Here is a 56,687-nt window from a genome sequence, read left to right on the forward strand (position 1 = left end):
TCGAGTTGTGGTCGGCGAAACCAGGGATTGGCCGCATCAAGTCGACGTTCGGCTCCGGGCGACGGTGCGCCTACGCCACTTTCGGATCACGGACTCATAACATCTGTCCCAATGGCTACTTGCACCTCATTAGCAACACGAGTCACAGGCGTCGTCTCGATTTTGGCGGTGGTGGCCGCGTCGGCGACGCTATCGGCGTGCACCCCACGCCCCGACGGGCCGGGGCCGGCCGCGGAGAAGTTCTTCGCCGACCTCACCAAGGGCGACACGTCCGCCGCCGCGCAGCTCTCCGACCGGCCCGCCGATGCTCAGGCCGCCCTCAACGAAGCGTGGGCCGGGCTGCAGGCCACCCACCTCGACGCCCAGATCCTCGGCTCGCGCTACACCGAGGACACCGGCAGCATCAACTACCGCTTCACCTGGCAGCTGCCCAAGAAGCGGACCTGGACCTACGACGGCGTACTGCAGATGATCCGCGACGAGGGCACCTGGCGGGTGCGCTGGACCCCTGCCGGTCTACACCCCAAACTTGGTGAACACCAGCACTTTTCGTTGCGCGCCGACCCGCCGCGGCGCGCCTCGGTCAACGAGGTCGGTGGCACGGACGTGCTGGCCCCTGCCAACCTCTACCGCTATCAGCTCGACGCCGCCAAGGCCGGCAGTGAGCTGATGACCACCTCGCGGGTCGTCGCCGACCAGCTGCGCCAGTTCGACAACACCCTGGATCCGCAGCGGCTGGCCGAGCAGGCCAGCTCCTCGAGCAAGCCGCTGGACCTGGTCACGCTGCGACCGGCCGATCACGACAAGGTCGGCCAGGCGCTGGACGCCCTGCCCGGCGTCGTCGTCACCCCGCAGGCCGACCTGCTGCCCACCGACGACCGCTTCGCGCCCGCCGTCATCGGCGAGGTCAAGAAGGCGGTGCTCGATGAGCTCGACGGCCAGGCCGGCTGGCGGGTGGTCAGCGTCAACCAGAACGGCGCCGACATCGACGTGCTGCAGGAAGTGCAGCCCACGCCCGCGCCGTCGATCTCGATCACGCTGGACCGCTCGGTGCAGAACGCCGCCCAGCACGCCGTCGACACCCAGGGCCGCAAGGCCATGCTGGTCGTCATCAAGCCGTCAACCGGCGAGATCCTTGCCGTGGCGCAGAACGCGGCCGCCGATGTCGACGGGCCGGCGGCCACCACGGGCCTCTATCCGCCAGGGTCGACGTTCAAGATCATCACCGCCGGGGCGGCCATCGACCGCGACATGGCCACCCCCAACACGCTGCTGGGTTGCCCCGGTGAGATCGACATCGGCCACCGAACGATCCCGAACTACAACAAGTTCGACCTCGGCACGGTCCCGATGTCCAAGGCGTTCGCGAACTCGTGCAACACCACCTTCGCCGAGCTGGCCAGCCGGATGCCACCGACCGCGCTGACGGTGGCGGCCTCGCAGTACGGCATCGGCCCGGACTACACGATCGACGGGCTGACCACGGTGACCGGCACAGTGCCGCCGACGGTGAACTTGGCCGAGCGCACTGAGGACGGCTTCGGGCAGGGCAAGGTTCTGGTCACCCCGTTCGGGATGGCGCTGGCCGCCGCGACGGTCGCCGCCGGCAAGACCCCGAACCCACACCTGATCGTGGGCAGCCAGACCGCCGAGAGCGGTGATCATCCGGCGATCACGCCGGCCATGCTCGACGGCTTGCGGCCGATGATGCGCATGGTGGTCACCAACGGCACCGCCAAGGACATCAACGACTCCGGAGATGTGCGCGGTAAGACCGGTGAGGCCGAGTTCTCCGGCGGCTCGCACGCCTGGTTCGCCGGCTATCGGGGTGACCTGGCGTTCGCGGCGCTGATCGTGGGCGGCGGCAGTTCGGAGTACGCGGTCCGGATGGTCAAGATGATGTTCAGCGAGCTACCCAACGACTATCTGGCCTGATGACGCGCCAAGGGCTCGTTCGTCACCGGGCGCGACCAGAAGTGGGCTACGGTCAGGGTGCGGAGACATCCGGGTAGCACATGGTCGGGGGCCATTCGTGAATGCTGCCGGATGTCCAGGAAGGCGCCCATAGCGATGCCCAAGCAGCTCAAACCACACTTCGAAAACGTCCAGGCGCACTATGACCTGTCCGACGACTTCTTCCGCCTGTTTCTCGATCCGACGCAGACCTACAGCTGCGCCTATTTCGAGCACGAGGGTATGACGCTGGAAGAGGCGCAGATCGCCAAGATCGACCTGGCGTTGGGCAAGCTGGGCCTGCAGCCGGGCATGACGTTGCTCGATGTCGGCTGCGGCTGGGGCTCGATCTTGAATCGAGCGCTGGAAAAGTACGACGTCAACGTGATCGGGCTGACGCTCAGCGAGAACCAGAAGGCCCACGTCGAGCAGTTGTTCGCCGCGTCGGACAGCCCACGGTCCAAGCGTGTGGAGCTGCGCGGCTGGGAGCAGTTCGACGAGCCGGTCGACCGGATCGTGTCCATCGGTGCCTTCGAGCACTTCGGCTTCGACCGCTACGACGATTTCTTCACGTTCGCCTATGAGGCGATGCCCGCCGACGGCGTCATGCTGCTGCACACCATCCTCGGTCTGCATCCCGACGAGGTGCGCGAAAAAGCCATACCGCTGAGCATGGAGATGGCCCGGTTCTGCCTATTCATGGTCCGCGAGATCTTCCCCGGCGGCCGGCTCCCGTCGGTGCGGATGCTCGAGGCGCATGCCGTCAAGCCCGGTTTCACCGTGACCCGCTTCCAGTCACTGCAATCCCATTACCCCACGACGCTCGACTACTGGTCGGCCGCGCTGGAAGCCCACAAGGACGAAGCCATCGCCATCCAGTCCCAGGAGGTCTACGACCGCTACATGAAGTACCTGCTCGGCTGTCCGCCCTTGTTCCGTAGCGGCCTGATCGACGTGGGTCAGTTCACGTTGGAGAAGTAGCGCCGTTCGCGTATTCCTGCCCGCGCCGCCTATCCGGCCTTAGCGAACGCGCCACCACCCCGGCTGAACGCATACCGGGGGCAACTTTTGGGTTAAATCCTCGGTGACCACATATCTGTCGAATTCGACAGCGCGGATGATGGTGAATAGCCGAAGGCCGATGTCGTCTCAGGAAGCGGTACGCCGAACGCGAGAGACGGTTGGGGGCGCGGCACGTGACAATAGATTGGACCCGGCGACGCTGGATGCGATTCAGGCGGCGACTCAAATATGAGGCCCGCTATGGCGACGGACTACACCCCATCGCCCGGTATGTTCTCGTCGCCCTGATCATCGCGGCCACAGTGGCATTGGTCATCTACGCGATGTCAGTGCGGTGACTGAAGGCGTGGGCGGAGCGAGAGCGGCGTCAGGCCCAATCATCAAGTAGCACAAGCACTCCCGCGCGTGTGCTTAGATGATGCGTGACCAACCGGATCCAGAGTTTGCTTGGCGTCACCTACCCCGTCGTCCAGGCGCCGATGACCTACATCGCGAGGGCGACGCTGGCCGCCGCGGTGTCCGAGGCCGGTGGCCTCGGCGTCATCGAAACCCTCACCCCCGAGGGTCGTGCCGACCTGTTTGCGGTGCGCGACCTCACCGACCGGCCGGTGGGCGCCAACCTGATGATCCAGGGGTGGAAGCGCGACCCGTCGATCGTCGACGTGCTGGTCGAAGCAAACGTGCGGCACGTGTTCACTTCCGCGGGCGACCCCGGTCTGTTCACCGCGCGGCTGCACGACGCGGGCATGACGGTGGTGCATGTCGTGGGGTCGCTGAACGGTGCCCGTAAAGCGGTCGACGCCGGCGTCGATGCCCTGGTGGTGGAGGGTGTCGAAGGTGGCGGCTTCAAATCGGCGCTCGGGGCGTCCACGATGGTGCTGCTTCCGCTGATCGCCGACGAGGTCGACCTTCCCCTCATCGCCGCCGGTGGTATCTGCGACGCCCGGTCGGCGGCCGCGGCGGTGGTGTTGGGCGCCGAGGGCGTGCAGATGGGCACCCGGATGCTGGCCAGCCGAGAGGCGGCCGTGCACGCCAACTTCAAGGACGCCATCGTGGCCGCCGACGACGCCGGGACGATCCTGCTGAACCTGCCGGGCAATCCCACGATGCGGGTGTTGCACGTCGGCCTGGCGCGGCGGGTGGCGACCGAGGGTGCCGAGGCTCCGTTGATCAGTGGGGTCACGCAGCTCTACTTCGAGGGCGACATGGAGGCGAGCGTGGCCAATACGGGTCAGGTCTCCTCGCGCATCGTCGAGGTATTGCCGGTCGCCGACGTCGTCCGCAGCACGTGGGTCGATGCGCAGTCCGCGCTGACCGCCGCCGCGGCTCGGCTCTGAGTCAGCCGGCGACGACCTCGGCGCCCTGAACCTTCACCGCTACCGGTTTCAGCGGCGTCACCGCGGGCCCGCGTAGCACCGCGCCGTCGAGACCGAATTGGCTGCCGTGGCACGGGCAGTCGAGCATGCCGTCGGTCACCGAAGGCAGCTTGCAGCCGGCGTGGGTGCAGCGGGCGACGAACCCTTCGAACACCCCGGCCGTGGGTTGGGTGATCACGGTGTCGCCGACGACCTTGCCTGAACCCACCGGGATGTCGGCGGTGGCCGCCAGCACCTGACCCGGCGCCGTCGTCGTCGGCGACGCGGTGAGCTCGCCGGTGTTGGTGTTGCAGGCGGCAATCGGCGCGACAGCGGCCCCGATCAGAACGGTTCGGCGCGGCAGGGCGAACATCGGCCCAGGCTAGCCGAGGGACGCCGACGTGGTCGTTTGGCCAGGGCGAACAGGTACCGTGGAATGGCTATGACCGGAATCGACCACACGCCCGCGTTGCGGGTATCCGATGCTGACCGCAACGGAACACTGCGGCGGCTGCACAACGCCGTCGCGCTGGGGTTGATCGATATCGGCGAATTCGAGGACCGCTCGGCGCAGGTGTCGGCGGCCCGGATGCACGCCGACCTCGAAGTCTTGGTGGATGACCTGCCCGGACCGGGTGCCATCGTGACCTCCGCGGCCGATCGGGTCGAACTGCGCGGCTGGATGGGTTCGCTCAAACGGCACGGGGAGTGGACCGTGCCGACCCGGCTGGCGCTGGTGCGCCGGATGGGCTCGGTCGTCCTCGACCTCACCAACGCCCGCTTCGCCGGACCGGTCGTCGTCATCGAACTCGACATGGTCCGCGGCTCGGTGGACCTGCGGCTACCCGCGGGGGCGAGCGCCTCGATCGACGATGTCACCGTCTACGCCGGCAGCGCCCGCGACCGCCGCAAGGACGCGCCGGCCGAGGGCACCCCGCACGTCGTACTCACCGGACGGGTGGTCATGGGTTCGGTCAGCGTCCGCGGCCCCAAGCGTCCGCTGCTGCGTCGCCATTAAGCTGGCGGGATGCCCGTACGCACTGCACTCCGTCCCGGAGTGGTCTCACCGACCCTGCCGGTCCCCAAGGCGATCGAGCGTCCCGAATACGTCGGCAAGTCGACGGTCAAGGAGGGCACCGAGCCGTGGGTCCAGACGCCCGAGGTCATCGAGAACATGCGCATCGCCGGACGCATCGCGGCCGGCGCGCTGGCCGAGGCCGGTAAAGCGGTCGCGCCGGGGGTGACCACCGACGAGCTCGACCGGATCGCCCACGACTACATGGTCGATCACGGCGCGTACCCGTCGACGCTGTACTACAAGGGCTTTCCGAAGTCATGCTGCACATCGCTCAACGAGATCATTTGCCACGGCATCCCGGACTCGACCGTGGTGCAGGACGGCGACATCGTCAACATCGACGTGACCGCCTTCATCCATGGCGTGCACGGCGACACCAATGCCACGTTCCTGGCCGGTGATGTCACCGACGAGCACCGGCTGCTGGTGGAGCGCACGCACGAGGCGACGATGCGGGCCATCAAGGCCGTCAAGCCCGGCCGGGCCCTGTCGGTGGTCGGGCGGGTCATCGAGGCGTACGCAAACCGGTTCGGCTACAACGTGGTTCGCGACTTCACCGGGCACGGTATCGGCACGACGTTTCACAATGGCCTTGTGGTGTTGCACTACGACCAGCCCGACGTGGAGACCGTGCTGGAGCCGGGAATGACGTTCACCATCGAGCCGATGATCAACCTGGGCGCGCTGGATTACGAGATCTGGGACGACGGCTGGACGGTGGCCACCAGGGACCGCAAGTGGACCGCGCAGTTCGAGCACACCTTGGTCGTCACCGAGGACGGCGCGGACGTCCTGACCCTGGCCCCGTAAGAACATGAGTGGCGGCGCGCTGCTGATCGCCGGCACCACCTCGGACGCCGGCAAGTCGATGGTCGTCGCCGGGCTGTGCCGGTTGTTGGCGCGCAAGGGAATTCGCGTCGCGCCGTTCAAGGCGCAGAACATGAGCAACAACTCGGTGGTCACCGTCGACGGCGGCGAGATCGGCCGGGCCCAGGGCATGCAGGCACGCGCGGCGGGCCTGGAACCCAGCACCCGGTTCAACCCCATCCTGCTCAAGCCCGGCAGTGACCGCACCTCGCAGCTGGTGGTCAAGGGCCACCCGGTCGGCACCGTCGGCGCGGCCGACTACATCGAACACCGCGACCGGCTGGCTGGGGTCGTCGCCGACGAATTAGCCTCGCTGCGAGCCGAATTCGACATCGTGGTGTGCGAGGGCGCCGGGTCGCCCGCCGAGATCAACCTGCGCGCAACCGATCTGGCCAACATGGGCCTGGCGCGCGCGGCTGACCTGCCTGTGGTGATCGTCGGCGATATCGACCGCGGCGGCCTGCTGGCTCACCTGTTCGGCACTGTCGCGGTGCTGTCGCCGGAAGACCAGGCCCTGATCGCCGGGTTCATCGTGAACAAGTTCCGGGGCGATCCCGCGCTGCTCGCGCCCGGTCTCGACCAGCTGGCCGAGCTCACCGGCCGGCCCACCTACGGGATCGTCCCGTACAGCGACGAGCTGTGGCTGGACGCCGAGGATTCGGTGTCGGTGGTGGCCGGCCATGTGGTCGGAGTGCCGGCGCCACCGCGCGGTGAGCATTGGCTGCGGGTCGCGGCGATCCGGCTGCCCCGGATCTCCAACTCCACCGACATCGAGGCGCTGGCCTGTGAACCCGGGGTCCTGGTCCGCTGGGCGGCCGAACCCGCCGAGGTGGCCGATGCCGACGTCGTCGTGATCCCTGGCAGTAAGGCCACCGTCGCCGACCTGGACTGGCTGCGGCAGCGCGGCCTGGCCGACGCGATCGTCGCCCACGCCCGCGCCGGGCGTCCCGTGCTCGGCATCTGCGGCGGCTTCCAGATGCTGTGCCGGCGCATCGGCGACACCGTCGAGACCGGCGCGGGCGACGTCGACGGGCTGGGACTCTTCGACGCCGACATCGACTTCGCCCCCGACAAGGTGTTGCGGCGCTGGCCGAGTCCGTTGAGCGGCTACGAAATCCACCACGGTCGGGTGACGCGGTGCGCCGAGAACGACTGGTTCGAGGCCGACGGCACCGTGCAGGGCTACGTTCGGGGCGCGGTTTTCGGCACTCATTGGCACGGGCTGCTGGACAACGACGAATTCCGTCGCGACTGGCTCACCACCGCGGCCGTGGCCGCGGGCCGCCACGGATTCCGGGTCGCCGACGATGTCAGCGTGCCCGCCCGCCGCGACGCTCAACTCGATGTCATGGCCGATCTGCTGGTCGCGCACCTCGACATCGACGCGCTGTTGTCTCTGCTGGACTCACGCGCGCCAACGCGCCCCACGGTGAGCACGCGACTAAATCGGTAGCCTGAGACTTATGTCGGGACGGACGGTGCTGGTCATCGCGGCGAGTGCGGCCGCGGTGTTGCTGGTTGCCGGCTGTGGGTCGACGGTCACCGGCGCTGCGACGTGGCCGGGCGCCATCCTGGAGAAGGCCACGCTGGGTCCGGCGGACTTCCCGCCGGGCGTGCAGTACGACCGCATCGTCGAGCAGCCCGGTCAGCCCGACAACAGCGGCAGCCCGCCGTCGATGCTGTCTCGTCCCGAGGGCTGCGCCAACGCCATGACCAACGTCATCGCCGCATCGGCCGAGCGCGGGCCGGGCAGCGCTGCGAAATACGCAGCGACCTACAACGGCGCCCGCATCGTGATGACCGTGCTGTCGTCGCCGCTGGACCTTCCGAAGCTGGAGGCGGCGGCCGGACGGTGTGCGAAATTCGAAGCGTATTTCGACCCGCGGAGCAAGGGCATCCCCATCACCACCACTGAGATACCACCTTTGGGGGACGAGGTACTGGCGTACCAGCAAACAATGCAGCTGATGGGTTCGCCCAGTAGTGTTTACATGGCATTCCAAAATGTAGGCAGATACGGAATGTTCGGAATCGCCTTTCCCACGCCCGATCCCAGCGTCGATGCCAAAGCGACACTGCCGCAGACGTTCCTGGACGTCTTTGCCAAGCAGGCCGCCAAGATGCGTCACGCCATCTGAGTAGGAGTTGAGAGACCCTGCGAAAACCGTCCGCCAAAAGCCACTTTCACAGTAACGTGGCGAAATGCTGTCGACCATGGTGACTGTCGACGGGTTCCCCGTGCCAGTCAGTGTGACCGGTCCAGAGAAGGGCCCGTTCGTCGTCGTGCTGGGTGCGGCCCAGCATGCACCTGCCGCCTACGACGGGGTCTGTCAGCGCTTGCACACGGCGTCTGTCCGCACTGTCGTCATCGGAGCAGACCCCCGGCTACATCCCAAAGCGGTGGTGGGCATCCTCGACGCGCTCGACGTCCGCTGGGGCATCTTGGTCGGTGACCGCGCGGGTGCCGAGCTCGCGTGGGAGTTGGCTGCCACCAGGCTGGATCGGTTCACCGGTCTGGTCGTGGTCGACCGCGGCCACCCGCGCGTGCCCGATCAGAACGGTGTGGTCCGCGACGAGGAGTGTCCGCCGGTGGAGATCAACACCACCGCGTTGGTCAGTACACCGGCCGCCCGAGCTCTCGCCCGAGCCAGCCAGCGCTACGTGTACAGCGATTTCCGCCTGGTGGAATTCACCGGCCGTCGCAATGCCGCGGAATCCACCGCGCAACTGGCCGCCGAGATCGTGCTGCGCACCAGCACCTGGTGAACTCAGTGCGGCGCGTCGGCCGCTTCCTGGGGAGTCCACGCCTGCGGTAGACCCGGCTGCCCGGGAAACAGGAAGTCGACGAAAGCCTGTGCGGTCGGCTGCGGCTCGTGATTGGCCAGCCCGGGGCGCTCGTTGGCTTCAATGAACACGTACTCGTCGTGGGTCACGTCGGGCACCAGCAGATCGATGCCGGTGACCGGAATGCCGATGGCGGCGGCGGCCTCCACACCGACCCGGCACAGCTCGGGATGCACCGTGGCCGTGACGTCGTGGATGGTGCCGCCCTGATGCAGGTTGGCCGTCCGGCGCACCCGCAGCCGCTCACCTTCGCCCAGCACATCGTCGAAGGAAAAGCCGGCCTCGGCCACCGTCGCCTCGGTGACATCGTCGACGGGAATGTGCGACTCGCCGCCGGTGGCGGCGGCGCGGCGGCGGCTCTGCGTTGCGATCAGCTCGAGGATGGTGTGCTTGCCGGTGCCCACGACCTCGGCGGGCTTGCGCAATGCGGCCGCCACCACCTTGCCGTCGATCACCACCAGGCGAAGATCGTCGCCCGGTGCGCGCTGTTCGATGAGCACCTCGGGATGTTGCTCGCGGGCCCGGGCCAGCGCGGCATCGAGTGCCTCGGGTCCGTCCACTCCGACGGTGATGCCCTTGCCCTGCTCGCCGCGGGTCGGTTTGACCACGACGTCGCCGACCTCGGCCAGGAACGCGTGGTCGTCGGCGTCGAAGGTGGCCAGCCTGCCGCGGGGGACCACGATGCCGGCCTCAGAGACGATGCGGCGGGTGAGCCGCTTGTCGTCGCAGCGGCTCATCGCCACCGCAGAGGTGTATTCGCTCAACGACTCCCGCGTCACCACGCTGCGCCCGCCGTGTGACAGCCGCATCTCGCCGGTCTCGGCGTCGAGCACCTCGACCCGGATACCGCGACGCATGGCCTCGTCGGCGATGATGCGCGCGTACGGGTTGAGGTCGTCGACCGTTTCCGACGGCGGGGTGAATAACGGCTCGTTGATCGCGTTCTTGCGCTTGACCGCTAACACGGGGACGCGCTCGAAGCCGAGCTTTTCGTACAGTGCGATCGCGGCCTCGTTGGCGTAGCCCACCGACAGGTCCAAGTAGGCGCGCCCCCGGCTGCGGAAGGTCTCGGCCAGCGTGCGGGTCAGCGCGGCGCCGATGCCGGGCAGGCTGCCCGTCGGGTCGACGGCCAGCGTCCACAGGCTCGAGCCGTCCTCGGGGTCGTTGAACAGCCGTTTGTGGTCCACACCGGTGACGGTGCCGACCACCGAACCGTCATCGTCGCGAACGGCAATCAGATACTCGACCGCGTCGCAGTGGTGGTGGTTGTGCCAGATCACGTCGGTCGGGGCGGCCACCATGCCGCAGCGCAGGTACACCCGGTTCATCTCGTCGGCGTCGGCTTTGTCGCGCAACGGCCGCACCGTGAACCCGACCGGTTGGGGATCCTCTGCGTCGTCGGGGTGCAGCCGCCAGCGGTAGGTGTGGCTGGGGTCGATGAACAGCTCGGCCGGTGACTTGGCCACCAGGACATGCGATTCACGGGCGTAGATGCAGATGTCGCGGCGACCCTGCGCTTCCTGCTGCAGGACGGCGGCCAGTTTGTCGGGGTCTTCGAAGGTCTGCCCGAAAATCAGCCGGCCCCAACCCAATTCGAGCACCACATCGTCGGTCATCTCTTCGACGAGGTGCTGGGGCGATGCGCCGTGGAGGCCCATCGTGATGGCTTCGGTGGCGCCGCCGATGCGCGATCCGCCTTCGGCTTCTCGCTGGGCAGTCACGCTGCAGGCCCGGTGATTCCGTGCTGCTGCAGCCACAGCTCGAGAAGTCCGATCTGCCACAGCTCATTACCGCGCAGCGGGGTCAGCCGCCCGTTGGGATCGGCCAGCAAGCGCTCGACGGCATCGGGCCGGAACAGGCCGCGCTCCTTGGCCTGCGGTGCATACAGCGCATCGCGAACCATCTCCAGGTACGGGCCTTCCAGGTGAGTGAGCGCCGGCACCGGGAAATACCCCTTCGGCCGGTCGATGACCTCGGCCGGGATCACTTGCCGCGCAGCCTCTTTGAGGACTCCCTTGCCGCCGTGTGCGATCTTGAGTTCCGGCGGGCAGGTCGCCGCCAGTTCGACGAGTTCGTGGTCGAGGAACGGGACCCGGCCTTCCAGGCCCCACGCCATCGTCATGTTGTCGACGCGTTTGACCGGATCGTCGACCAGCATCACCGTGGTGTCCAGTCGCAGCGCACGGTCCACACCGGTCTGTGCGCCGGGCCGGGCGAAATGGTCGGCGACGAACGCCAGGCTGGGATCTTCGCCGCTGACGCGGTCGGGGGACAGGAGGTCGGCGACGCCATCGTGGTCACGGTCGAAGAACGCGCCCCGGTAGCGGGCAACCGAACCGGGCACGCTGGCCGCGTCCGGTTCACCCATCGGGGGATACCAGTGGTAGCCGGCGAACACCTCGTCGGCGCCCTGGCCGGATTGAACGACCTTGACGTGCTTGGCGACTTCCTGGCTGAGCAGGTAGAAGGCCACGCAGTCGTGGGAGACCATCGGCTCGCTCATCGCGCCGATCGCACCTTCGAGAGCGGGCAGCATGCGGGCGGTGTCGATGCGGATCTGGTGGTGATCGGTGGCGAACCGCTTGGCCACGATGTCGGAGTAGACGAACTCGTCGCCCTTGACGCCGCCGACGGATTCGAAACCGATGGAGAACGTCGAGAGCCCGGTCTGGCCGGCCTCCGCGAGCAGACCAACGATCAGGCTGGAATCCACCCCGCCCGAGAGCAGGCAGCCGACGGGCACGTCGGCGACCAGGCGGCGCCTGACGGCCGTGCGCAGGGCATCGAGCACCGCGTCTTCCCAGTCGCGAGCGCTCCACCCGGAGTGCTCGTCGCGGCGGCTGAAATCGGGCTCCCAGTAGGTGATTTCGCGGCGGGTACCGTCGGGTTCGATCGCCAGCAGGGTGCCGGGGGAGAGCTTGCGCACACCGCACAGGATCGTGTGGGGGGCGGGCACCACCGAGTGGAAGCTGAGGTAGTGGTGCAGTGCGATCGGGTCGATGCGGGTGTCGACGCCGCCACCGGCCAGCAGCGCGGGCAACGACGATGCGAACCGGACGCGGTGCGAATCTTGCGTGATATAAAGCGGTTTGATGCCAAGACGGTCGCGGCCGAGCAGCACCCGGCCGCTCTCGCGCTCGGCGATGGCGAAGGCGAACATCCCGTGCAACCGGTCGACGAACCGGTCGCCCCAGTGGTGGTAGGCCTTCAGCAGCACCTCGGTGTCGCTGTGCGAGAAGAATCGGTAGCCGTGGCCGGCGAGCTCGTCGCGCAGGGCCTCGTAGTTGTAGATGCAGCCGTTCCAGCAGATCGTCAACCCGAGGTCGGAGTCCACCATCGGCTGCGCACCCGCCTCGGACAGGTCGATGATCTTCAGCCGGCGATGGCCTAGCGCCACCCGCCCCTGTGACCACACGCCGGCCCCGTCGGGCCCGCGGGGGGCCATCGTGTCGGCCATGGCGGCCACCGCGGCCACATCGGGGGCCTGATCGTCGAGACGGACTTCGCCCGCCGCTCCACACATCGTCCCGACCTATCCCGTCTGCTCGCTGACTTGGCTCCTCTATTTACCCGCGAGCAGCGAGTCCTAACCGGGGCGAGACACCGCTCACACAAACCGCGCCCCTCGGCCATGGGCACGAGGGGCGCGGGGCCCGCCTCACGGCAGGCCTGGGGTGGCGGTCTTGAGTCAGTGACTCAGGAAACGCCCTCCAGCTCTTCGCCAGTCGTGTCGACCTGCTTGATCGGGCCGGTGAACCAGTTCTTCACCGATACGTGCCAGTAGATGAAGAGCAGGATCAGCACGCCGCCAACAAGCAGCGGGGTGTAGTTGACGTACTTCCACTCGAAGCTGTCGTCCCACGGTGTGCCGCTGATCGACGTCGGGAACATCGCGATGATCGAGGTGACGATGATCTCGATCAGGGCGACCGGCGCCATCCACTTGTGGTGACCGCGCAGGTTCCACTTGCCAAGGGGGAACGAGTCGCCCGCCTTCCAGCGGTAGTAGATCGGCACCGCGAAGCACAGGTAGAGACCGACGACGCCGATCGAGACGACAGCGAAGAACGCGATCGGCACCGGGGCGCCGTTGATGTCGACCTGGACCAGCGCGGGCAGCGTGATGAGCGCCGCGATCGTCGCGGTGACCATGACCGCGTTGGCCGGCACCCTCTTGGCGCTGAGCTTCGCCCACAGCTGATGCCCGGGTACCGCCCGGTCACGGCTGAACGCGAACAGCATGCGCGACGCGCTGGTCTGACAGGCGGTGGTGCAGAACAACTGCCCGGCCGTCGAGATCAGCAGCACGATCGCGACCCATTTGGAGTCCATGGCCTGGGTGAAGATCGTGGCGACCGCGCCACCGCCCTTCGTCACGCCGTCGACGTCCTGCACGGCGAACAGGAAGGTCAGCAGCAGGATCCAGCCGCCGATCGCCGAGTAGAAGATCGATCGCCAGATGCCCTTGGCGGCGCCGTCGGCCGCGCTCTTGGTCTCTTCGGAAAGGTGGGCCGAGGCGTCGTAGCCGGTGATCGTGTACTGGGTCAGGATCGCTGACATCGGCAGCACGAACAGCAAGAAGGTGAACCCTGACGTGGACCCGCCGAAGAATCCGGTGTTGTTGACCGTCGTGGCGAACACCGTGGAGAAGCTGGCGTGCTGTTCGGGGATCGCCCACAGGATGACGATGACGGCGGCGGCACCGATGACGTGCCACCAGACCGAGATGTTGTTGATGACGGCCAGCAGGTGGCTGGAGAAGATGTTGATGGTCGCGACGACCACCAGGATGACCAGGAACAGGATGAACGTCCGGGTCAGGCTGTAGCCGGCCAGCCAGCTCTCACTGAACGTGCCCAGGGTCAGATCCAGGAACGTCGCGCTGCCGTAGGCCACCGACGCCAGGATCGCGATCAGGCCGATCAGGTTCAGCCAGCCGGTGTAGTAACCGGCCTTCGGGCCACCGAGTTTGGCTGCCCACCAATAGATTCCGCCCGATGTCGGGAACGCCGACACCAGCTCGGACATGCAGAGCCCGATGATCAGGATGAAGACCGAGATCAGCGGCCAGCCCCAGGCGATGGCCGCCGGGCCGCCGTTGTTCCAGCCCAGGCCGAACGAGGTGAAGCAGCCGGCCAGGATCGAGATGATCGAGAACGAGATGGCGAAGTTGCTGAACCCGGACCAGGACCGATGCAGCTCCTGGGTATAGCCGAGGCTGGCGAGATGCTTTTCGTCGTCGTCGAGAAGTTCGTGACCCTCTGGCACGGCGTTCCTCCTGGTCCGTTCTGGGCGCCGATGGCGGAGAGGCGTCGACCGGCGCTCTCTGATTAGGGACAATAGGCCGCTATTGGTCTGGTGTCCTACCTTTGGAGTGACATCTATGTAAATCTGGTGGATGACGTCGCCGCTACGGCCTCGTCCAATGGTTGACTTTCCGTCGAATCATCTCGAACCGGCGCTATCGAGAGGGGCACCCGTGACGCCTGATGGTGTGGGCCGCCGCCGGCCTGGTCTATTGGCGCAGGCCGAGCTGGAGAGCATGGTGGCCGCGGGTGAGATCGACACCGTGATCGTGGCCTTCACCGACATGCAGGGCCGGTTGACCGGCAAGCGGATCTCGGCCGAGCTGTTCGTCGACGATGTCGCCGCCCACGGCGCCGAGTGCTGCAACTACCTGCTCGCGGTAGACGTCGACAACAACACCGTCGACGGCTACGCGATCTCGAGCTGGGAAACCGGCTACGGCGACATGGTGATGACCCCGGACTTCAGCACACTGCGGCGCATTCCGTGGCTGCCGGCCACCGCGCTGGTGATGGCCGACCTTTCCTGGACCGATGGCAGGCCGGTAAGCCAGGCGCCGCGCAGCATTCTGCGCAAGCAGCTCGACCGGCTCGCCGAGCGCGATATGACTGCCGTCGCCGCGACCGAACTCGAGTTCATTGCGTTCGACACGCCCTACCGTGACGCGTGGAAGTCCGGCTACCGCAACCTGACTCCAGCCACCGACTACAACATCGACTACGCGATGCTGGCCTCGACTCGGATGGAGCCGCTGTTGCGCGACATCCGCCTCGGGATGGCCGGTGCAGGCATGTACTGCGAGGGCGTCAAAGGCGAATGCAACCTGGGCCAGCAGGAGATCGGGTTCCGGTACGCCGAGGCGCTGGTCACCTGCGACAACCACACCATCTACAAAAACGGTGCCAAGGAGATTGCCGACAAGCACGGTAAGAGCCTGACGTTCATGGCGAAATTCGATGAGCGCGAAGGGAACAGCTGCCACATCCACATCTCCTTCCGCTCGACGGAGGGTTCGGCCGTATTTGCTGATGACTCCGACGAATTTGGGATGTCGGCGATGTTCCGCAGCTTCATCGCCGGTCAGATCGCGACGCTGCGCGAGTTGACGCTGTTCTATGCGCCGAACATCAACTCCTACAAGCGGTTTGTCGAGGGCAGCTTCGCTCCGACCGCGATCGCGTGGGGCATGGACAACCGCACCTGCGCGTTGCGGGTGGTCGGACACGGGTCTGGGATGCGGATGGAGTGTCGTGCACCCGGCGGTGACGTCAACCAGTACCTGGCAGTGGCCGCGCTGATCGCCGGTGGTCTCTACGGCATCGACAACGGGTTGGAGCTGCCGGACGCCGTCGTGGGCAATGCCTACACCAGTGACGCCGAGCGGCTGCCGACCACACTGGCCGAGGCCGCCGCGTTGTTCGAGGGCTCGACGGTGGCACGCGAGGCGTTCGGCGACGAGGTCGTCGAGCACTACCTCAACAACGCCCGGGTCGAGCTGGCCGCCTTCAATTCGACGGTCACCGACTGGGAGAGGGTGCGCGGTTTTGAGCGGCTCTAGATCTAGACCAGTCGTCGGGCTGACCACCTACCTGCAGCAGGCCAAATCGGGTATCTGGGACAAAAACGCAGCGTTCCTGCCGGGTATCTACCTCGAAGGCGTAGGGCTGGCCGGTGGGATTGCCACGCTGCTGCCTCCGCAGCCGGTGGACGCCGATATCGCAAACCAGATCCTCGACGGGATCGACGGCCTGATCGTCACCGGTGGCAGGGACGTCGACCCGGCCGCCTACCGTCACGACCCGCACCCCACCACCGACGAGCCGGATCGCGGCCGCGATGCCTGGGAGTTCGCCCTGGTGTCCGCCGCGCTGCGCCGCCATCTGCCGGTGCTCGGTATCTGCCGTGGCGCGCAGGTGCTCAATGTCGCGCTGGGCGGCACTCTGCACCAGCACCTGCCCGACGTCGTGGGGCACACCCGTCATCAGCAGGGCAACGCGGTGTTCAGCACGTCCTCGATTCGTACGGTGGCCGGTAGCAGGCTGGCGGGATTGGTGGGGGAGACCACGAATGCCCAGTGCTACCACCACCAGGCGATCGATCGCCTCGGTGACGGTTTGATGATCAGCGCATTGGACGACGATGGTGTGATCGAGGGTGTCGAAATACCCGGCGACGACTTCGTTCTGGCGGTGCAGTGGCATCCCGAGGAGACATTGGACGACCTTCGGTTGTTCGCCGGCCTGGTCGAGGCGGCGCGTGTCTACACGACAGAGAGGGCACGAGCTTGAGTACGACGGAACTGGTCAACCCGGCCACCGAACAGGCGTTGCGAACGGTCGAACTGACCGATACCGCCGGCGTCGACGACGCCGTCGCGCGTGCCAAGGTGGCCCAAAAGGCTTGGGCTGCGGCGGCTCCCGCCGAGCGTGCGGCGATGTTGCGGGCATTCGCTGCCGAGGTTGACGCCCACGTCGGGGAGTTGGCCGCACTCGAGGTCGCCAACTCCGGGCATCCGATCGGCGCCGCCGAGTGGGAAGCCGGCCACGTGCGCGACGTGCTGCAGTTCTACTCGGCGACCCCGGAACGGTTGTCGGGCAAGCAGATTCCGGTGGCCGGCGGATTGGACGTCACGTTCAACGAGCCGATGGGCGTGATCGGGGTGATCACACCGTGGAACTTCCCGATGCCGATCGCGGTGTGGGGCTTCGCTCCCGCGCTGGCCGCGGGCAACGCGGTGCTGCTCAAACCGGCCGAATGGACCCCGCTGACCTCCATTCGGCTCGGCGAGCTCGCACTGGAGGCCGGCCTGCCCGAGGGGCTGTTCCAGGTGCTGCCCGGCCGGGGTTCGGTGGTCGGCGAGCGCTTCGTCAGCCACCCCGATGTCCGCAAGATCGTGTTCACCGGCTCGACCGAGGTCGGCACCAAGGTGATGGCCGGGGCCGCCGCCCAAGTGAAGCGAGTGACGCTGGAGCTGGGCGGCAAGAGCGCCAATATCGTCTTCGACGACTGCGACCTCGAGCGGGCGGCCGCCACCGCGCCTTCCGGGGTGTTCGACAACGCGGGGCAGGACTGCTGCGCGCGTAGCCGGATCCTGGTGCAGCGCAGCGTGTTCGACAAGTTCATGGAGCTGCTCGAGCCGGCGGTCAAGGGCCTCGTCGTCGGTGACCCCGCCGCTCGCGAGACCGAGATGGGTCCGCTGGTGTCCCGCAAGCATTTCGACTCGGTGGCCGCCTACGTACCTGATGACGCACCCGTCGCCTTTCGCGGTTCGGCGCCCAGCGGGCCCGGATTCTGGTTCCCGCCCACGGTGCTCACCCCGCAGCGCACCGACCGGACCGTCACCGAGGAGATCTTCGGCCCGGTCGTCACGGTGCTGCCCTTCGAAGACGAGGCGGATGCCATCGCGCTGGCCAACGACACGGAATACGGTCTGTCCGGGTCGATCTGGACCGACAACCTATCGCGGGCGGTACGGGTGTCGCGTGCGGTCGAGGCTGGCAACCTGAGCGTGAACTCGCATTCGTCGGTGCGGTACAACACCCCGTTCGGCGGATTCAAGCAATCCGGGCTGGGTCGCGAGCTCGGACCCGACGCCCCGTTGGCCTTCACCGAGACCAAGAACGTCTTTTTCGCAGTAGAGGAGAGCTAGATGGATCTGTCCCAGCGACTCAAGGACAAAGTTGCCGTCGTCACCGGCGGGGCGAGCGGTATCGGACTGGCGGCGGCCAAGCGGATGCGGGCCGAAGGGGCGATCGTCGTCATCGGGGACGTCGACCCGAGCACCGGCAAGTCCGTCGCCAATGACCTGAACGTTCAGTTCGTCCAGGTGGACGTCTCGGATCAGGTCGCGGTGGATAACTTGTTCGACACCGCTTTTGAAACCCACGGCGGGGTCGACATCGCGTTCAACAACGCGGGTATCAGCCCGCCCGATGATGACCTCATCGAGAACACCGGAATCGACGCCTGGGACCGGGTGCAGGACGTCAACCTCAAGTCGGTCTTCTTCTGCTGCAAGGCCGCGCTGCGGCACATGGTGCCCGCGCAAAAAGGCTCGATCATCAACACCGCCTCGTTCGTCGCGGTGATGGGGTCGGCGACGAGCCAGATCTCCTACACCGCGTCCAAGGGGGGCGTGCTGGCCATGTCGCGCGAACTCGGAGTTCAGTACGCGCGACAGGGAATTCGGGTCAACGCGCTGTGCCCCGGCCCGGTGAACACCCCGCTGCTGCAGGAGCTGTTCGCCAAGGATCCCGAGCGGGCCGCGCGCCGGCTGGTGCACGTGCCGATGGGGCGGTTCGCCGAACCGGAGGAACTGGCCGCCGCGGTGGCGTTTTTGGCCAGTGACGACTCGTCGTTCATCACCGGGTCGACCTTCCTGGTCGACGGCGGGATCAGCGGCCACTACGTGACACCGCTGTAGAGGTTCTGATGGCAGCCCCTCCGGATCCGCGGCAGGCCTCCGAGGCACTGCTGCATCCGGTGCGCCTCGGCAACGCCTTCGAGGACACCGTTGGCCGGCTGCTTCAGACCATCAAGCTCGGCGTGCTGACACCGGGTGACTCGCTGCCGCCCGAACGCGAACTCGCGGTCCGGCTCGGTGTCAGCCGCGACACCGTGCGGGAGGCGATCAAGTCGCTGGCCGACGCTGGCTACCTGGTCTCGCGGCGCGGCCGCTACGGCGGCACGTTCCTGGCCGAGTCACTGCCCGCGCCGACCGAAGGGGTGGTTCGGTTCAGCCGGGCCGATATCGACGACGCACTGCGGCTGCGGGAGATCCTGGAAGTCGGTGCGGCCCGGCTGGCTGCCACCCGCACGCTGACCGCCGCCGAACGGGAAGGGCTGTGGTCCCGGATGACCGACGTACGGTGCTCGTGCGCCGACGACTATCGGCGGCTGGACTCGCGACTGCACCTGGCGATCGCCGAGGCGGCCGGATCTCCATCGCTGGTGCCATTGGTGGCCGAAAACCGGATGCGGCTGAACGCCCTGCTCGACCAGATTCCGTTGCTGCGCCGCAACATTGCGCACTCCGACGAACAGCACGAGGCGATCATCATCGCCATTCTGGCCGGTGACCCCGACGCGGCGGGCACTGCGATGCAGGCCCACGTTGCCGGTTCCGCCGCCCTGCTGCACGGCTTCTTGGACTGACGAGGAGTAGCACTGGCCATCTTGGGATGCGATCATGCCCGGTGTGGCCACCGAGAAGTTACAGACCATCGCTTACCCCGCAGCAGGCGCCCGTGCGAACCGTCGTGACGCCGAGAGCCTCGAACCCCACGTCATCGTGCTCTTCGGGGCGACCGGCGATCTCGCCAAGCGCAAGCTGCTGCCCGGCATGGCCTATCTGGTGCAGTCGGCGCTCGCTCCCGAGATCCGGGTGGTCGGCACCTCGCTCGAGGAGCTCACCGACGACGAGTTCCGCGCAATCACCCGCAAGGCCGTCGAAGACTTCGGCACCCACAAACTGACCGACGAACAGTGGGCCAACTTCGCCAGCCGAGTCACCTACGTCGCGCAGGGTGCCGGCCCGGCCGCGCTGGCCGCCGCGGTGGCCGACGCCGAAGCCGAACTCGGCCCGGACGTGCACAGGCTGCACTACCTTTCGGTGCCGCCCAAAGCCGCCAAGGCGGTCATCACCATGCTCAAAGAGGCCAACCTCGTCGAGCGGTCACGAGTGGTGATGGAGAAGCCCTTCGGTACCGACCTCGCCAGCGCGATCGAGCTGAACGACTTCGTGCACCAGACATTTCGTGAGCGACAGATCTTCCGGATCGACCACTTCCTCGGCAAGGAGGCCGCCCAGAACATTCTGGCGTTCCGGTTCGCCAACGGGCTCTTCGAGCCGATCTGGAACCGCAACTTCATCGATCACATTCAGATCGACATCCCCGAGACCCTCGGCCTTGACCAGCGCGCGAATTTCTACGAGAGCACCGGCGCGTACAAGGACATGGTCGTCACCCACCTGCTGCAGGTGATGGCCTTCGTGGTGATGGAGCCGCCGACGGCGCTGGAGCCGCGCGCGATCAGCGAGGAGAAGAACAAGGTCTTCCGGTCCATGCTGCCGATCCACTGCGCCGATGTGGTCCGCGGCCAGTACACCGGCTATCGCCAAGAGGCCGGGGTCGCAAAGGATTCCGACACCGAGACGTTCATCGCCCTGAAGGTCGGTATCGACAACTGGCGCTGGGCCGGGGTGCCGATCTACCTGCGGACCGGTAAGAAGATGGCAGAGGGTCAGCGGATCATTTCGATCGCGTTCAAGGAGGCGCCGCGAAGCATGTTCCCCGCCGGCTCCGGGGTCGGCTCGCAGGGACCCGATCACCTCACCTTCGACCTGGCCGACAGTTCCAAGGTGTCGCTCTCGTTCTATGGCAAGCGCCCCGGCCCGGGCATGAAACTCGACAAGCTCTCCATGCAGTTCTCCACCCAGGAGACCGATTCCGAGGGCGACGTGCTGGAGGCTTACGAGCGGCTCATCCTGGACGCGATGCGCGGTGACCACACCCTGTTCACCACAGCCGAAGGCATCGAGTCACTCTGGGACCGCTCGGCGCCACTCCTCGAGGACCCACCGCCGGTCAAGAGCTACCCGGTCGGAACCTGGGGCCCCAACGCGATCCATCAGCTCATCGCCCCGAATGCGTGGCGGCTTCCCTTCGAACGGGCTTGGCGGGAGAAGAAGAAGCCCGAGAGCTGATCAACCCACGTCGTCGTCGCGGCGGGCGGCACTGATCAGGTCCTCGCGGGCTCGTGCCACGCGGGAGCGGATCGTGCCGACCGGGCATCCGCACACCTCGGCGGCCTCGGCGTAGGACAGCCCGAGTACCTGGGTCAGCATCAGCGCGTCACGACGGTCGCTGTCCAGGCCGTCGAGCAGCATCCTGATCTCGACGATGTCTTCGAACCGCGCGGCGCTGGGTCGGGTGTCGAGCAGCTGATCCAGGTCGATCGCGGAGGCGGTGCGCGGCCGGGCCTGATTGCGGCGGATCTGGTCGACCACGACCCGGCGGGCAATTGACATCAGCCAGGTGCGCGCCGACGAACGGCCGGAGAACCGGGGCAGTGCGCCCAGTGCGCGGAGAAAGGTTTCCTGGGTGAGGTCGTCGGCGTGACCGGGATCGCCCAGGAACGCGACCGTGCGCCAGACATCACGCTGAGTGGCTCTGATGAACGCCTCGAGCGCGGCCGAATCGCCCCGCCCGGCGGCCAGGGCGAGCAGGGTCACCTGGTCGTCGTCGCGTTCGCCCACGCTCAGTGAGAGTAGGGGATCACCGATCCGGCACATCCGCAGGCCTCGGCCGAAGCGTATTTTGGGTGGCCGGGAACCCGACGGCCCCGGCGGCCGACTATCTCTCGGGCATCAATCTGGAGGAGGGCGATGACGGCATCTGTCGTGGGCGGTCCAGCCGTCACGCACCGCGTCGAACTCGATGTCGCGGGAATGTCCTGCGCGGCGTGTGCTGCCCGGGTCGAGACCAAACTCAACAAGCTCGACGGCGTCCGTGCCTCGGTCAACTTCGCCACCCGCGTCGCCAGTGTCGACGCCCCCGAAGCCATGCCCGCCGAGGACCTGTGTGCGGTGATCCGCAAGGCCGGCTACGACGCCGCCCCGCGCTCGGCCTCGCCGGCCGAGCAGGTGGATCCTGACGACCGGTTGGCCCGCAGCCTGTTGCTGCGGCTAGCGATCGCCGCGGTGTTGTTCGTGCCGTTGGCCGACCTGTCGGTGATGTTCGCCGTCGTCCCCAGCACCCGGTTCACCGGCTGGGAATGGGTGCTGACCGTGCTGGCCGCACCGATCGTCACCTGGGCGGCATGGCCGTTCCATCGGGTGACCCTGCGCAACGCCCGCCATGGCACCGCCTCGATGGAGACACTGATCTCGGTCGGCGTCACCGCGGCCACCCTGTGGTCGCTGCACACGATCTTCTTCGGACACCACACCCGGACGACGTACGGCATCTGGCAGGCGTTGCTGGGCAGCGACGCGATTTATCTCGAAGTCGCCGCAGGCGTCACGGTGTTCATACTGGCCGGCCGCTATTTCGAGGCCAGGGCGAAGTCGCGCGCGGGCAGTGCGCTCCGGGCGCTGGCGGCGCTGAGCGCCAAGAACGTGTCGGTGCTGCTGCCCGACGGCAGCGAGATGGTGCTGCCGGCCGAGGAACTCGCCGAACAGCAGCGGTTCGTCGTGCGGCCGGGCGAGACCATCGCCGCCGACGGCCTGGTCGTCGAGGGCAGCGCGGCTATCGACGTGAGTGCGATGACCGGCGAAGCCAAGCCGTCGCGCGCCCATCCAGGCGGGCCCGTGATCGGCGGGACGGTGGTACTCGACGGCCGGCTCATCGTCGAGGCCGCCGCGGTCGGTGCCGATACCCAGTTCGCAGGAATGGTGCGCCTGGTCGAAGAGGCGCAAGCACAGAAGGCCGACGCCCAACGGCTGGCCGACCGGATCGCCGGGGTCTTCGTGCCCGCGGTGTTCCTGATCGCGGCGATCACCGCGGCCGGGTGGCTGCTGGCCGGCGCGGATGCCGACCGGGCTTTCTCCGCGGCGCTGGCCGTACTGGTGATCGCCTGCCCCTGTGCACTGGGACTGGCCACCCCGACGGCGATGATGGTGGCCTCCGGGCGCGGGGCGCAGCTCGGTATCTTCCTGAAGGGTTACCGTGCGCTGGAAGCCATCCGGGCGGTGGACACGGTGGTGTTCGACAAGACCGGCACCCTGACGACGGGGCACCTCGCGGTCACCGAGGTGACCGCCGCCGATGGCTGGCAGCCTGCCGAGGTCCTCGCCCTGGCCGCGGCCGTCGAGGTGGCTTCCGAACACGCGGTCGGCGTCGCCATCGCGACCGCGACCGACGAGCGCCGCCCGGTGGCGGACTTCCGCGCTCATGCCGGGCGTGGGGTCACCGGAACGGTGTCCGGGCAGCGGGTGGTCGTCGGGCGCCCGTCGTGGGCGGCCGAGCAGGCCGCGGTGGCCGAGCATCTGCAGTCGGCCCGGCGCACTGGTGAATCCCGCGGTGAGACAGTTGTTTTCGTCGCAGTTGACGGTCAGGTGTGCGGGGTGGTCGCGGTCGCGGATGCGGTCAAAGACTCGGCGGCCGATGCTGTGGCGGCCCTGCACCGCAGGGGTCTGCGGACCGTGTTGCTCACCGGCGACAACGCGGCGGCCGCGGGCGCGGTGGCCGCCCAGGTGGGTATCGACGAGGTGATCGCCGAGGTGCTTCCCGAAGGCAAGGTCGACGTGATCGAGCAGCTGCGCGAGCAGGGCCGGGTGGTTGCCATGGTCGGCGACGGCATCAACGACGGCCCCGCACTGGCGTCGGCGGATCTCGGCCTGGCCATCGGGCGCGGCACCGATGTGGCGATCGGCGCCGCCGACATCATCCTGGTGCGCGACGATCTCGACATCGTGCCGCAGGCACTCGACTTGGCCAAAGCCACGATGCGCACGATCCGGACCAATCTGTTTTGGGCGTTCGGCTACAACGTGGCGGCCATCCCCATTGCGGCGGCCGGACTGCTCAATCCGCTCATCGCCGGTGCGGCGATGGCGTTCTCCTCGTTCTTCGTCGTCTCGAACAGCCTGCGGCTGCGCAACTTTGACGCCCGCTAGTCACCGAAAGGCAGATCACGTGTCACAGCAGACCTTTATGGTCACCGGCCTGCATTGCCAGAGCTGCGTTCGGGTGGTCAGCGGTGCGCTGACGGAGCTGCCCGGGGTCGGCGCGGTCGAGGTCGATCTCGACGCCGACGGCGCGTCGACCGTGCGGGTCGACACCGCCGCCGAACTCAGCGTTGAGCAGGTCCGGGCTGCGCTCGCGGACGAGGGTGATTACGTCGTCGTGAGCTGATTGCCGTTAGCGCGATTATGCCTAGCTGATTCGCGTCAGCTTGAACGGAACCGAGATCACCAAGGGTTTGTTGATACCGCATCCGCCGCCAGGGCCTTGGGTGATGTCGCGGCCCGCGAAGACGTCGGACTGGGTGTCGTCCACCAGCCCGGTGATGCCCGCCACCGGATAGAACCGGTAGAGCTGGTTGCCGGCGACTGTCGTGCCGTCGGGGCAGGTTTCCCAGTCGGCCACGGTGCGTTTGACGTGCCATTCGCCTGCGGCTTGGTTGTTGATCGGCGCGGTCCAGCCTTGGTCGCTGTGGACCTCGCCGCTGCAGAGTCCGTCGGCGCAGGTGGTGGTGATGGTCCAGGTGGCGACAACCGTTGTTTCGTTGCGGTATTGGTCGTTCGTTTGTGCCCAGTCCCCGTTGGATTGGGCCCGGAAGGTGCCGTTGAGTGCCCCGGCGGGGGAGCCGTTTGCGTGCGGGGCGATAGCGCCATAGCCGACGAGGGCAGCGGTGAGGAAGACGGCGCAGGGTAGTGCGCACCGTGGTGACATGCGTTTCTCCCTGTCAGTCGGGAATGAGCGGACCGATCGGTGCCGTGGTGGTGGCGTGGACGAGAAGCCCGGCGAGTGCCGCCGGCTGACTGAGGAAGGGCGAATGCGAGGTGTCGATGGTCAGCTGTTCGACGCCAAGGCGGTGGGCGACCGTATCGGCGAGCCACCTCGGCATGGACTGATCCTGTTCGCACACAATGAAACTGCGTGGCAGGTCCGCCTCCCAGAAGTACGGCACATGCACCGGTGCGATGGTGGTTTCCCCGAACCGTTCGGGCCCCAGCCGCTCGAAAGCCCAGCGGGCTGTCACCTCGTCGCAGTCGTGGTAGAAGTACTTCCAGGCATGCTCGAATTCCGCGAAGGTCATGGCGCCGTCGTCGCCGAAGTGGAGGTAGCTCAACATCTCTCCGACATCACCGTTGAGCTCACCGTCTTCGGCGTTGCCCATGGTCATTGCCTCGGTGTAGCTGCGGCCCTCGCGGGGCAAGGCGGCGGCCAGGTAGACGATGTGGCGGATGTAGTCCGGGTGGGCGTCGGCGCCAAGGGTGGCGTCGAATCCGCCACCGGAGTGTCCGACGAGCACATCGCCGGGCCGCAAAACGCTGGCGACGGCATCCCGCCGGTTGGCCAGCGTCGACTCTTCGTCGAGCCGGCTGCCGTGGCCGGGGAGGTCGATGGCGATAGCGGTGTGGCCGAGCTTCGTTAACTCGGTGATGGTCGGTGAGAAGCACCATGCGGCGTGAAAGCCGCCGTGCACGAATACGAATCGCATTGTTGGACCCTTCCTCGAGGTTTCGCTGTAGAGATGATTGAGGCAATGTTCATTGAACGGGCAGCAGGTCTTTCCAACTGCTGGGTGTAGCACCGGGGTTGGTGAGCCGCTGCCACGTCCCGTCGGGGGTGCGGTAGCTTCCGGTATCGGGGTTGTACGCAGCGATTGCCACCGAAGGTGAATGGTCGGCCGGGTTGTAGGCACTTGGCGCGGCATTCGGTGGTGGCGGTGGTGTGCCTTCGAGCGGCCCGAAGATGTGGTCGTCACTGTTGACTCGATCGTCGGGTGGAACACCTTGAGCGATCAGGTTGGGGTCGATCGGGTTGGGACCCAGGGCATGTTCACGCATGGCCAGCGGAACGTAGGGTTTGTCGCTATCGCAGATCTCGACGGTGGGTGCGCGTTTGCCGGGGTGACCCATGCAGGGATAGTTGCGGGCTCCGCGTACCGACAGCGGTGAGTCCTGCGGCAGTTTGCAGTAGAGGCCGCTGGGGGTGTCGATTGTCGTGGTATCGGCGGGGTTTCGCCACTGGGACGGTGGCAGGAATCCGACGGTGCATGCCGGGGGATCGTTGAGGGTGATGGAAAACTCGCCCGACGGAAGGCCGGTCGGGTTGTTCTTCGCGAGGCCATAGGATTGCTGGGCGGCGCTGTAGGGCGGAAGGAGCACCAGCAGCTGCTCCAGCGACGGGTTGTAGGTCACGCCCACCTGGGCGATGGTGGTCAAGTTGGCCAACAGAATCGGCAACGTGGGTTTGACTTCGCTCAGCAGTCGGGATAATTCGTCGGCGAAGCCGGGCCCCTTCTGCAGGATTGACCGGATCTGCGGGTCGTTGGTCGCGAGTTGCTCGGTGAACCCGGCGAGGCTGCGCGACCAGATACGGATGGCGTCGCCGGTTTGGGCTTGGGTGGCCAGTAGCGGGCCTGCATCGTCGGCCAGTCCGCGGATCTGCCGGCGCGCACCGTTGAGGTCACGGCCCAAGCTTGCCGATGCGTCGATGAGCGAACTCAGGTCGTCACCGGCGCCGTTGAAGGCATTGAACGACTCATCGAGGACGTGGCCCAGTTGGCCCTGGGGAATGCTGTCAACCAGGGAGCCGACCTGGTCGAGCATCGGCCCGACGGCTTGCGGAATCGTGGTGTCCTGCAGGGCAATTATCGACCCGTCGTGTAGATAGGGCGGGGCGTCGGTGCGCGGCTGTAGTTCGACGAACTGTTCACCGACGGCCGACATCGACCGCACCTGGGCTTGCAGGTCGGCGGGCACCCTCGGCGAGTCAGCCAGCGACAGCGTCGCCTGAGCGCGGTGGGGTCCCACGATCGTGACGTCGGTGACCTTGCCGATCTCGGCGCCGCGGTACGTCACGTTGGCGAACCGGTAGAGACCACCGGAGCCGGGCAGTTCCATCGTGACGGTGATACGGCCGATGCCGAGCAGGGTGGGAATCTGCAGGTAGCCGAACAGCATTGCGCTGATGCCGACGATGGTGGCGATGGTGAAGATGATCAGCTGGATGCGGACGAATCGGGTCAGCACTCTAGCCACCGCCCTGCGCAGGTGGCGGCGCCAGCGGTGCGTTCAGGGGATCGTAGGTGTACTGCAATTGCCAGGGATCGCCGGGCGCGGGCACCAGAGTTGCGCCTTCTTGGCCCCACCGGGTACCCAGGAACAATGTGCGTTTCAATCGGGGGATGGTCAGGTCGACGACCGCGAAGACGTTGAAGTAGTCGCCGCGGACGGCGCGGTCGATAATGTTTTGGCCGAATGGGAAGGTCGTGGCGTAGGCCAGTGCGGTGTCGAGTTCGGGCCCGATGTCGGCCAGCGCCTGCAGCGTTGGTTGCAGATGGGTGAGGTTCTCGACGAGATCGTGCTGGGTGTCGTCGACGAGCTGGGTCGCGGTATCACTGAGGACTCGCAACTTGTCGAGTGCGGTGGTGAACCGCGGGCGCTCGCGGATGAGGACGTCGAGCGCTGGTGGGATGGCCTTCAGAGCATGAGTGATCGCATCCCGCTGGCTGGCGAAGGTGTTGGCCAGCCGGTCGAGGGAGCGGATACTGGCGATGAGGGTGTCGCGTTGAGCGTCAAGGGTTCCCACGGCGGTATCCAGACGGGTGATGAGGTCACGCACCTGGTCCTGGCGGCCGGCCAGCGCACCGTTGAAACTGTGGATGATGTCGCCGATCTGGCCAAGCCCACCCCGGGTGACGATTGCCGACAGCGCGGCCAGGGTTTGCTCGGTCGATGGATAGGAGAACGTGTCGGCCAACGCAATCGTGGCGCCCGGCGGGAGTTGGCCGTGAGGTGCCTGCCCGGGCGGCGGGTCGAGAGCGACGTGCATCGAACCGAGCAGACTGGTCTGCCCGACGTTGGCGACCGCGTTGGCGGGCACCACGACGTCGGGCTTGATCGCGATCTCCACGTCGGCGTGCCAATTGGTGAATCGCATCGACCCGACACTGCCGACGACGACATCATCGATCAGCACTGGCGAATTCGATTCCAAAGTACCGACATTGGCGATCTCAACGTGGTAGATGTGCGCGCCCGGACCGCGACCGACGGCACCCGGTAGCGGCAACGAGTTCACGCCCGTGAAAGAGCAACCCGACACGGTCAGTGCCAGGCACGAGCCGATGATGGCGAGCCGGCGCGTCGTTGGCTGTCTACTGGCGCGGGTCACGGCGTCGGCTCCTGCCCCGTTTGCGGCACGTTCTGCACGGTGGGGATCGGTGCTCCAGGAAGCAGCGCGGGGGACGGATAGGCAGGCAGGTTCGAACCCGCCAGCGGCACACCGGAATTCCCGAATCCGGGCGGCGGGGTGACGTCGCCGGCGCCGGTATAGGCCGATACCGCCGGGGGATTTTGGGGCGGCCCGGGTGGCGCGCCGCCGCCGCCAGGCGCCAGCGCGGGATCGGAGTAGACGAGGTTGGTGGGGCTCGGCGATTTTGCGAGGTAGGGGTTGATGGGAATAGGCAGGTAGTTGAAATTGAGCAGCCGCAACGCCGGGCCGAGGTATTGGGCGCAGAGTTTTGCTGTCTCCGGCGCCGTCGTGTTCTCGACGCCACCGATTGCGCCGCAGATGAATTCGGCGGGATTGGAGAAGTTGTTGAAGATGAATGCGCCGATTGGGCTGCCGGTGTCCGGGTTGTAGATGTTGTAGCCGTTGGAGAACGCGTTGGGTGCGACGTGCAGCACGTTCTCCAGGTCGATGCGGTGATCGGCGACGGTTTGGGTGACATTGGCCAGCCGCTGGATCTGCTCCGCGGTTTGGTCGCGGGTACCGGCGATGAACCGCCGTACGTCTTCGATTGCGCTGGACAGCGTGGTGAGCGCCGAATCCAGGTCTGACCGAGACCCGTCGAGCACACTCGTGAGTGCGGCGAAGCGGTTTTCGAACTGCACGATTTGGGTACCGGAGTCACGCAGTGCCGCGACAAACGTCGCCAGGTTCTTCAAGACGTCGACAAGGCTGCCGTTGCCACTGGCAAGGATCCGGCCCACCCCGGAGAGTTGTGCCAACGTCTGCCGCAGCTTGACGCCATTGCCGTCGAGCGCGTCCGCTGTGCTGTTGATGAACCGGGCGACTGAGGTGTCGGATGTGCCAGCCTTCGGTCCGAGTTCGGTGGCCAGCCGCATGAGCTGGGTCTTGACGTCGTCCCACTCGACGGGCACTGCGGTCCGGTCCAGGGGGATGACTGCTCCATCGGGCAGTGTCGGACCGGTTGTCTCGTAGGCCGGCGTGAGCTGGACGTAGCGGGCAGCAACCAGGTTCTGGGCGACGATGACGGCCTTCACGTCTGCGGGTAGGCGCACGGCACGGTCCACGTCGAGCGTGAGTTCGGCGCGCGTACCTTGCGGATCGACCGCGGCGATGGTGCCGACCTTGACCCCGGCGACGCGCACCTCGTCGCCCGGGTAAATGCCGATTGCGGTGGTGAACAATGCGCTGACGGTGCGGTGCCCGACGTATCTGTCGCGCACGATCAGGCCCGTAGCGGTTGCCGCCAACGCAACCAGAACGACAGCCAGGATTGCTGCGCTCCTGCCAGATCTCATCGCGACCCTCCGAGAATCCCGTTGTAGGGAAAGGGGAATTCGGCGCGGGGTCCCGCGTTGTCAGGTGGTTGTCCGGCGTCGACACCGCGCCGGAAACCGAACGCGTAGTCGAGGAACGGCTGTAGCGTCTGCCCTGGGATCAGATTGGGTACGTAGGCGTTGTAGTAGAAGCCACTCGACACCGTCTCGCCTTGGGTCACTTGGAATTTCGCTAAGCCGGGTAGTGCTTTGGCGATGTTGTCACGGTTCTTCTCCAACATCGCGGTGACCGTGTTGAGTTTCTCCAGGGTCGGTGCGAGCTGCTTCTCGTTGTCGGTGACCAACCCGGAGAGTTGTCGGCCCAGGACCGAGATGTTGGCGAGCAGTTCGGCGATGGCCTGCCGGCGATCGCTGAGCACACCGATCAGGTCGTTGGCGTTGAGTAACAGTGTGTTCAGCTGATCGCTGCGCTGCGCGAGGATGCCCGTCACGTTGCCGGCGCTAGACAGCAGCGTGCGCAGGTTGTCGTTGCGGTCGTTGATCGAGCGGGAGAGGCGGGTCAAGCCGTCGAAGGTCGGGCCGAGTTGCGGGGCGATCTGGTCGAGCACGGCAGACAGGGCATCGAGGGACTGGTTGAGCGAGGCGGTATCGGTGCCAGCGGTATTCGTGGTCAAGTCGCTGACCGCCTCGGTCAACGAGTACGGCGAGAAGGTGCGGTCGGCGGGGATGACGTCACCTGGATGCATGCGGGTCGCCCCAGCCGACTCCAGTGTCAGGACGCGTTGCCCTAACAGCGAGCCGGTGCGGATGTGTGCCGTCGTATCGGCTCCCAATCGGACCGACCCGTCGACGGTGAAGGTCACCACGGCTTTGCCGCGGTCGAGGACGACCGACGAAATGGAGCCGACCTTGATGCCGGTCTTGGTGACGTCGTTTCCGACCGTCAGGCCGCCGGCCTCGGTGAACAACGCTTGGTACTGAACTTTGGTGGCCCAGGTGGTGATTCGTTCCGGATTCAAGCCGATCATGATGGTCAGCAGAATCAAGGCGAAGCCGATGAAGCCGGCTCGAATGAGTTGAGTGCCGCGGTATTTGAGCATTAGGGTTCGGCACACCGTCCCTCGTCCTGCTTGAACCACGGGAACACGGCGGTGCGGCCCTGCAGGTCAGTGACCCGCAGCTGAATTCCGCAGATGTAGTAGTTCACGAAACTGCCGTATGCGCCCAACCGGATCAGCTTGCGGTAGTTCTCGGGTGCCTTCTGCAACGCGGTGTCCAGACGCCCCTTGTCGCTGTCGAGCAGCGGCGCAAGGCGGGCGAGCTGATCGACGGTTCCTTTCAGAGGAATTCGACTCTGGCCCAACAGGTCTGTCAGCGATGCGGTGCCGCGGTCGAGGGCATCGATGGCCTCGCCGATCGGCTGTCGCTGCGTCGACAACTCGGCGACAAGGCGCTCCAACCGATCCAGCGTCGCCGAGAACTGTCCGCTGTTTTGATCGAGGGTGCCTACCACGGTGTTCAGGTTGTCTATGACCTGGCCGATGATGGTCCCGTTGTCGGCCAACGCATTGGTGAACGATGAAGTCTTGGACAGCAGCGATGCCATGGTGTCGCCCTGGCCTTGGAAGATCTGGAGCAGCGAGGCAGTCAGCGCATTGATGTCCTGCGGATTCAGACCCTGGATGACGGGCTTGAGTCCGCCGAGCAGCAGGTCCAAGTCCAATGCCGGAGCGGTGCGCTCCAGGGGAATCTGCGATCCCGGCGGAAGCAGACGTGTCGAGCCAGGGCCATCGACAAGCTCGAGGTAGCGGTCGCCGACCAAGTTGAGGTAGCGCACCGCGGCGGCGGTTCCGGTCGTCAGCGCGACGGTGCGATCGGCATCGAACTCCACCAGGACTTTGTCCTCGCCCGATGCGACGACCGTGGTGACGGTGCCCACGCGGATGCCCGCGGCCCGCACCGCATCGCCGGATTTGAGCCGTGAGGCGTCGGCGAAGATTGCCGAGTAGCTGTTGGTCGCGCCGCTGCGGAATTGACCGAACGCCAGGAACAACAGTCCGGTGAACGTGATCATGACGATTGCGAATATGCCGAACTTGATGGAAATGGCGGTGATTCGACTCATCCGGGCTGTCCGAGCTGGAAGGAGTTTCGGGGTGGCCCGTCGATCGGGCCGAACAGCATCTGCTTCAGGCCGTCAGAGTTGAGCAGGATGCCTTGGTTGCCGTATTGGGCCGGGTTGGCGCCGACGTCGGTCACCAACAGTGGCGGTCGGCTGCCTGGCGTCACGTCCGGCAGGCCCATGCAGTGGGGGCCGCCGGTGGCGGCGACTTTGGGCAGGTTGGCGGGGTAACGGTAGCGTTCGGCGCCCAGCGTGAACCCGGCTGAGACCAGGATGCCGGGGAGCGGCAAGGGTGGTTGGTGCACGTAAGGGAGCATCCCGGCGATACCGCAATTGAGGGCCTGGTGATAGCGGTCGGCCAGTTCCGTCGTCGGCACGAGCAGGTGAAGAACATCGGTAAGTGCCTGGCGATTCCCACCGATGACGTCATTGCCGACATCGGCGAGCCCGATCGCGGCGATCAGCAGGGCGTCGAGCTGCTGCTGCTCCTCGGTCACCGTCTGCGCAATGCGGGTGGTGTTCACCACGCTGCGCAGAAGGTCGGGCGCCGCGTCGGCGTAGGTGTCGAGGACCGGCTGGCTCAGCTGCAGATCGCGGGTCACATTGGGCAGACTCGGTTCGATTTCGGCTAGGAATTCATCGAAATCCGACAACGCCGGGCCGAGCTGTTCGCCGCGCCCGCGCAGCGCGGCATCGATCGCGCCGAGAGTTTGATTGAGTTTGGTTGGATCGATTTTTGCCAGGATCTCGGTGAGTCGCTGGAAGACCGTGTTGATTTCGACAGTGACGCGTTGACCTTCCAGCACCTGATTGGGCCGGATCGACTGTGGCGACGGTTCGGTTGGGGCCGCCAACTGGACATACTTCGCGCCGAAGACGGTGGTGGCCGCGATGTCAACGGCGACATTGTCCGGTATCACGTGGATCGTGTCGGGATTGAGCGCCAGATGTATGGCTGCCTGCCCATTGGGCAGGTAGTCGATGGACGAGACCCGGCCGACTTCGACGCCAATCATCTTCACCTTGGCGCCCGGGTCCATGACGAGCCCGGCTCGTGGTGAAAGAACTGTCACGGCTACGGATTTGGTGAAGTCACCGTTGAACGATCCGGCGGCGCCGATGACGAGGGCAGCGATTGTCCCGACGGTGACCAACCCGGCCAACGGTCGCGAAAGCGATCGTTTCGTCAGCCCCGGCGCCACCATGGGCGCGACGCTATCAGAGTATCTACACATGTAGAAGCAGAATCTTCTACCGCCGTAGAACTCCGTGCTAGGTCAGGTCGGGAGACGCCCCCCTTAGGGATGCAATGCCCGCGACGAGCGCGTGCAGCAGTTCCCCGAGGTGTGCGGCACTTTCCACCGTGCGTTCGCCCAGTGCCAGGCGCACCATGACACCGTTGAGGAAGGTGGTGACCGCGTACGCCTGTTCCTCGATCAACTTTCGGTCGAGCTCCGCGTCGGGTTGGGCAAGCCTGACGGCTTCCTCGCTCAGGGCGATGAACGTGCCGATGGCGTCGGTGAATGCGCCCATGACCTCGGGGTCGCGTGAGGCGTGCAGCGATAGCTCGTACCGTGCACGCGAGCGGTTGAGCGCCGGGCCGCTCGCGGAGCGCATCGCCATCTCGGCCAGCAGTGACAGGGTGGAGACGGGTGGATCGGTGTCGGCGGCGTCCGTGGCAACCGAGATGAACTCGGTGCCGTCGAGCTCGGCAACACGTTCGGAGATGGCGCGCAACAATGCCGATCGGGTGGGAAAGTAGGACGACGTCGTGCCGTCGGGTAAGCCCGCTCGTTGCTCGACCTTGCGGTGCGTCAAGCCTCGAGCACCCTCTTCGGCGAGGACGTTGATGGCGGCGTCGCAGAGCTCCCGGCGGCGTTCCTCGGCATTGGGCTTTCGCTTCCCGGTGGCGAGTCGCGGATTGCAGGACAGCAGGGTCCGCGGACGACCGCGGTAGCCCGGATTCTCAACGCGCGAATCCAGTTCGACCAGTGTTCCGTCGTCGAGTAGCTCGGTGACGATGGCCGTGATCGACGAGCGGGCGAGATCGAGCCGGTCGGCCAAATCGGCCCTGGCCATGGGGCCGGTGGTCTGCAGTAGCCGGATCACTCGATCGCGATGTGGGGTTCTCCGCGCGCGTGTCCGCCCGCTCCCTGGTTGTGGCCCGTTCAGAATGGCCCCCAATGCCGTCGCTGCTGAATTATATGTGGTCGATATGAATTAAATCATGGACGAACACGTATCCAGGCTGCAGCGGCCGGCACGTCGCACCGGGCGGCGGTCTCACACGTCGACGAAGCGCCCCGCGAATCCACGCAGCGGGAGGTCGGCACTGGTCAGCAGCCCCGGCGGTGCGGCGACGACCGCCTTGATGGAGTTGATCGCGGGCATCCCGGTGACCGTCATGCCGATCGACGCGAAATTGGCCGGATCCGACAGATCCACACCGGCTTTGGGGAAGATCATGTGCTTGTTGTACACGCACGGGTCACCCTTGATCTGGGTGATGTAGCAGCCCTTGATGCGCCAGCTCGGGTCGGTGTGCGGCGTCATCTGCCACTCCAGGTGCGTCTCGACCCGCGGCACCCCGTTCACCATGCCCTGGTACTTGATGTAGTTGCCGCCCAAGGATCCCTTGGGCAGGACGTACCAGCCCAGGTCGACATCCTCGGTGCACGCGCCGAGTTCGTAGCTGAAGGTGACCTCGTCTAGCTTCAGGCCGAAACAGTCGGCCATCAGGTAGACGCTGTCGGCAAACACTCGGGTGTACTTTTCCAGCTTGCCCGGAATGCTCGGATCATCAACGGGCAGACCGTAACCCACCTCGATCCAGGTGTCCTTGCTGTGATGGCAGGACACATCGACGGATTCGATGGTGGTGATGTTCTCGATGTCGGCGACGTCAGCCGAGCACACCACGCCAAGGATCTGGTTCAAGCCCGGGTTCATGCCGGTGCCGTAGAACGTCGAGCCGCCCTTCTCGCACGCCTCGGCGAGCAGCTGAGTGACCTTCTTACCCGACGCGTGGGGGTGGTTCCTGTCGCGGTGCCAGCCGGTGATCCAGTCGGCGGTGGTGACGATGTTGATGCCGGCCTCGAGCACCCTGACGTAGAGATCTTCGTCAGGGAACACGCCGTGGAAGGTCAGGACATCGGGTTTGGCGGCGATGATCTCCTCGATGCTGCCCGTGGCGATAACCCCGTTGGGCGCCAGGCCGGCAAGGACACCTGCGTCCTTACCCACCTTCTCGGGTGAATAGCAGTGCACACCAATCAATTCCAGATCGGGTTGGGTGGCGATGCGCTTGATCATCTCCGAGCCGACGTTGCCGGTGGCGACCTGGAAGACGCGGATCGGCTCGCTGTTGTTGCCCACTGTCGGGTCAGCCTTTCTCAAGTGCGGCATAGACTTCGGCGGCACTGCCACCGATGCCATCGGGATAAAACTGCTTGGCCCACTCGCGGATTGCGGTGAAACCGGAAAACTCCGCGCCGGTCAGCGCTGGGGGATCGGAGTAGCGCTGATGCGACCAGATGTGGATGTCCTGGCGGAACTGGCGGATGACCTCGTCGCCGAACTCGGCTGCTTTGGTGGCCGCACGCTCGGTGTCTTTGCCCGGTGTGCGGCCGATGTAGACCATGAACCGCACATCGGACGTGCACTCGTCGACCGGCGTAATGCACGAGATCGTGCGGTTGTCGATCATGCCCGAACTCTTTGTGACTGCGATGCCCAATCCACCGTTGATCGCCTCCACGCCGCTTTTGACATCGTCGATGGACTGCTGGTCGTCGCCTTCGAAGGTGATGGTGAAGTCGACGTAGGACACCGGTTCGTCGAAGTCATGGCGGGTGAAGATCGGGTTGATCGGGGTGTGGTGGACGTATTTGAAGTGGGCGAAGTCCACCCCGTTCTCGAGCACATACTGCGGGTGCATCTCGTGGCCCTGTTCGAAAAGCCGTCGCTGGGGGTAGTAGTCGGCCACGCTGCTGTCATCGCCGAATGAGGCGAAGACATCCGGGGCGTCAAAGAACGGCTCGCGGCCGTTGTCGTCGTACCAGACATAGACCGACTCGTTGCGTTCCACCGCCGGGTAGGTCTTGATGCGCCGGCCGCGGTTGGGTCTCTTGTCGTAAGGGATGCAGACGTTGTGGCCTTCGGAGTTCCATTGCCAGCCATGAAACGGGCATTGCAGTACTTCGCCTTCGACGTGCCCGCCGAAGCCCAGATGGGCACCCAAGTGTTCGCAGTAGGCGTTCATCACGGTGAGGTGGCCCGACTCGGCCCGCCAGGCGATCAATTCCTGACTGAAGTAGTTCATCCGGTGTACGTCGCCGACCTTGATTTCGTCGGACCACGCCACCTGGAACCATCCGGTCGGTTTCATCGAAAGCGGTGGCTTAGCCATCCTTCGCCATCCTCAATCCCTCCCATGAGTACCGACCCGGTGATCGTAGCGGAGTCTATGAACTGATCATAGTAGTGTCAATGAAAGGTCGAAATCGCTTAAGCTACTCCGATGGCAGAGCCAGACAGCGCGCGCAGGACCTCCAACCGGCGCGGCATGGCCACACGGGAAGCGATGCTCAACGCCGCCGTCGAGGCGCTGGCCACCGGCGACCCCGCCGCCGTCTCGGCCAATCGCATCGCCAAGCAGATCGGCGTCACGTGGGGCACCGTGCAATACCAGTTCGGCGACGCCGACGGGTTTTGGGCGGCGGTACTGCACCACACCGCTGAGCGGCGGGCCAGCCTCTTCGCAAATACCGACAGCGGTGCTCCGCTGCGCTCGCGCGTCGCCGGCATCATCGACACCCTCTACGACGGGCTGGACGCGCCGGACTCCCGCGCTATCGAGAACCTCCGCGCCGCGTTGCCGCGGAACCCGGAGGACCTCGACCGGCTCTATCCCGCCACCGCCGCCGAGCTGAGATCCTGGGGCCAAAGCTGGAATGAGACGTGCCAGAAGGCATTCGCCGACCTGCACGTCAACCCGCGGCGGGGGCACCACGTGGCGGCGTTCATCCCGGGGGCCATGCGAGGCTTGGTGTCCGAGAAGCAACTTGGCAGCTATGCCGATCTCGACGAGGCTCGCGACGGGCTGACCAACGCGATCGCGGCCTACCTGAGCGAGTCCTCGCACTGATCGATACTTCGCCGATATCGAGCCCACAATATCAACTACTTGTTATTCTGCTGGCGCGGCCTTACCGTCGATCGTGAACGAGTCGAAGGAGCAGACGTTGCCCCGCTTCCCCAAGCCCGCCGAAGGCAGCTGGACCGAGCACTACCCCGAGCTGGGGACTGCGCCGGTGTCCTACGAGGATTCCATCAGCCCGGAGTTCTATGAACTCGAACGCGAGGCGGTGTTCAAGCGGGCCTGGCTCAATGTGGGCCGGGTGGAACAGATTCCGCGCACCGGGAATTACTTCACCAAAGAACTCAAGGTCGTCAACACCTCGATCATCGTGGTGCGTAACCGCGACGGCAAGGTGAATGCCTTCCACAACATCTGCCGGCACCGGGGCAACAAACTCGTCTGGGACGACGATCCGCGCGCCGAGAGTTCGGGAACCTGCCGTCAATTCGTGTGTAAGTACCACGCCTGGCGCTACGACCTCGACGGCAACCTGACGTTCGTGCAGCAGGAGGAGGAATTCTTCGACCTGGACAAGAACCGGTACGGCCTGGTGCCGGTGCACTGCGACGTCTGGGAAGGATTCATCTTCGTCAACTTCGCCGCCGAACCCGAACAACCGCTGCGGGAGTTCCTCGGCCCGATGATCACCGGCCTGGAGGGATATCCGTTCGGCGAGTTGACGTCACGCTGGACCTATCGGTCCGAGGTCAAGGCGAACTGGAAGCTGTACCTGGATGCGTTCCAGGAGTTTTACCACGCACCGGTGCTGCACGCGAACCAGTCACCAACCAAGTATTCGCAAGCCGCGGCCGAGGCCGGCTTCGAGGCGCCGCACTATCGGATCGACGGTGCGCACCGGCTGGTCAGCACCTCGGGAATCCGGGCCTGGGAGATGGACTCCGAGATGCGCAAGCCGATCGAGGATATCTGCCGCAGTGGTCTTTTCGGGCCGTGGGACGGGCCCGACCTCGGCGAGATGCCGGCCGGACTCAATCCCGCCAAGTGCGATCCGTGGGGTCTGGATTCATTTCAGCTCTTTCCCAACTTCGTCATCCTGATCTGGGGGCAGGGCTGGTACCTGACCTACCACTACTGGCCCACCTCCCATAACACCCACATCTTCGAGGGCTCGGCGTACTTCCCGCCGCCCCGGAGCCCGCGGGAACGCATCGCCCAGGAGCTGGCCGCCGCCTCCTTTAAGGAGTACGGCCTGCAGGACGCCAACACCCTGGAGGCCACCCAGATGATGGTCGAGTCGGGTTACGTCGACCGGTTCCCCCTCGGAGACCAGGAAGTGCTGTTGCGCCACCTGCACAAGGAGACCGCCAACTGGGTCGAGGATTACCAGAGCAAGAAAGCCGGGGTGTAGCAACGATGGCCCTGTTGCCCGAGGAATTCGCCGACCTCGAACAGTTCGCGGAGGACTGGTGTCTGCCCGACGAGTCGCAGCGCTACGCCAAGCGGTTGGCCAGCACGATGGCCGACATGCAGGCGTTCTATGACGCCATCACCCCGCGCGCCGAAGAGGCAATCTCCTACTGCGACAAGTTCACTCTGGACGATCTGCCCGAGGACGTGCTGAACCTGATGCACCTGCTGTACTCGATGATCATCGTGTCATTCCCGGTGGAGTGCTGGAAGCAGCCCAAAGTTCCCGATACCGGCGCCACCAGCCTCGACTGCGTCATCGAACCCGTACCGTGAGCGGCCCGACCGTTCTGCGTGCCGCCCGGTGGGCCGATATCGAAGCCGGGCAGGTCCGGTCTCCCGCGGTCATCGTGGTGGATGGGGACCGCATCGCAGCGGTGAATCCGGCCGAACCGCTGCCGGATTCGGCCACCATCATCGATCTCGGTGACGTCACGCTGTTGCCCGGACTGATGGACATGGAGCTCAACCTGCTCATCGGGGGCCCTGGCGGGCCCGACGGTTTGCCCAGCCCCATGCACGGAGTCCAGGACGATCCGGCCTACCGCACGCTGCGGGGTGCGGTGAACGCGCGGACCACCCTGGAGGCCGGGTTCACCACCGTCCGCAATCTCGGCCTGATGGTCAAGACCGGTGGCTACCTTCTCGACGTCGCGCTACAGCGCGCGATCGAGCAGGGCTGGCATATCGGGCCGCGCATCTATCCGGCCGGCCACGCGGTGACACCCTATGGCGGACATCTGGATCCGACCGTGTTCCAGCGACTGGCTCCGGGCATCATGCCGCTGAGCGTCGCCGAGGGAATCGCCAACGGGGTGCCTGAGGTACAGGCCTGCGTGCGCTATCAGATCCGCCACGGCGCCAAGTTGATCAAGGTGTCGGCCTCCGGCGGCGTGATGTCGCACAGCACCTCGCCGGGTTCGCAGCAGTTCTCCGACGCCGAATTCGAGGCGATCGCCGACGAGGCGCATCGGGCCGGTCTTCGGGTCGCCGCACATGCGGTGGGGGACAGTGCGATCCAGGCGTGTATTCGCGCGGGCATCGATTGCATCGAACACGGCTTCCTGGCGTCCGACGAGACGATCCAGATGATGGTCGATCACGGCACCTTCCTGGTTTCCACGACGTATCTGACCGAGGCGATGGCCATCGACCGCATCGCGCCGGAACTGCGCCGCAAGGCCGAGGAGGTGTTTCCCCAAGCCAAGGCGATGCTGCCCAAGGCCATCGCCGCGGGAGTGCGGATCGCCTGCGGCAGCGACGCCCCGGCCATCCCGCACGGCCAGCAGGCCAAGGAGATCTGCGCACTGGTGAATCGCGGCATGACACCGATGCAGGCGCTGCGCGCCGCCACGATCACCAGCGCCGAGCTGATCGACGCCGACGACGAACTCGGGCGCCTCGCGCCGGGCTACCTTGCCGATATCATCGCCGTACCCGGAGACCCCTCCGCTGACATCACCACCACCCTTGACGTGCGATTCGTCATGAAGGGCGGGGAGATCTACAAGCAGGCGGCAGCGCAATGAAAAACGGCAATGAGAACCTCCTCTGGCTGCTCAAACAGGCTTTTCACTATTCGGGGCACACCATCAACGAGGTGATCAGCAAGCACGGCGTCACCAGCGCCCAAACGGGTCTGTTGCGTCAGCTCGCCGAGGAACCGGGGTTGTCCGGTGCCGAACTGGGACGCCGGCTGCTGATCAGCCCGCAGGGCGCCCAGCTGGCGCTGGCCACGCTTGAGCGAAACGGTCTCATCGAACGCAAGCCCGATCCCGAGCACGGCCGTATCCAGCGCGCCTACCTCACCGAAAAGGGCCGCCGCACGGTGACCGCGGCCAACGCCGACGCCGTCATCGCCCACGACGAGCTGTTCTCGGTGCTCACTGCTGAGGAACGAAAGACGTTGGCCGAGTTGTTGGTTCGCATCGTCGTGCAGGGGCACGGCGAGGTCTCGTTCACGCTGCACCCGCACACAGACTGACGGATTAAGCAAGTGCTTGATACTAATGACAAGTACTTGATATTCTTCACGGCGATGGGGACGACATGCCGACCTGAGGTGAGCCGCGACGGATGCGTGCGGCTCCGGATTGCCGACGTGCAATCCGAGACCGCCGATTGTGTGTCCGTGGTGTTCGACGTGCCCTCTGATCATCAAGACCGCTTCCGATACGCGGCCGGCCAGTACCTGACCTTGCGGGTGACGGTCGGCGGCGTGGAGCACCGCCGGTGCTATTCGATGTCGTCATCGCCTGCACTGGCCGAACCGCTGCGCATCACCGTCAAACGCGATCCGGGCGGAGTGGTGTCGAATTGGATCAACGACACCGTGGTTGCGGGGGCCGAGATTCATGTCGAGGCACCGCAGGGCCGTTTCGTGCTCGATTCCTCCGGGCGCGACATTGTGGCGTTCGCGGGCGGAAGCGGTATCACACCGGTGTTCTCGCTGATCCGGACGGCACTGGCCAGCACCGAGCGGCGAGTTCGTCTCTTTTACGCCAACCGCAGTGCTGATTCGGTGATCTTCGACGAGCCACTGCGCCGGCTGGCGGACGAGTACGGCGATCGGCTGGCCGTCGACCACCACCTCGACAGTGACCGTGGTGTGGTCACTGCCGCCGCGTTGACGCAGTTCCTCGCCGGCGTCGCCGACGCCGAGTATTTCGTCTGCGGTCCAACGCTATTCATGGATGCGGTGGAGGAGACGTTGCGGGAGACCTCGGTGCCCGCCGACCGGGTGCACCTCGAGCGGTTCGTCGCCACGACGGCCGACACGGTGCCGGTCGACGGGGCGGAGGTTACCGAGGAGGTGACCATCGAACTGGACCGGCGCATCACGTTGGCGCACTATCGCTCCGGCAACACGCTATTGCAGACCGCTCGCCTGGCGGGACTGAAAGCGCCGTCATCGTGCGAAACCGGTTCGTGCGGAACATGTATCGCACAGGTGACCGAAGGCGCTGCGCGCATGCTCAACAACAGTGCGCTCACCGACGACGAAGTGGCCGAAGGCTTGGTGCTGACGTGCCAGGCCATGCCCACCACGAAGACCGTTCGGATCGTCTATGAGTAACAAGGAGGTGATCCGAATGAGTCGGGTAGCAGTGGTGACCGGCGGAGCGTCGGGCATGGGGGAATCGACGTGCCACGAGCTGGGCCGTCGCGGCAACAAGGTCGCCGTCCTCGACCTCAATGAGGCTGCGGCCCAACGGGTGGCCGACGATTTGCGCGCACAGGGTGTGACCGCGATCGGAGTCGGGGCCGACGTCACCGACCGGCCGGCGATGGAGGACGCGTTCGCCAAGGTGCGCTCCGAACTCGGCCCGACGACGATCCTGGTCACCAGCGCCGGGCTGTTCGGGTTCTCACCGTTCGTGGACCTCAGCGTGGAGGCATGGGAGCGGGTCATCGCGGTGAACCTGACCGGAACCTTCCACTCCTGCCAGCTCGCCGTGCCCGACATGCTCGACGCGGGCTGGGGGCGCATCATCATGATCTCGTCGTCGAGTGCCCAACGGGGTTCGCCGGAAATGGCGCACTACGCCGCGTCCAAGGGCGGGGTGGTGAGCCTGACCCGGTCCCTGGCCCGTGAGTACGCCGCCCGCGGCATCACCGTCAACAACATCCCGCCGTCGGGAATCGAGACGCCGATGCAGCACCAGCAGCAGGCCGCCGGAATCCTGCCCCCCACCGAGAAGATGGTCGCCAACATTCCGATCGGACATATGGGTACCGGTGATGACATCGCCGCGATGGTCGGATTCTTGAGCTCGGATGAAGCCGGTTTCATCACCGGTCAGACCATCGGTGTCAACGGCGGCTCAGTGATGTGAAAGTGCTCAGCGATGTGAAAGTTCTATCCACACCAGTAGGAGGTTCTCATGGCCGTCACGTGGCCCAAACCCGCTGAGGGTAGCTGGACCGAGCACTACCCCGATCTGGGCACCGGCCCGATCTCCTTCAAAGACTCCACGTCACCGGAGTTCTACAAGCTCGAAGGCGAAGCCATCTTCAAGCGCGCCTGGCTCAACGTCGGCCGGGTCGAGGAATTGCCGCGCGTCGGAAGCTATTTCACCAAGGAGATCGAGGTCGCCCGCGCCTCGGTCATCGTGGTGAAGGGCAAAGACGGCGAAATCCGGGCGTTTCACAACATCTGCCGCCACCGCGGAAACAAGCTGATGTGGAACGACTATCCCACCGAAGAGGTGCGCGGGAACTGCCGCCAGTTCACCTGCAAATACCACGGCTGGCGCTACGGCCTGGACGGAGCGCTGACCTTCGTCCAGCAGCCGTCGGAGTTCTTCGACCTGGACAATGCGGACTACGGCCTGAGCCCGGTGCACTGCGATGTGTGGAACGGGTTCATCTTCATCAACCTCGACCGCGAACCCCGCCAGACATTGCGAGAGTTCCTCGGCCCCATGGTGACCGCGCTGGACGCCTATCCATTCGACAAGCTCACCGAGAGCTATGAGTGGGTGGCGAACAACAACAGCAACTGGAAGATCTTCGCCGACGCTTTCCAGGAGTATTACCACGTGCCGTCGCTGCACCCGCAGCAGGTGCCGCCGGAGGTGCGGGTTCCCAACGCCGGCTTCACCTGTGCCCATTTCCAGCTCGACGGCCCGCACCGGCTGGTGTCCACCGCGGGAACCCGGCGCTGGCTGCTGCCGGCGGAATACATGTATCCGATCGAGCGCGCGACCCAGAGCGGACTCGTCGGGCCGTGGCGTACACCGGATATCGGTGAACTGCCTGCCGGGTTGAACCCCGGTGGCATCGAGTCGTGGGGTATCACCAATCTCCAGATCTTCCCCAACATCGAAATCCTGATCTACGGCGGCTGGTATCTGCTGTACCGCTACTGGCCCACCTCCCACAACACCCACCGCTTCGAGGCGTTCACCTACTTCAGCCCCGCGCAAACCGTCCGCGAACGCATCGAGCACGAGGTGGCTTCCGTGGTGCTCAAGGAATTCGCGCTGCAGGACGCCGGCATGTTGGGCGGCACCCAGGCTGCGCTGGAAACCGGGGTGATCGACGAGTTCCCGCTCAACGACCAGGAAATCTTGGTGCGCCACCTGCACAAGGCGGTCGTCGACTGGGTCGACGACTACCAGCGCGACACCGCTCGAGTGGGGGTGTAGACGTGTCAGAGACGTTGTTACCAAGTGCCTTTGCCGAACTCGAGGAGTTCGCTCCACTGTGGTGCCTGCCCACGGAGACGGAGCGGTGGGACCGGCGTGTGACCAGCAGCATGGCCGAGATGGAGCAGTTCTATAACGCGTTCTTCCCCCGACTGGAAGAGGCCATCGAGTACTGCGACAAGTTCTCGCTGGACGAGCTGCCCCAGGACGCGACCAACCTGCTGTACCTGATCTATTCGCTGATCATGGTGGCGATGGCGGTCGAAATCATGCACCAGCCCAGACCGGTGGACGCCTGCGATGCCGTCATGGTCCGCGTCAGTGAACCCCGACCCTAGCCAGGAGACGCAGTGAGCATGTTGACCATCACCAAGCTGACCTCAACGGTCGGTGCCGAGGTGACCGGACTGAATTCCGAGCAACTCGGCGCCGATGACGCACTGGCGGGCTCGATCCTGGAGGCGTTGGAAGACAACGGGGTTCTGGTGTTTCCCGGCCTGAACCTGACTCCGGAGGCCCAAGTCGCGTTCTGCACCCGCCTCGGCGAGGTGGACCGGTCCGCCGACGGGCGCCATCCGGTCTCCGGCATTTACCCGATCACCATGGACAAGTCCAAAAATGCCAACGCCAATTACCTGCGTGCCGCGTTCCTGTGGCACATCGACGGCTGCACGCCGATGAACGACGAATGCCCGCAGATGGCTACTGTGCTGTCGGCGAAGCAAGTGGCCGACGAGGGCGGGGAGACCGACTTCGCCAGTGCCTACACCGCATACGACACGTTGTCCGACGAGGACAAGCAGCGGCTGGGTTCGTTGCGTGTGGTGCACTCGCTGGAAGCGTCGCAGCGCAAGACCACTCCCGATCCGTCCCCGGAGGATGTCGCCCGCTGGCGTTCTCGTCCGACGCATGAGCACCCGCTGGTGTGGACGCATCGCAGTGGTCGTAAGTCACTGGTGCTCGGTGCCTCCGCCGACTACATCGTCGGCATGGACGTCGACGAGGGCCGAGCCGTCCTCGATCGCCTTCTGCAGTCGGCCACCGGTCCCGACAATGTCTACAGCCACACCTGGTCCGTCGGGGACACCGTCATCTGGGACAACCGCGGCGTCATGCACCGCGCCGGCCAGTACGCGGACGACTCCGGGCGATTGATGTTGCGCACCACGGTCTTAGGCGACGAACCGATCGAGTGACGTCGATGCTCAGGCTCGCGCTGAGTTCTCCACGATGATCTCGCAGGCGGCGTCATAGAACGCGCTGATGAGCGTCGAAAAGGACAGCTGGAAGGGATAGACCATGTGCACGTCCAGTGGTTCGAGGCTCCATTGCGGCAGCACCGGCACGAGGGTGCCGTCGCGTAGCTCGTCGGTGCAGATGATCTGATTGGGCATCGGGCCGACGCCGAGGCCTTGAAGAATGTACTGCTTGCAGACCTGAAAACTGTTGGCACGAGCCCGGACGGTGGGGGACAGCTCATAGCGGCGCTTCTGTTTGGCCAGCGTGAGCCTGCGTGGGCTGCCAGCGAAGCCGAAGTCGATGAACGGCAGTTCGTTCAACTGCGCTGGAGTGATAATGGGTTCAGCGAACTGCCGTACGAAATCCGGTGATGCGCAGAGAAACAGATTAAGGCTGAACACCTTTCGAGCGATCAGGGTCGAATCCTGCAGCGGCCCAGTCCCGAACACCACGTCGAAGCCGTCGTTGACCGGGTGCACCATCTCGTCGACCAGCCGAATGTCGAGCCGTGAATGCGGATGGCGATGGAGAAACGCGGCGCCGACCCTCGATGCGTAGTCGATGCCGACAAAGACCGGCATCGCCACACGGAGCTCGCCCTGTGGCTCTTGCCTGCTGCCCTCGACCAGCGCCCGAACGCCATTCGCTTCGGTCAGGATGTTGACCCCGTGGTCGTAAATCTTCTCGCCGAGATCGGTGACCGTGAGCTGATGAGTGTTCATCCGCAGCAATTTGATCCCGAGATCAGACTCCAGCTTGCTGAGCTTGCGGCTGACGGTCGATTTGGGCATGCCGAGCACCGTGGCGGCCTTGGACAAGCTGCGGCACTCGACCACCTTGCCGAATATCAGCAGCGCGTCCACGTCGAACGGAAGGCTCTGCTCCATACCCGCAAGTGTTCCAGATTTGCAACAGCCTGTTGCGGTTTAGCCCCTATCTAGGTGCATTTGTCAAGTGCTACGTTCGGCCTTTAGGCCTGATGGGAGCGCTCTTGTGAGTACTGAAGCCCTGGTCACGAAGCCGGCGAGTGGGCATTGGACCGATGCGTATCCGGAATTGGGTCGCGGCCCAGTGTCTCTCGAGGACTGTGTGTCTGAGGAGTTCTACGACAAGGAACGTGAGCACGTCTTCAAGAAGACGTGGCTCTATATGGGTCGTGTCGAGCGAGTACCGAAATCCGGCAGCTACTTCACCCGCGAACTGAAATTCCTCAACACCTCGATCATTATCGTGCGCGGCAAGGACGGGGTGATCCGCGCGATGCACAACGTGTGCCCACACCGTGGCAACAAGATGTTGTGGGAGGACGACCCGTTCCAAGAGGTGCAGGGCCGGGCGCCGTTGTTGTACTGCCGTTTTCATGGCTGGCGTTACAGGCTCGATGGTTCGCTGCACTCAGCCACCCGTAAGGATCTTCTGCTCGATTTCGATGCCGACAGTTGCCGCGTGCCCGCGATCCAATGCGAAGTGTGGGAGGGCTTCATCTTCGTCAATCTGAATCCGGACAACACCGAGTCGGTGCGTGATTACCTCGGCGACCTGGCCCACGGTATCGAGGGCTATCGCTTCGAAGGACCGCACCAGGTCTACCGATTCAAGGCCGAGTTGCAGTGCAACTGGAAGATTTTCGTCGACGGCTTCGCCGAGAGCTACCACGGACCGTATCTCCACGCCTCGTCGTTCGGCGCTGTCACGGCGGAAGCCAGGGAAGCGTTCGACCAACCGAACCCGTTCACCGATGCGTTGTCCTACCGGCTCAGTGGTCCGCACCGCACGTACTCGTTCGCGGGTGAGCCGTCGCAGAAGACGCCGTACTCCAAACCCATCGAGTGTGTGATGGAGGCCAGCGCCGCCGGGCCGTGGAACAAGCGCACCGATCGCGGTCCGATGCCACCTGGGCTCAATCCCACCCGATCCGAGAAATACGGCTTCGACTCGTACCAGTTCTTCCCCAATTTCATCCTGATCTTCGGCGCCTCCGGCTACACGATCCACACCCACTGGCCCACCGGACCGCACTCGCACACCTTCGAGACCGAGATGTACTACCAGCCCCCGACGACGCACCGGGAACGGCTGGGCCAAGAGCTGACCGTGACGTACCTCAACGACATCATCCTGGAGGACGCCAGCCCGTCGGAAGGCTTGCAGGCGATGCTCAACAGCGGTGCCCTGACGCATTTCACGATGAACGACGAGGAGATTCTGCTGCGACACCTGCACAAGGTGGTCGGGGACTACGTTTTGGCAGGCGAAGTCGAGGCCGGCGAGAAATGAGTGCGTCTCTGCCGCCGGAGTTTTCCCAACTCGAGCATCTGGTGGCCGATTGGGCCATCGAGGATGGACACGAGCGCTACGTGAAACGCGTGAACAGTTCGATGGAGGAGATCCAGGCGTTCTATGACGCCGTCTTTCCGCTAGCCGAGGAAGCCGTCGCGTACGTCGACAAATTCGACTACGCCGAAGCGCTTCCCGATGACGTCGCGAATCTGCGCAACCTGCTCTACTCGCTGATCACCGTTTCGCTGGCGGTCGAACTGTGGAAGCAACCGCGGGTAAAGCATTCGGCCAACACCATTCTCACGAGAGTCAGCTAAATCATGGCACCTACCAAGACACAGCTCGACGTCGTCGATATCGGCGACCGGATCGGCAGTGAAATCAAAACCGACGTCGACACTCTGTTGAGCGGTCGGGAGGCCACCAACATCCGCGCGACGCTCGAGCGGCGTGGCGTGGTCTTCTTCCGTGGCCTGGAGATCAGCGATCAAGAGCAGGTCGCTATCGCCAAAACCCTTGGCAACCTTGTGGAGAACGAAGGCGAGGAGGGCATCTACAAGATCTCCCTCGATGACAAAGTGAACGAACGCGCCAAGTACTTGAAGGGTTCGCTGTTCTGGCACTTCGACGGCTCGCTGCAGCCGTATCCGAACCTCGCAACCGTGCTCCGGGCGGTGACGCTGTCAGACGTGGGTGGCGACACCGAGTTCTGCAATACGTATGCGGCCTACGATGACCTCCCGCTCGGTACCAAAGAACTGATCGCCGATCTTCGGGTGGTGCACAGCGCGGAGCGGTCGCAGTACTACGTGACCCCGGAGATGAGCCACGATGAAATCGTCTTCTGGCAGAAGTCGCCGACAAAGGCATGCCCGATGGTGTGGACACATCAATCCGGTCGCAAGTCGTTGCTGCTGGGCGCCACCGCGGACTACATCATCGGATACTCGGTCGAGGACAGCCGGGCTTTGCTTGCGCACCTGCGTGATTGGGCCACCCAACCGCAGTACGTGTACCGCCATCAGTGGCAGGTGGGTGATCTGCTCATCTGGGACAACACCGGAACCATGCACCGAGCGCTGCCCTATGCCGTCGACAGCGGCCGGCTCATGCATCGCACGATCCTCGCTGGTGAAGAGCCGTTGGAGTGAAACTCGGCATCGCCACCCCCGTCGTCACCAACGTCGCGGGGGCGCCCCTGACGTGGGAGACGGATGCCACGATCGAGGACATCGGTCGCGTTGCGGAAGCGGCCGATCGGCTGGGCTATCACCATATGACCTGCAGTGAGCACATCGGCCTGCCGTCGACCGAGACCGCGCGGCGCGGGGCCCGCTACTGGGATCCCTTGGCCACGTTCGGATATGTGGCCGCCCGCACGAGCCAGATCAGGTTCGCCACCATGACACTCGTGCTGGGCTACCACCATCCCTTGGCCATCGTAAAGCGCTACGGAACTCTGGATCACGTCAGCAACGGGCGGGTGATCCTGGGCCTCGGCGTGGGTTCCCTGAAGGAAGAGTTCGACCTGCTCGGTGCGCCGTTCGATGATCGCGGCGCCCGCGGTGACGACGCCTTGCGGGCGCTTCGGGTGGCGCTGCCGAGCAATGAGCCGGCCTACCACGGCGAGTTCTATTCGTTCGGTGGTCTCACGGTCGATCCGTGTGCGCTGCAGCCACATCTGCCGCTGTGGATCGGCGGCCGCACCAAACGGTCGTTGCGGCGAGCCGTCACGCTGGCCGACGGCTGGTGCCCGTTCTACGTCTCCATCGAGACCGCCGCCCAATGGCTGGAAACCTTCGATGTACCACCAGGTTTCGAGGTGGTCATGCCCGCGGAAGCGCCCCTGGATCCGGTGGGGGAGCCACAGGCCACCATGGACACCTTGGGGCACATGGCCGCTGGGGGCACCACGACGCTTTCGGCCCGGTTCATCCACCACTCACTTGAGCACTACCTGGAGCAGATTCAGGCCTTGGCTGAACTGCATGAGCCTGACGGAGGAGCCGAGCAATGACAACTTTGGGTAGCGCGACCAGAGACCTCTACTACGACCCGTGGGATGTCGAGCTCAACGCCGACCCGTACCCGATGTTCAAGCGGCTGCGGGACAACGCACCGTTGTATTACAACGCCGAGCACGACTTCTACGCCTTGAGTCGGTTCGACGATGTCAACCACGCGCTGGTTGATCACCAGACCTTCAGCTCCGCAAGGGGAGTGGTGATCGAGATTCTGAAGGCCAACATCGAGATTCCGCCCGGCACTTTGATCTTCGAAGACCCCCCGATCCACGATATTCGCCGCAACCTGCTCTCCCGTGCCTTCACACCACGCAAGATGAATGCCATCGAGCCCTTGATCCGGGAGTTCACTGCGCGCTGTCTGGACCCGTTGGTCGGCGGAGATCAGATCGACTTCGTCAAGCACCTCGGCGCGGTCATGCCGCTACGGGTGGTCGGCATGCTCTTCGGCATCCCCGAGCACTTCCAGAAGCTTGTCGTGGACCAAGCCGACAATATCCGCACCGAGCGCGGCGAAAAGCTGGACCACTCCGAAGGAATGACCGACGGACAGGTGTTCGGCGAGTTCATCGACTGGCGGATGGCGAATCCCTCGGACGACCTCACCTCAGAACTGCTGGCGGTCGAGTTCGAAGACGAAACCGGGACAGTTCGGCGACTCCATCGAGACGAACTCCTGATGCTCATGAACGTCGTCTCCGTCGCCGGCGCCGAGACGACCACCCGCCTGATCGGTTGGTCGGGAAAGCTGTTGTCCGATCATCCCGACCAACGTCGCCAACTGGCCGCCGACCGATCGCTGATACCCGGTGCTCTCGAGGAGATTCTGCGATACGAGCCGCCGGCGTTGCAGGCCGCCCGGTATGTCACCCGCGATGTCGACTACTACGGACAGACCGTGCCCGAGGGCAGCGCCCTGCTCACGTTGATCGGTGCGGCCAACCGCGACGGCACGCGGTTCGGTCCCGACGCGGAGAACTTCAACATCACTCGGCCGCCGCGTCAGCACGTCACGTTCGGCGTCGGCGCGCACTACTGTCTCGGCAACGCGTTGGCGCGTCTGGAAGGGCGCATCGCCCTCGACGAGATCCTCAACCGTTTCCCTGATTGGGAGGTCGATCTCGACAACGCCGTCTTCTCGTCGTCGTCGGCCGTCCGCGGTTGGGACAGCATGCCGGCGCGAATCTGACCTCGAAAGCGCTGTCAGTCAGGCAGTTTCATCACAGTTTCACAGTCCGCTGATCAGCGCCGGTTCTTGGCCAGTTCCCGCAACATCGCGTTGTACGCGTCGTGGTCGTCGTCATAGTGGGCGTCGGCATGGCGATCGGTGCGGACCGCGGTGCGTCGGTCCTGGCGGGCCCACTGGACGACCAGTGCGACCACCACCACGATGATCGGCAGCTCGCTGGACCCCCAGGCAAGCGCCCCGCCCAGATGCTGGTCGTCGTTGAGGCTGGCCAGCCACGGCAGGTGAAGGCTGCGGTAGAAGGTGCCGCCGAGAATCTGCGTCATGGTCATCGTCGCGATACCGAAGAACGCGTGGAATGGCATGACCGCGAACAACATTCCGAGCCGACCGATGAACGGTAGCCGCTTCGGGCCGGGGTCGATGCCGATGATGCCCCAGAAGAACAGGTAGCCGGTGATCAGGAAGTGCAGGCTCATGATCTCGTGACCCCAGTGGTAGCGCACCAGAGTGTCGAACACCGGGGTGAAGTACACCGCGTACAGCGAGCCGACGAACAGCACGAAAGCCGTTGCGGGATGGGACAGGAACCGCGACACCGGCGAATGCACCAGCCACAGCAGCCATTCCCGCGGCCCGGGCGGGCGACCGGCGCCAGCGGTAGGAAGAGCGCGCAGCGCCAGGGTGATCGGTGCGCCAAGGACCAGTAACACCGGAATGAACATGTTCAGTGCCATGTGCTCGCCCATATGCACGCTGAACATTGCCGACCCGTACGCGCGCACACCGGATCCGGTGGTGAACACCAATGCCGCACAACCCAACAGCCACGCCACCAGCCGCCCCGGCGGCCAGGTGTCACCGCGCCGGCGCAGGCGGATCACCCCGATCACGTAGGCGCCTGCCAGCACTAGAGCTGCCACGCCGAGCAGGACGTCGAAGCGCCAGACGGTAAGTAGGCGAAGCGCATTCGGGGGGTCGGGCAATTGATAGCCCAGGAACACATCCCACGCGGTGAACTGGTGGGCCAGCAGCCGCGGCGCGGTCTGAACGGCCATGGCCGAGACCGCGGCCACCGCCAGCACGGCGGCCAACGCCCCTACCGATGCGCGCCTGATCAGCAGGCTGCCCAGTAATGCCGATCCGGTCAGCAGCCCCAGCCGGCCATAGTCCGATCCGATGAGTCCGCTCGGGGTAGCCAGAAGAAGTAGTAGTAATGCGCCATACCCGAGCGCCACCGCACCGGCGGCGACCTCGATCAGCAGAACCCGCCGGCGCAGTTCGGCTTTCGGCGGGGCGATGACGGCGCTGACCTTGACACCGGTCAGCACCGCCAGTGCGAGCGCGAACACGATGACAGCACTGGTCGCGTAGTCATGGTCGGGGCCCTGGCCGGCGTTACCGCTCACCGGCAGCGCGATCACCCCGATGAAGGTGGGGATCACCAGCGCGGCGTGCCACACCCAGCGCACCGTGAGCCGCAGCGCGACGGTCACCACGGCCGCCGCGACCGCGACAACGATCCACCCGCGGGCCATTTCCGATGCGCCGAGCGCACTTCCGACGCCCCCGCCTGCGACTAAACGGGTGACCGGGACCCCGGCGGCATTGGCGCACTGGATCAGCACCATCGCCAGCGCAGTCACCAGCCACAGCGGCGCAAGGCGCTCGACCAGCAGGTGCACCCGGAACGACGCGGCATCGAGTACGCCACGCTCGTCGGGCTCGGCAGTGACGACGGTGAAGACGAGCGCGCCCAGGCAGATTGCGGCGGCCAGCGTGGCGGTGAAGTAGCCGACCACCTCGGCGATGCTGGTGAGCATGCCTGGGTAGGAGTCACCGGTGGCGGTGAAGCGGCGCGCACCGGAGACGGCGGCGTAGGCGATCAGGGCGGCGACGATGATCAGGTAGCCACCGAGTAGCCACCGACCCGTCGGCCGGGCGCCTTCCTGGGTCGACTCCATCGTCGCGAGTCTACGACTGGCCGTCGTAGTCGAGTCGCCGTGGTGGGAACTTTCTGGTGCGATGAATCGACCAATGCTCAGGCGCGGACGAAGGGAGGTACGGACCGGTGATTCAGGATCTCGCGTTGCGATGGTTCGTCACCATCCTGTTCGTCCTCGCCGCGCTCGAGTGTCTCTACGCGCTCGCCGTCGGCAACCGCCGACCGGCGACGGTCGTGAGCCAACTGCTGCACATCGTGATGGCGGTGGCGATGGCGGTGATGGCATGGCCATGGGGTGCCGCCCTGCCCACCGTCGCGCCGATGGTGTTCTTCCTGCTCGCGACCGCCTGGTTTGTGGCGGTGACGGCGAGCCGGCTCGGCGCCGGCCACCGGATCGCCGGCAGCTACCACGCCCTGATGATGCTGGCGATGGCCTGGATGTACGCGGTGATGAACGGACGCCTGCTGCCCGGCCAAGCGTCCTATGCCGCCGACGTCGCGCCCGCGCATGCCGGGGCGTCGGGCCATGCCGGGCACGCAGGGATGAACATGCCGGGAATGGACATGTCCGGGACGGACGCGGCGGCCGCCGATGGCTCAGGCGGCGGATACCCGGCCTACATCGCCACGCTGAACTGGGTGTGCACCGTCGGCTTCGCGATTGCCGCGGTGTACTGGCTCTACCGGTACTTGAGTCTGCGCATGAATCATGCGGGAAGTGCCGAACAATCGCTGGGCACCCTGTGCCAGTCGATGATGGCCGCCGGCATGGCGATCATGTTCGGCGTGATGTTGTAGTCGGCTTGCGCCCAGATCGACGTTTTGGTGCTCTCGTCTCGAACTTCTGCGCCCAAACGTCGGTTTGGGCGCAGAGAATTACGCCGCTGAGCCGTCGGTGGGGTAGAGGTGCCCGCGACGGCGACCGCGAGAGGCGTTGTCGGGCAACACCACATCCGCGGTGACCGGTGCGGCGTCGGACCGGGGCTCCGGCCCCGCCGGGCGAGCGGTGCGCCAGACCAACAGCGCCAGGACAGTCCCGGCCAGGACGGGCACATGCGACAGGATCCGGTCGAGGCTCACTGCGCCCGTCACGGCGTCGCTGACGACATATCCGGTGAGGATCGCGGTGAACACCGTCAGCACCCCGGCGAGGCCGGCCGCCGCGGCCGGGCGCACCGCCGCGACGACCATGATCACTCCGAGCGCTGCCGACCATGCCGTCGACTCGTTGAGCAGGTGCCCGCCCATCATCATGTGATGGGCAGCCGCCGCGGTGCCGATGTCGGCGCCGGTGGCCTGGGCAACTGCCAAGCCCACCTGCATCAGCCCAATAAGCGCCAGCGTCCACCGCAGCCAGGTACTGGTTGATGGCAGCCACCGGGACGCGCGTGACACCGCGGGCCGCTCGCTCGCGGCAGCGACGGCGGCCACCTGGGACCGGCCGGCCAGTCGTCGCAGCTGTTGGGTCTGTTCGACGGCCTGCGCGTACCAGGCACGACAGGCGTCGCAGGTCGCGAGATGCTCGTCGACCCGGGCGGCGGGAACGGGTTCCCGTTCGCCGTCGATCCGGGCTGACAACGCCTCCTGGGCGACATCGCAGTCCACGTTTTCAATAGTCGTCTATTCGGGGCGGATCGTTCCAGCGTCCCCGGCGCAATCCCGCTCCTGGGCTAGATTCCTAGACATGGAAGGGCCAGGAGACGAGGTCAAGGTCGAGCGTGCCTCGTCCGCGCTGGCCGATGTCGACATCCACGGCTGGACCCAGCGCTTCGACCTGCTGTCCGACCCCCACCGCCTCGAGATCCTGCTCGGGCTGCACCGGGCGCCCGGCATCTGCGTCGGTGACCTCGCCGCAGCCGTCGGCAGATCCGAAAACGCCGTCTCCCAGGCCCTGCGAGTGCTGCGCCAGCAGGGCTGGGTCACCTCAACGCGAGTGGGCAGGCAGGCTAGCTACCGCCTCGAAGACCACACCGTGCACGACCTTTTGCACTGGATCGGCGCCGCGCACACCGAGTGAGCCGTCGGTTCATTCGAATATCTGTACAGGTAGACAGATATCGGCCACGCGCCTAGGCTTCCCAAGCGGGAACGGGAAATCTCCGACCGCACCGCGAGGAGGCACGCTTGAGCGTCCAGATCACGGCCATGCATATGAGCGACGGTCTGGTCAACGCATCCACCTCGGTGGTCTTCGGGATCCTGGCCATCGCCGTGGTGGCGTTCTGCGGCTGGCGGGCGCGAACCGAACTCGACGAGCGCACGGTCCCGCTGGCCGGCCTGGTCGCGGCCTTCATCTTCGCGGTCCAGATGATCAACTTCCCGATCCTGCCGGGCGTCAGCGGCCACCTGCTGGGCGGCGCGCTCGCCGCGATCCTGGTCGGCCCGTACACCGGCGTTCTGTGCATCACGATCGTGCTGGTCGTGCAGTCGCTGCTGTTCGCCGACGGCGGGATCACCGCGCTCGGGATGAACATCACCAACATGGCGCTGATCGGCGTTGCCGCGGGCTACTCGGCGGCACGGATCCTCTACGCTCTGGTGCGGCGACGCCGTGCCGAGCCGTCGGTGCCCGCGCTGGGGGTCGTCGGCTTCCTGTCGGCTCTAATCGGAACGGTCTGTGCCTCAATGGGATTCGTCGTCGAATATGCGATCGGCGGCGCCGCGCCGACATCGTTGTCGACGGTGGCGGCTTACATGCTCGGCACCCATGTGCTCATCGGTATCGGCGAAGGCCTGATCACGGCGGTGACGGTGATGGCCGTCGTCCGGTCCCGTCCCGACCTGGTGTATCTGCTGCGTCGGGACCGCGAGCGTGCGGCGGTGGCCGCGTGAACGCCCCAGGGGTGGCCCACCGCTGGCAGTTCTGGGCGGCCTTTGGGGTCGCGATCCTGCTGATCGCCGGGGTGGTGTCCTACTTCGCCAGCTCGAGCCCGGACGGCCTGGACTCGGCCACGCTGCAGGGCTGCCAGGTCGTCGCGACCGACCACGGTGAGCAGCTGACCGGCAGCTGCATCGCCCAGCACGCCACCGAGCACACCATGTCGGTATCGCCGCTGGCCGACTACACACTCTTCGGTCACCCTGCCACCAGCGGACTGGCCGGAATCATCGGCGCCGTCGTCGTGCTGGCCATCGCCTTCGGGGCGTTCTGGTTGATTGCGCGCACCCGCCGTACGAAGGGCTGAGGCGGTGGGCGCCGGGCACTCCCACCCGTTGTACCGGGACGGCGAGTCGGTGGTGCACCGGGCGCCCGCCGAAGTCAAGATCGCGGGCTTGGTGTTGTTCGTCCTCGCGGTGGTGGCCACCCCGCGGGAGATGATCTGGCCGTTCGCGCTCTACGCGGCGATCGTGCTGGTGGTGTGGCAAGTTGCCGGTATCCCGCTGCGCTGGATCCTGCCGCGGATGCTCATCGAAGCGCCGTTCATCGTGCTGGCCGTGCTGCTGCCGTTCGCCGAGGGCGGTGCGCGCGTTGACGTGGCGGGCGTGCAGCTGTCGGTGACCGGGCTGTGGGCGGCGTGGGGGATCGTGATCAAAGGCACGCTGGGCGTGGCCGCCTCGCTGACCGTCGCGGCCACCACCTCGGCGCGAGAGCTGCCGCTCGCGCTGAGCCGGCTCGGCATGCCGGGCCTGGTGACCTCGATGCTCGTGCTGATGATCCGCTACATCGATCTGCTGTCGGCCGAGGTGAGCCGGATGCGGATGGCGCGGATCTCCCGCGGCGACTCTCCGCGCGCCATCCATCAGATCGGTGCGATCGCGAAAGGTGTTGGTGCGCTATTTCTTCGGTCCTATGAACGGGGTGAACGCGTGTACCTGGCCATGACGTCGCGCGGGTTCGACGGCAAGGTCCCCGAGCTGGCGATCGTCGGTGCCGGGCCGCGCGCGTCGGGTACGCAGTGGGCGTACGCGCTGACGCCTGCGGTGGCGGCGGCCACGGTGGCGGCCTCGGCATGGGTGCTGCGATGAACGCGGCGGCGATCCGCGTCGAGGGCCTGCGTTACCGCTATCCCGACGGTCGCGTTGCACTCGATGGTGTCGACCTGTGCATCGCACCCGGCGAGCGGGTGGCCATCCTCGGGCCCAACGGGGCGGGCAAGACCACGCTGATGCTGCACCTCAACGGCGTGCTCACCGCCACCTCCGGCGCCATCGAGATCAGCGGAATCACGTTGACCCGCAAGACCCTTCGCGACATCCGGCGTCGCGTCGGGCTGGTCTTCCAGGACCCCGACGACCAGCTGTTCATGCCGACGGTGGCCCAGGACGTCGCGTTCGGCCCGGCCAACTTCGGGGTGACCGGTGACGAGCTGGCCGCCAGGGTCGCTGCCGCGCTGGCCGTGGTGTCGATGACCGAGCACGCCGAGCGCAGTCCCGCGCACCTGTCCGGCGGTCAGCGCAGGCGCGCGGCACTGGCCACGGTGCTCGCCTGCGAACCGGAGATCCTGGTGCTCGACGAACCGTCGGCCAACCTCGACCCCGTGGCGCGCCGCGAGTTGGCCGAGACGCTGGCGACCTTGCCGGCGACCATGGTGATCGTCACC

At 65.7% G+C, this 56,687-nt stretch carries 55 protein-coding genes and 1 pseudogene (1 of these 56 running past the window's edge); 37 read left to right on the forward strand and 19 right to left on the reverse strand.

What is annotated here, in order from left to right; genetic code table 11:
* Positions 1–111: 111 nt before the first annotated feature.
* The 3 genes from SLQ31_RS10770 to SLQ31_RS10780 all read left to right on the forward strand — a co-directional run bounded on the left by SLQ31_RS10770 (position 112) and on the right by SLQ31_RS10780 (position 4,313).
* Complete coding sequence (locus tag SLQ31_RS10770) at positions 112–1,935, forward strand: penicillin-binding transpeptidase domain-containing protein (protein ID WP_319432152.1); 1,824 nt, start codon at positions 112–114, stop codon at positions 1,933–1,935.
* A gap of 135 nt (positions 1,936–2,070) precedes the next feature.
* On the forward strand, positions 2,071–2,934 hold the full coding sequence (locus tag SLQ31_RS10775; RefSeq protein WP_319433026.1) for a cyclopropane mycolic acid synthase family methyltransferase: 864 nt from the start codon (positions 2,071–2,073) through the stop codon (positions 2,932–2,934).
* Positions 2,935–3,398: 464 nt separating this feature from the next.
* Complete coding sequence (locus SLQ31_RS10780; protein ID WP_319432154.1) at positions 3,399–4,313, forward strand: nitronate monooxygenase; 915 nt, start codon at positions 3,399–3,401, stop codon at positions 4,311–4,313.
* 1 nt (position 4,314) lies between these two features.
* Here the strand turns inward: SLQ31_RS10780 and SLQ31_RS10785 are convergent, their stop codons facing one another.
* A complete protein-coding gene (locus SLQ31_RS10785) occupies positions 4,315–4,704 on the reverse strand; it encodes a Rieske (2Fe-2S) protein (RefSeq protein ID WP_319432156.1) in 390 nt (129 codons plus the stop codon).
* Between the two features lie 63 nt (positions 4,705–4,767).
* Between SLQ31_RS10785 and SLQ31_RS10790 the strand changes: the two genes are divergently transcribed.
* From SLQ31_RS10790 to SLQ31_RS10810, 5 genes are all read left to right on the forward strand, one after another.
* A complete protein-coding gene (locus tag SLQ31_RS10790; RefSeq protein WP_413641724.1) occupies positions 4,768–5,349 on the forward strand; it encodes a DUF1707 SHOCT-like domain-containing protein in 582 nt (193 codons plus the stop codon).
* Positions 5,350–5,358: 9 nt separating this feature from the next.
* Positions 5,359–6,219 carry a type I methionyl aminopeptidase gene (gene map, locus SLQ31_RS10795; RefSeq protein ID WP_319432158.1) on the forward strand — a complete coding sequence of 287 codons (861 nt, stop codon included), beginning with the start codon at positions 5,359–5,361 and terminating at the stop codon, positions 6,217–6,219.
* A 4-nt stretch (positions 6,220–6,223) separates the two neighbouring features.
* Complete coding sequence (locus SLQ31_RS10800; protein ID WP_319432160.1) at positions 6,224–7,729, forward strand: cobyric acid synthase; 1,506 nt, start codon at positions 6,224–6,226, stop codon at positions 7,727–7,729.
* A gap of 10 nt (positions 7,730–7,739) precedes the next feature.
* Positions 7,740–8,414 (forward strand): hypothetical protein, encoded by a 675-nt coding sequence (locus SLQ31_RS10805; protein ID WP_319432162.1) that lies wholly within the window; start codon positions 7,740–7,742, stop codon positions 8,412–8,414.
* 64 nt (positions 8,415–8,478) lie between these two features.
* Entirely contained in the window at positions 8,479–9,042 is a 564-nt protein-coding gene (locus SLQ31_RS10810; RefSeq protein WP_319432164.1) for an alpha/beta hydrolase, read from the forward strand.
* Positions 9,043–9,044: 2 nt separating this feature from the next.
* On the opposite strand, the gene ngg is transcribed toward SLQ31_RS10810, so the two are convergent.
* The 3 genes from ngg to SLQ31_RS10825 form a co-directional block, all read right to left on the reverse strand.
* Complete coding sequence (gene ngg / locus SLQ31_RS10815; RefSeq protein ID WP_319433028.1) at positions 9,045–10,778, reverse strand: N-acetylglutaminylglutamine synthetase; 1,734 nt, start codon at positions 10,776–10,778, stop codon at positions 9,045–9,047.
* A 59-nt stretch (positions 10,779–10,837) separates the two neighbouring features.
* The gene (locus tag SLQ31_RS10820; protein WP_319432166.1) at positions 10,838–12,643 is read right to left on the reverse strand and encodes an N-acetylglutaminylglutamine amidotransferase; all 1,806 of its coding nucleotides are present in this window, start codon (positions 12,641–12,643) and stop codon (positions 10,838–10,840) included.
* A gap of 173 nt (positions 12,644–12,816) precedes the next feature.
* Positions 12,817–14,388 carry an amino acid permease gene (locus SLQ31_RS10825; protein ID WP_319432168.1) on the reverse strand — a complete coding sequence of 524 codons (1,572 nt, stop codon included), beginning with the start codon at positions 14,386–14,388 and terminating at the stop codon, positions 12,817–12,819.
* A gap of 274 nt (positions 14,389–14,662) precedes the next feature.
* Between SLQ31_RS10825 and SLQ31_RS10830 the strand changes: the two genes are divergently transcribed.
* From SLQ31_RS10830 to zwf, 6 genes are read left to right on the forward strand one after another with little or no spacing between them, the layout of a single operon-like run.
* Complete coding sequence (locus SLQ31_RS10830; RefSeq protein WP_319433030.1) at positions 14,663–15,985, forward strand: glutamine synthetase family protein; 1,323 nt, start codon at positions 14,663–14,665, stop codon at positions 15,983–15,985.
* Complete coding sequence (locus SLQ31_RS10835; protein WP_319432170.1) at positions 15,972–16,715, forward strand: gamma-glutamyl-gamma-aminobutyrate hydrolase family protein; 744 nt, start codon at positions 15,972–15,974, stop codon at positions 16,713–16,715. The genes SLQ31_RS10830 and SLQ31_RS10835 overlap by 14 nt, the downstream gene beginning before the upstream one ends.
* A complete protein-coding gene (locus tag SLQ31_RS10840; protein WP_319432172.1) occupies positions 16,712–18,076 on the forward strand; it encodes an aldehyde dehydrogenase family protein in 1,365 nt (454 codons plus the stop codon). The genes SLQ31_RS10835 and SLQ31_RS10840 overlap by 4 nt, the downstream gene beginning before the upstream one ends.
* Entirely contained in the window at positions 18,077–18,850 is a 774-nt protein-coding gene (locus SLQ31_RS10845; RefSeq protein ID WP_319432174.1) for a 3-oxoacyl-ACP reductase, read from the forward strand.
* A gap of 8 nt (positions 18,851–18,858) precedes the next feature.
* Positions 18,859–19,581, forward strand: coding sequence for a FadR/GntR family transcriptional regulator (locus tag SLQ31_RS10850; RefSeq protein WP_319432175.1), 723 nt, complete (start codon positions 18,859–18,861; stop codon positions 19,579–19,581).
* A 34-nt stretch (positions 19,582–19,615) separates the two neighbouring features.
* Positions 19,616–21,133: a glucose-6-phosphate dehydrogenase gene (zwf, locus tag SLQ31_RS10855; protein WP_319432177.1), complete on the forward strand. Its 1,518-nt coding sequence runs from the start codon at positions 19,616–19,618 to the stop codon at positions 21,131–21,133.
* Here the strand turns inward: zwf and sigC are convergent, their stop codons facing one another.
* Positions 21,134–21,721 (reverse strand): RNA polymerase sigma factor SigC, encoded by a 588-nt coding sequence (gene sigC / locus SLQ31_RS10860; RefSeq protein ID WP_319432179.1) that lies wholly within the window; start codon positions 21,719–21,721, stop codon positions 21,134–21,136. It lies immediately after the preceding gene.
* Positions 21,722–21,814: 93 nt separating this feature from the next.
* Between sigC and SLQ31_RS10865 the strand changes: the two genes are divergently transcribed.
* Together SLQ31_RS10865 and SLQ31_RS10870 are read left to right on the forward strand one after the other, a co-directional pair.
* Positions 21,815–24,046, forward strand: coding sequence for a heavy metal translocating P-type ATPase (locus SLQ31_RS10865; RefSeq protein ID WP_319432181.1), 2,232 nt, complete (start codon positions 21,815–21,817; stop codon positions 24,044–24,046).
* Positions 24,047–24,065: 19 nt separating this feature from the next.
* A complete protein-coding gene (locus tag SLQ31_RS10870) occupies positions 24,066–24,284 on the forward strand; it encodes a heavy metal-associated domain-containing protein (protein WP_319432183.1) in 219 nt (72 codons plus the stop codon).
* A 21-nt stretch (positions 24,285–24,305) separates the two neighbouring features.
* Here SLQ31_RS10870 and SLQ31_RS10875 read toward each other — a convergent pair whose 3' ends face one another.
* From SLQ31_RS10875 to SLQ31_RS10925, 11 genes and pseudogenes are all read right to left on the reverse strand, one after another.
* Positions 24,306–24,824: a hypothetical protein gene (locus SLQ31_RS10875; RefSeq protein ID WP_319432185.1), complete on the reverse strand. Its 519-nt coding sequence runs from the start codon at positions 24,822–24,824 to the stop codon at positions 24,306–24,308.
* Positions 24,825–24,837: 13 nt separating this feature from the next.
* Complete coding sequence (locus SLQ31_RS10880) at positions 24,838–25,596, reverse strand: alpha/beta fold hydrolase (protein ID WP_319432186.1); 759 nt, start codon at positions 25,594–25,596, stop codon at positions 24,838–24,840.
* 49 nt (positions 25,597–25,645) lie between these two features.
* On the reverse strand, positions 25,646–27,133 hold the full coding sequence (locus SLQ31_RS10885) for an MlaD family protein (protein WP_319432187.1): 1,488 nt from the start codon (positions 27,131–27,133) through the stop codon (positions 25,646–25,648).
* A gap of 10 nt (positions 27,134–27,143) precedes the next feature.
* Positions 27,144–28,235 (reverse strand): annotated as a pseudogene (locus SLQ31_RS10890) (MCE family protein); the annotation flags it as partial.
* A gap of 38 nt (positions 28,236–28,273) precedes the next feature.
* On the reverse strand, positions 28,274–29,653 hold the full coding sequence (locus SLQ31_RS10895) for an MCE family protein (protein WP_319432188.1): 1,380 nt from the start codon (positions 29,651–29,653) through the stop codon (positions 28,274–28,276).
* Positions 29,650–30,732: an MCE family protein gene (locus SLQ31_RS10900; RefSeq protein WP_319433032.1), complete on the reverse strand. Its 1,083-nt coding sequence runs from the start codon at positions 30,730–30,732 to the stop codon at positions 29,650–29,652. The genes SLQ31_RS10895 and SLQ31_RS10900 overlap by 4 nt, the downstream gene beginning before the upstream one ends.
* A complete protein-coding gene (locus SLQ31_RS10905) occupies positions 30,732–31,757 on the reverse strand; it encodes an MCE family protein (protein WP_319432189.1) in 1,026 nt (341 codons plus the stop codon). The genes SLQ31_RS10900 and SLQ31_RS10905 overlap by 1 nt, the downstream gene beginning before the upstream one ends.
* Positions 31,754–32,959: an MCE family protein gene (locus tag SLQ31_RS10910; RefSeq protein WP_319432190.1), complete on the reverse strand. Its 1,206-nt coding sequence runs from the start codon at positions 32,957–32,959 to the stop codon at positions 31,754–31,756. Before SLQ31_RS10910 ends, SLQ31_RS10905 begins: the two co-directional genes overlap by 4 nt.
* A gap of 67 nt (positions 32,960–33,026) precedes the next feature.
* The gene (locus SLQ31_RS10915; RefSeq protein ID WP_319432191.1) at positions 33,027–33,833 is read right to left on the reverse strand and encodes a TetR/AcrR family transcriptional regulator; all 807 of its coding nucleotides are present in this window, start codon (positions 33,831–33,833) and stop codon (positions 33,027–33,029) included.
* 204 nt (positions 33,834–34,037) lie between these two features.
* Entirely contained in the window at positions 34,038–35,066 is a 1,029-nt protein-coding gene (locus tag SLQ31_RS10920) for a dihydrodipicolinate reductase (RefSeq protein ID WP_413641954.1), read from the reverse strand.
* A 70-nt stretch (positions 35,067–35,136) separates the two neighbouring features.
* Complete coding sequence (locus tag SLQ31_RS10925; RefSeq protein WP_319432194.1) at positions 35,137–36,162, reverse strand: Rieske 2Fe-2S domain-containing protein; 1,026 nt, start codon at positions 36,160–36,162, stop codon at positions 35,137–35,139.
* 111 nt (positions 36,163–36,273) lie between these two features.
* Here SLQ31_RS10925 and SLQ31_RS10930 point away from each other — a divergent pair, with 111 nt between their 5' ends.
* The 10 genes from SLQ31_RS10930 (at position 36,274) to SLQ31_RS10975 (ending at position 44,668) form a co-directional block, all read left to right on the forward strand.
* A complete protein-coding gene (locus SLQ31_RS10930) occupies positions 36,274–36,900 on the forward strand; it encodes a TetR/AcrR family transcriptional regulator (RefSeq protein WP_319432196.1) in 627 nt (208 codons plus the stop codon).
* Positions 36,901–36,997: 97 nt separating this feature from the next.
* A complete protein-coding gene (locus SLQ31_RS10935; protein ID WP_319433034.1) occupies positions 36,998–38,263 on the forward strand; it encodes an aromatic ring-hydroxylating dioxygenase subunit alpha in 1,266 nt (421 codons plus the stop codon).
* A 5-nt stretch (positions 38,264–38,268) separates the two neighbouring features.
* Complete coding sequence (locus SLQ31_RS10940) at positions 38,269–38,598, forward strand: hypothetical protein (protein WP_319432198.1); 330 nt, start codon at positions 38,269–38,271, stop codon at positions 38,596–38,598.
* The gene (locus tag SLQ31_RS10945; protein WP_319432199.1) at positions 38,595–39,851 is read left to right on the forward strand and encodes an amidohydrolase family protein; all 1,257 of its coding nucleotides are present in this window, start codon (positions 38,595–38,597) and stop codon (positions 39,849–39,851) included. Before SLQ31_RS10940 ends, SLQ31_RS10945 begins: the two co-directional genes overlap by 4 nt.
* On the forward strand, positions 39,848–40,306 hold the full coding sequence (locus SLQ31_RS10950; protein ID WP_319432200.1) for a MarR family winged helix-turn-helix transcriptional regulator: 459 nt from the start codon (positions 39,848–39,850) through the stop codon (positions 40,304–40,306). Before SLQ31_RS10945 ends, SLQ31_RS10950 begins: the two co-directional genes overlap by 4 nt.
* Before the next feature lie 54 nt (positions 40,307–40,360).
* Positions 40,361–41,398, forward strand: coding sequence for a ferredoxin--NADP reductase (locus SLQ31_RS10955; protein WP_319432201.1), 1,038 nt, complete (start codon positions 40,361–40,363; stop codon positions 41,396–41,398).
* Between the two features lie 16 nt (positions 41,399–41,414).
* Complete coding sequence (locus SLQ31_RS10960; protein WP_319432202.1) at positions 41,415–42,158, forward strand: SDR family NAD(P)-dependent oxidoreductase; 744 nt, start codon at positions 41,415–41,417, stop codon at positions 42,156–42,158.
* 48 nt (positions 42,159–42,206) lie between these two features.
* Positions 42,207–43,472: an aromatic ring-hydroxylating dioxygenase subunit alpha gene (locus SLQ31_RS10965; protein ID WP_319432204.1), complete on the forward strand. Its 1,266-nt coding sequence runs from the start codon at positions 42,207–42,209 to the stop codon at positions 43,470–43,472.
* A gap of 2 nt (positions 43,473–43,474) precedes the next feature.
* Positions 43,475–43,810, forward strand: coding sequence for a hypothetical protein (locus SLQ31_RS10970; RefSeq protein WP_319432205.1), 336 nt, complete (start codon positions 43,475–43,477; stop codon positions 43,808–43,810).
* A 12-nt stretch (positions 43,811–43,822) separates the two neighbouring features.
* Positions 43,823–44,668 (forward strand): TauD/TfdA family dioxygenase, encoded by an 846-nt coding sequence (locus SLQ31_RS10975; RefSeq protein ID WP_319432206.1) that lies wholly within the window; start codon positions 43,823–43,825, stop codon positions 44,666–44,668.
* 9 nt (positions 44,669–44,677) lie between these two features.
* Here the strand turns inward: SLQ31_RS10975 and SLQ31_RS10980 are convergent, their stop codons facing one another.
* Entirely contained in the window at positions 44,678–45,598 is a 921-nt protein-coding gene (locus tag SLQ31_RS10980; protein ID WP_319432208.1) for a LysR family transcriptional regulator, read from the reverse strand.
* 106 nt (positions 45,599–45,704) lie between these two features.
* On the opposite strand from SLQ31_RS10980, the gene SLQ31_RS10985 reads away from it, so the two are divergent.
* The 5 genes from SLQ31_RS10985 to SLQ31_RS11005 are packed head-to-tail and all read left to right on the forward strand — an operon-like array spanning position 45,705 to position 50,204.
* The gene (locus tag SLQ31_RS10985) at positions 45,705–46,988 is read left to right on the forward strand and encodes an aromatic ring-hydroxylating dioxygenase subunit alpha (RefSeq protein ID WP_319432210.1); all 1,284 of its coding nucleotides are present in this window, start codon (positions 45,705–45,707) and stop codon (positions 46,986–46,988) included.
* Complete coding sequence (locus SLQ31_RS10990) at positions 46,985–47,308, forward strand: hypothetical protein (RefSeq protein ID WP_319432212.1); 324 nt, start codon at positions 46,985–46,987, stop codon at positions 47,306–47,308. The genes SLQ31_RS10985 and SLQ31_RS10990 overlap by 4 nt, the downstream gene beginning before the upstream one ends.
* A gap of 3 nt (positions 47,309–47,311) precedes the next feature.
* Positions 47,312–48,142: a TauD/TfdA family dioxygenase gene (locus SLQ31_RS10995; RefSeq protein ID WP_319432213.1), complete on the forward strand. Its 831-nt coding sequence runs from the start codon at positions 47,312–47,314 to the stop codon at positions 48,140–48,142.
* Complete coding sequence (locus SLQ31_RS11000) at positions 48,139–49,008, forward strand: TIGR03619 family F420-dependent LLM class oxidoreductase (RefSeq protein ID WP_319432215.1); 870 nt, start codon at positions 48,139–48,141, stop codon at positions 49,006–49,008. Before SLQ31_RS10995 ends, SLQ31_RS11000 begins: the two co-directional genes overlap by 4 nt.
* Complete coding sequence (locus SLQ31_RS11005) at positions 49,005–50,204, forward strand: cytochrome P450 (RefSeq protein ID WP_319432217.1); 1,200 nt, start codon at positions 49,005–49,007, stop codon at positions 50,202–50,204. The genes SLQ31_RS11000 and SLQ31_RS11005 overlap by 4 nt, the downstream gene beginning before the upstream one ends.
* A 53-nt stretch (positions 50,205–50,257) precedes the next feature.
* On the opposite strand, the gene SLQ31_RS11010 is transcribed toward SLQ31_RS11005, so the two are convergent.
* Positions 50,258–52,165: a cytochrome c oxidase assembly protein gene (locus SLQ31_RS11010; protein WP_319432219.1), complete on the reverse strand. Its 1,908-nt coding sequence runs from the start codon at positions 52,163–52,165 to the stop codon at positions 50,258–50,260.
* A gap of 107 nt (positions 52,166–52,272) precedes the next feature.
* Between SLQ31_RS11010 and SLQ31_RS11015 the strand changes: the two genes are divergently transcribed.
* Positions 52,273–52,944: a DUF5134 domain-containing protein gene (locus SLQ31_RS11015; protein WP_319432221.1), complete on the forward strand. Its 672-nt coding sequence runs from the start codon at positions 52,273–52,275 to the stop codon at positions 52,942–52,944.
* 78 nt (positions 52,945–53,022) lie between these two features.
* Here the strand turns inward: SLQ31_RS11015 and SLQ31_RS11020 are convergent, their stop codons facing one another.
* Positions 53,023–53,751, reverse strand: a complete 729-nt coding sequence (locus tag SLQ31_RS11020; protein ID WP_319432223.1) for a zf-HC2 domain-containing protein — start codon at positions 53,749–53,751, stop codon at positions 53,023–53,025.
* Positions 53,752–53,830: 79 nt separating this feature from the next.
* On the opposite strand from SLQ31_RS11020, the gene SLQ31_RS11025 reads away from it, so the two are divergent.
* From SLQ31_RS11025 to SLQ31_RS11045, 5 genes are all read left to right on the forward strand, one after another.
* The gene (locus SLQ31_RS11025; RefSeq protein ID WP_319432225.1) at positions 53,831–54,163 is read left to right on the forward strand and encodes a metalloregulator ArsR/SmtB family transcription factor; all 333 of its coding nucleotides are present in this window, start codon (positions 53,831–53,833) and stop codon (positions 54,161–54,163) included.
* Between the two features lie 128 nt (positions 54,164–54,291).
* Positions 54,292–54,978 (forward strand): energy-coupling factor ABC transporter permease, encoded by a 687-nt coding sequence (locus tag SLQ31_RS11030; protein ID WP_413641957.1) that lies wholly within the window; start codon positions 54,292–54,294, stop codon positions 54,976–54,978.
* Entirely contained in the window at positions 54,975–55,331 is a 357-nt protein-coding gene (locus SLQ31_RS11035) for a PDGLE domain-containing protein (RefSeq protein WP_319432227.1), read from the forward strand. The genes SLQ31_RS11030 and SLQ31_RS11035 overlap by 4 nt, the downstream gene beginning before the upstream one ends.
* A 4-nt stretch (positions 55,332–55,335) precedes the next feature.
* On the forward strand, positions 55,336–56,112 hold the full coding sequence (gene cbiQ / locus SLQ31_RS11040; protein WP_319432228.1) for a cobalt ECF transporter T component CbiQ: 777 nt from the start codon (positions 55,336–55,338) through the stop codon (positions 56,110–56,112).
* Positions 56,109–56,687, forward strand: the 5' portion of a protein-coding gene (locus SLQ31_RS11045; RefSeq protein ID WP_319433036.1) for an ABC transporter ATP-binding protein. The gene runs 162 nt beyond the window's last position; 579 of the gene's 741 nt are visible here — the first part of the coding sequence; its start codon is at positions 56,109–56,111; its stop codon lies off the right edge, out of view. Before cbiQ ends, SLQ31_RS11045 begins: the two co-directional genes overlap by 4 nt.

This window comes from Mycobacterium sp. RTGN5, assembly GCF_033804465.1.
Taxonomy (GTDB): Bacteria; Actinomycetota; Actinomycetes; order Mycobacteriales; family Mycobacteriaceae; genus Mycobacterium.

What these genes read in the sequence shown, in the direction of transcription:
- SLQ31_RS10770 (WP_319432152.1), top strand. Translation starts at nt 112, where the DNA reads ATGGCTACTTGCACCTCATTAGCAACACGAGTCACAGGCGTCGTCTCG.
- SLQ31_RS10775 (WP_319433026.1), top strand. Translation starts at nt 2,071, where the DNA reads ATGCCCAAGCAGCTCAAACCACACTTCGAAAACGTCCAGGCGCACTAT.
- SLQ31_RS10785 (WP_319432156.1), bottom strand. Translation starts at nt 4,704, where the DNA reads ATGTTCGCCCTGCCGCGCCGAACCGTTCTGATCGGGGCCGCTGTCGCG.
- SLQ31_RS10790 (WP_413641724.1), top strand. Translation starts at nt 4,768, where the DNA reads ATGGCTATGACCGGAATCGACCACACGCCCGCGTTGCGGGTATCCGAT.
- map (WP_319432158.1), top strand. Translation starts at nt 5,359, where the DNA reads ATGCCCGTACGCACTGCACTCCGTCCCGGAGTGGTCTCACCGACCCTG.
- SLQ31_RS10800 (WP_319432160.1), top strand. Translation starts at nt 6,224, where the DNA reads ATGAGTGGCGGCGCGCTGCTGATCGCCGGCACCACCTCGGACGCCGGC.
- SLQ31_RS10805 (WP_319432162.1), top strand. Translation starts at nt 7,740, where the DNA reads ATGTCGGGACGGACGGTGCTGGTCATCGCGGCGAGTGCGGCCGCGGTG.
- SLQ31_RS10810 (WP_319432164.1), top strand. Translation starts at nt 8,479, where the DNA reads ATGCTGTCGACCATGGTGACTGTCGACGGGTTCCCCGTGCCAGTCAGT.
- ngg (WP_319433028.1), bottom strand. Translation starts at nt 10,778, where the DNA reads ATGGGCCTCCACGGCGCATCGCCCCAGCACCTCGTCGAAGAGATGACC.
- SLQ31_RS10820 (WP_319432166.1), bottom strand. Translation starts at nt 12,643, where the DNA reads ATGTGTGGAGCGGCGGGCGAAGTCCGTCTCGACGATCAGGCCCCCGAT.
- SLQ31_RS10830 (WP_319433030.1), top strand. Translation starts at nt 14,663, where the DNA reads ATGGTGGCCGCGGGTGAGATCGACACCGTGATCGTGGCCTTCACCGAC.
- SLQ31_RS10845 (WP_319432174.1), top strand. Translation starts at nt 18,077, where the DNA reads ATGGATCTGTCCCAGCGACTCAAGGACAAAGTTGCCGTCGTCACCGGC.
- SLQ31_RS10850 (WP_319432175.1), top strand. Translation starts at nt 18,859, where the DNA reads ATGGCAGCCCCTCCGGATCCGCGGCAGGCCTCCGAGGCACTGCTGCAT.
- zwf (WP_319432177.1), top strand. Translation starts at nt 19,616, where the DNA reads ATGCCCGGTGTGGCCACCGAGAAGTTACAGACCATCGCTTACCCCGCA.
- sigC (WP_319432179.1), bottom strand. Translation starts at nt 21,721, where the DNA reads ATGTGCCGGATCGGTGATCCCCTACTCTCACTGAGCGTGGGCGAACGC.
- SLQ31_RS10865 (WP_319432181.1), top strand. Translation starts at nt 21,815, where the DNA reads ATGACGGCATCTGTCGTGGGCGGTCCAGCCGTCACGCACCGCGTCGAA.
- SLQ31_RS10875 (WP_319432185.1), bottom strand. Translation starts at nt 24,824, where the DNA reads ATGTCACCACGGTGCGCACTACCCTGCGCCGTCTTCCTCACCGCTGCC.
- SLQ31_RS10880 (WP_319432186.1), bottom strand. Translation starts at nt 25,596, where the DNA reads ATGCGATTCGTATTCGTGCACGGCGGCTTTCACGCCGCATGGTGCTTC.
- SLQ31_RS10895 (WP_319432188.1), bottom strand. Translation starts at nt 29,653, where the DNA reads ATGAGATCTGGCAGGAGCGCAGCAATCCTGGCTGTCGTTCTGGTTGCG.
- SLQ31_RS10900 (WP_319433032.1), bottom strand. Translation starts at nt 30,732, where the DNA reads ATGCTCAAATACCGCGGCACTCAACTCATTCGAGCCGGCTTCATCGGC.
- SLQ31_RS10905 (WP_319432189.1), bottom strand. Translation starts at nt 31,757, where the DNA reads ATGAGTCGAATCACCGCCATTTCCATCAAGTTCGGCATATTCGCAATC.
- SLQ31_RS10910 (WP_319432190.1), bottom strand. Translation starts at nt 32,959, where the DNA reads ATGGTGGCGCCGGGGCTGACGAAACGATCGCTTTCGCGACCGTTGGCC.
- SLQ31_RS10915 (WP_319432191.1), bottom strand. Translation starts at nt 33,833, where the DNA reads ATGGCCAGGGCCGATTTGGCCGACCGGCTCGATCTCGCCCGCTCGTCG.
- SLQ31_RS10920 (WP_413641954.1), bottom strand. Translation starts at nt 35,066, where the DNA reads ATGATCAAGCGCATCGCCACCCAACCCGATCTGGAATTGATTGGTGTG.
- SLQ31_RS10925 (WP_319432194.1), bottom strand. Translation starts at nt 36,162, where the DNA reads ATGGCTAAGCCACCGCTTTCGATGAAACCGACCGGATGGTTCCAGGTG.
- SLQ31_RS10930 (WP_319432196.1), top strand. Translation starts at nt 36,274, where the DNA reads ATGGCAGAGCCAGACAGCGCGCGCAGGACCTCCAACCGGCGCGGCATG.
- SLQ31_RS10940 (WP_319432198.1), top strand. Translation starts at nt 38,269, where the DNA reads ATGGCCCTGTTGCCCGAGGAATTCGCCGACCTCGAACAGTTCGCGGAG.
- SLQ31_RS10950 (WP_319432200.1), top strand. Translation starts at nt 39,848, where the DNA reads ATGAAAAACGGCAATGAGAACCTCCTCTGGCTGCTCAAACAGGCTTTT.
- SLQ31_RS10955 (WP_319432201.1), top strand. Translation starts at nt 40,361, where the DNA reads ATGGGGACGACATGCCGACCTGAGGTGAGCCGCGACGGATGCGTGCGG.
- SLQ31_RS10960 (WP_319432202.1), top strand. Translation starts at nt 41,415, where the DNA reads ATGAGTCGGGTAGCAGTGGTGACCGGCGGAGCGTCGGGCATGGGGGAA.
- SLQ31_RS10965 (WP_319432204.1), top strand. Translation starts at nt 42,207, where the DNA reads ATGGCCGTCACGTGGCCCAAACCCGCTGAGGGTAGCTGGACCGAGCAC.
- SLQ31_RS10980 (WP_319432208.1), bottom strand. Translation starts at nt 45,598, where the DNA reads ATGGAGCAGAGCCTTCCGTTCGACGTGGACGCGCTGCTGATATTCGGC.
- SLQ31_RS10990 (WP_319432212.1), top strand. Translation starts at nt 46,985, where the DNA reads ATGAGTGCGTCTCTGCCGCCGGAGTTTTCCCAACTCGAGCATCTGGTG.
- SLQ31_RS10995 (WP_319432213.1), top strand. Translation starts at nt 47,312, where the DNA reads ATGGCACCTACCAAGACACAGCTCGACGTCGTCGATATCGGCGACCGG.
- SLQ31_RS11005 (WP_319432217.1), top strand. Translation starts at nt 49,005, where the DNA reads ATGACAACTTTGGGTAGCGCGACCAGAGACCTCTACTACGACCCGTGG.
- SLQ31_RS11010 (WP_319432219.1), bottom strand. Translation starts at nt 52,165, where the DNA reads ATGGAGTCGACCCAGGAAGGCGCCCGGCCGACGGGTCGGTGGCTACTC.
- SLQ31_RS11025 (WP_319432225.1), top strand. Translation starts at nt 53,831, where the DNA reads ATGGAAGGGCCAGGAGACGAGGTCAAGGTCGAGCGTGCCTCGTCCGCG.
- SLQ31_RS11030 (WP_413641957.1), top strand. Translation starts at nt 54,292, where the DNA reads ATGCATATGAGCGACGGTCTGGTCAACGCATCCACCTCGGTGGTCTTC.